Source organism: Odoribacter sp. Z80, assembly GCF_009935865.1.
GTDB lineage: Bacteria > Bacteroidota > Bacteroidia > Bacteroidales > Marinifilaceae > Odoribacter.
In genome coordinates this window covers 346,030-403,700 of sequence record NZ_QWEL01000002.1, presented here as the reverse complement: position 1 = coordinate 403,700, position 57,671 = coordinate 346,030, and the positions used below count along the sequence as shown (strand labels likewise).

Here is a 57,671-nt window from a genome sequence, read left to right as displayed (position 1 = left end):
TTAAACGGTGCACAAACCGGTATATTGTTCGGACTTAAACAATTCAAAACAGATGCGAAAATTAATATCATAAATGCATTGATTTCTTTTCCGGTATTTGTTACCGGAGCATACTTTTATGGGGTAAGAGGCAGTATAATAGCTTATACCATTACCAATTTCACCCTTTGCGTCCAATACCAAATGGCCATAAAGTCTTTGGTTCAAAGAAAAGTGATTTCCCTGAATCTGAGAGAAGGGTTAAAAGAATGGCGTTTACTCTATATATTTAGTCTGCCGGCTGCTTTATCCGGATTGATTATCATGCCGGTAAAATGGTGCTCGGACGTTATGTTGGTAAATACTGCCGGTTTTTCTGCGATGGGAATTTATTCGGCAGCCTTGATTGTCAATACCATAGTGGTAGTTGCAGCCAATACACTAAACGCGCCTTTCATTGCTTTTATGTCGAACAGCAAGACTCATGACAATCTTATTGAAAAATTGAATGTGTTAATGCCCTGGTTTCTGGGAGTCATGATTGGATTGCCGTTTCTATGCTTCCCGGAAATTGGGAGTTATCTTTTTGGCAAAGAATACGAGGGAGAAATATTTGACAGAACGCTTGTCTTTGTCATATTGTTTATGGTGATTATCATGTATAAACAAGGAATGAGCAGAATCTTTGTTACGCAAAATATGCAGTGGGTCAATTTATTGGACAATGTGCTTTGGGGCGTTTTTCTGTTAAGCAGTTTTTATTATTTAAAATGCTATGCTTCCGTAGGGTTAGCGATTAGTTATTGCCTGGCTTATATAATGGTGACCATGGTGATGTATCCTGTATACATTAAAAAGAGATGGATGCCTTTGGAATTTGTTGTATCAAAAAACGTTCTGATTGTATGGAGTATGATAAGCGCTTTAATCGGTTTATCATTTATTTCCGTGTCTTGGATAATCAGAATTCCCATTTACCTTCTGGGCTGTTTTGTTGTTATTCTGACTTTTAAGTCCATGTTGAATTCTAATATAAAATATAACATTCTGGAAAAACATTCATCACAAGTAAAGCAAGCGGAATAAGTTATTTATAAAACATATCCCTTCCCCGAATGGCTACGATCTTTCAGTTTATCAATTACAAGCCGGTTGTTTATTCCGGTTTTGACAAATTCAATGTACTGGTTGCCCAAAAATTGAGGTCACAGGGCCATAATCTTTTTTTTGTTTTTTTTGATACTTTGGACGAGGCTCCGGAATTAAAAGAAGCTATTGTCAGAAGCCAGGCGGACATTATCTTTTTAAAATCCGGTCAGAATATACTGGCCCGTACAATTGCAATTATAAAATTATTAAAGCAGTACAAACCCGAAATTGTTCACGTACATTTTATAAACCAGATAAAACTTCTGCTGGCTTGTCTCCGGCCTTTCTTCCGTTTTCAGCTTTTTGTCTCTTTTCATTCCAAAATTTGGGAGGGGACAATGGAGGAATATAAGACTCGAAAGGGACGTATCAGATATTTCTTTTTCAAGACCTATTTATACTTGTTGGCGGTAGCTTCTGAAAAAGTATTTTGCGTATCTGAGGCAACACAAAAACAATACAAAGCCTTTGTTGACAGGCCTAATATTGCGAATCTCCATTTGGGAATAGAACGACCGCATGGAACTTATTCCGGGGCTTGTAAAAAGTTGGGTTTTAACCCACAGGATGCGACGATAAGGATTTGTAACATTGGGGCAATCGAATACCTGAAAGGGTTGGACGTTATAGTTAAGGCCCTGAATATTTTACAAGGAATACCGGATTTACCTCCCTTTCAGTTCTGTCATATAGGAGGTTTGCGCAGCCAACCCGCAGAAACGGACCTTGCATTTCTGCAACGTATTCTTCTTTTACAAAAAGAATATCGGTTGGAACAAGTCTTTCACCTGCTTGGCAAAAGGGAGGACATTATGGAAATATTGCCCGCTTTTGATATTTATGTTCATCCTTCACGTAGTGAAGGGTTAGGCATGGCTATTATAGAAGCATGTGCTTACCGGCTTCCTGTTATATGTACGAATACCGGTGGGATGCCGGAGATTGTGGAGGGACTTGAAGATTGCTATTTGATAGAAAAAGAGGATGCGGAGCAATTGGCTGAGAAGCTGCAGAAACTTATCCGGAAGGTTTATCTTGGGAAAAATTCTTTACAGCATCCTCTTTCCTCGCATTCCGGAACTTCATATCTGTCTTATGAAGAGTGGTGGCAAAAATTTGACATCGACTTATTGACGGACAAACTTATCAATATTTATCTGAATGAAAAGACAAAAGTCCAATAAGAAAATTTTAATGATTATTCCCGGACTGAAGTTTCATATAGATGAAGGGGCGAAACATCGGTTGTATTCATTTATAGATACTTACATCGGAGCTGGTTACCAAATCACTGTGCTGTTGTTATTTTCTTACCCCAGTTTAAAATACCTGTTTAAATATAAAAACTACCTGAGGGAAGATGTCGGTTGGATATTAATGCCTTGTTTTGGATTTAGCAGAGGACTTTTTCTGAAAGCATTGACTATTTTTACAGGGCAGGTATGTTTGTTTTTTCTTAATCTATGGAATAAGTACGTTTTTATTCAGGCTGAGCATAATTATGGAGGACAAATTGCCCGTTTCAAAAGGAGGAATACTCCTCTTATTGTAGATTTTCATGGAGAGAGTGCAGACGAATATCATTTTTTACATCCGGCTCTTCCGGAGACTCATCCCAAATTGAAATCCATAAAAAATTCAACAATCCGGGCTGTTCGGTTGGCTGATTTCATTATTGTCGTTTCAGAAAATTTAAAAACAGCTCTTGAGAAAATAAGCTCGCAAAAAATAAATAATTATTTTGTCATGCCTTGCTGTGTAGATTATGAAAGATTTCAACGGCAACCACTTGCAACTCTCTCTGAAAAATATGCTGACCGGATTTTATTGGGATATTGCGGAGGTTTGCAAAAATGGCAAAATATCCATTCTATTTTACACATTGTTTCAGAACTCCGCAAAAAGGACGCGCGGATCTTCTTTTTATTGTTTACCAACTTTCCCACGGAGAGCATCAAACCGGAATTAGACAGATTGGGGGCAGGACATTATGCGGTTTACTCATTGACAGGCAGACAAATACCTGAATATCTTCCCTTGATGGATGCCGGTTTTTTAATTCGAGACCAACGGTTATTAAACCAGGTTTCTTCCCCCACTAAAATTCTGGAATATTTGGCTGCAGGAGTTCCGGTTATAGCGACGCAGTATGCCGGAGATATAAAGGAAACGGTGAAATCGGGAGAAAACGGTCTGATTTTGCCCGATGTTGAAATATCCGGCGAACAGATAGACCGTATCTTCCAATTTATTTGTAATGTAAAGAATAACCGCGCAACAATTAAAACTACTTGCCAAAATTCTGTGCAGGACAGGACATGGAGTAAATTTTCCATGCGACTGTTGAAAAAAATAGAAGAACTAATCTGATGATACCAGGTTCGGTTTACAGTACTTCCAATATCATAAACAGGATAATAGGATATACCTTTATCTATCTGCTCCTCCTGTTATTTTTTATAATCTTTTTTAATTCTTCCAAACCTACGCCAACGGAATTATTTGTTGTTCCGTTTATTTTATTCTTATTTTTTATCAGTTCCTTTGCTCTTGGTATAATCTTAAATGTCCGGTCGGGCATTGTAGTTATATTTATCTATAATGTTATCCTGTCCTTAGGGATGTATTATTTTTTTCTTCATTATACGGAAAGTCCCTATGGTTATAATCCGGTAGATGCCATTACCTATTACAATTATGCTTCTGCTCTGAAAGATATTCCTTCCCTCAGCGGGGCTGTTGCCTATTTGCAGAGCCAGGATGCCGAAATCTCAGATTATGGTTTTCCTCTTCTTTTAAGACTTGTTTTCAGATATACCTCATCAGACAATCAGGCCAGAATACTGCTTATCCTGTTAAATAGTTTATCATTTGCCCTTTGTTCAATATTTACTTATAAGTTGGGACGTTTTTTCCTTCAGAGCAAGGAGGCCAAAGTAGCCATGCTTTTATGGGGATTAAATTCTTGTGCGATATGGAGTAACAGCTGTGGAATGAAAGAATCTGTATTCATCACTCTGATCACCGCAGCCATGTATTACATGTATTGCTGGTTTTACCGGAAGAATTTTAAATATTTAATTCTGACATTTGCATTTATTTTATCTACTCTTTTTTTCAGGCATTATATAACCCTGTTTCTCCTTATTCTCCTCTTTTGTCATCCGGTATATAAAAGGCTGTCTTCCAAACTGCTTTTCCTGCTGGTAGCAGGAGTATGGGTTTTAGCTACTTTCACTTCTTATCTAATATCTACCGAATACCCTTTGTTGGCTATCATTATTCATAAGCAGGCAGAAAATCCGGAAGGCGGCGGAGGGAGTTTATTCAGGATAATCATGAATTCTTTTGCCGGTTTTGTCGGACCATATCCTAATTTTCTTTTGTCAAATACCAAAGAAGCTTTACTCTATAATCCTTATTCTCTGCTGAAAACGTTGATTTCCTTATTTGGATTGTACGGAATGTTTTATGTGATTAAAAACGGGATAACCGCATTATATCCGATTACCTTTTTTATATTTCTGAATATCATACTCGTTATCATCACTGTCTTTTCTTTTGATTACAGATTTTCTTATACGATGATTCCTTTATTCTTTATTCTATCGGTGTACGGGTATCAAAAACTACGGGAATACAAATACCGGAAACTGCTGTCATTCGTTTATACGGCTTCAATGCTTATTCTAATTCTTTTTTATAATATAAGATGAAAAAAATACTGATTGTATGCCCGGATTTAAAACGGGTTGGCGGGGTGGCTAACCATTACCTCGGGTTAAATGACTATTGGTCTCATACAATAGAATACATTTATTATGGCCGGCGAAATAGTTTGAAAATACATCCTTTCTTTTTGTTTCCATACGATTTGTTGCTATTTAGCTTCCGGATACTCTTTGGAAAATATGATTTGATAATTGTTAATCCGTCTCTCAGAAAATATCAGTTGTTCCGGGACGGATTATATTTGCTCACAGCTAAAATTTTCAGAAAAAAGGTTGTTACCTTTATACATGGATGGGATGAAAAATACATAGAAAAGCTCATTCGGAAACCTTTTTTCTTTCAAACGGTTTATGGGCACTCTGAAATAATTTATGTCCTTTGCACCGAATTCCGGCAGAAATTGATGGATTGCGGTCTAAAAGTTCCTGTATTGCTCACAACAACTAAAGTGGATGATAAACTTTTAAAAAACTTTAGTATTGACCCCTCCCCGAAATGTACAGGTAAATTGTTGTTTTTAGCAAGAATTGAGAAGAATAAGGGAATCTATTTTGCTATCGAAGTGTTTAAACGATTTAAGCAAATGTATCCGGAGGCATGCATGTATGTTGTCGGAAGCGGAAAAGAACTGAGGGCGGTTGAAACTCTCACCCGGTCTATGAATGGTATTAAACTTCTGGGAGCAAAATTCGGAGAGGAACTGGCCAATTGTTATAAAGATTCCGATATATATCTATTGCCTACGACTCACGGCGAGGGGATGCCAACCTCTGTTCTGGAAGCCATGGCTTTCGGGCTGCCGGTTATTACTCGCCCGGTGGGGGGATTGAAAGACTTTTTTGAAGATGGAAAAATGGGGTATCTGATAGAAGATTTTGATACAAATGAATATATAGAAAAAATAGTTCAACTGATGCGGAATGAAAAATTATATGAGAGTATTTCCTCTTATAATTACAATTATGCCCAGCATCGTTTTTTAGCTTCAAAAGTCGCCAGGCAATTGGAAATGGATTTTGAGAAATATATCTTTTAAAAATTTAAATTTTACTTTTAATATGGATATTCAGCCCGTATCCCTGCGGAGAATTAATGTTTATCCGTTCGCTTCGGATGAGGAACTGTTGGAATATATCGACAACAATCCCTGTATTTTGGTTGCTGTAAATGCGGAAAAGATTTTGCATGCCCCGGATAAAGTCAGGGAGATGATAAACCGTAACCTGGGTTATGCCGATGGGATAGGAGCGGTTATGGCGCTTAAAAAGAAAAAGGCAGCCGACCGGATTGCACGGATTCCCGGATGCGAACTGTGGCTGAAAATCATTAACCGTTATAAGAATGAGAGAACCTTTTATTTAGTTGGGGGCAAACAGGAGGTGATTAAGAATACGGTTGATAAATTGAACAACGAATATCCGGGGATTAAAATTGTGGGTTACCGCAACGGATATTTCTCGAAGGAGGAGAGGTCTGCTCTTGTTAAAGACATTTCAAACCGGAAGCCCGATGTTGTATTTGTTGCCATGGGCTCTCCGGTACAAGAAGAACTGATGGAGGAAATGCAACGGCAACATACAGCCATCTATCAGGGATTGGGAGGGAGTTTTGATGTTTATACCGGCAAGGTGAACCGGGCTCCCCGTTGGTGGATAGAGAACAACCTGGAATGGGCTTACCGCCTGTTCAGACAGCCTTCACGCATGAAGCGGCAAGTTCATCTCTTTCGGTTTTTATGGTTGTTGGTCAGAAACAAGATATAAATACGTAAATTTATTCATTTTACAATGAAAATTCCCCAAGTCTGTTAAGCGGTCTTGGGGATTTTTATCCCTTTCAGGGGTAGTTTTTCTGGTTGCGGAGTGCTTTTTCGGTACTCTTTTACCTTTATTTGATTTTGTCGTATCTTTGCATCCAAATCAAGTTGTGCGGAATTATGAAGATGTGTATTGCCGAAAAGCCGAGTGTTGCAAAGGAAATAGCCAATATTCTGGGGGCTACTGTCCGGAGAAATGGCTATCTCGAGGGAAACGGGTATTGTGTTACCTGGACCTTCGGGCATTTATGCACGTTGCAGGAACCGGGGGAATATATGGAGAAATGGCAAAAATGGAACCTGGGGGTGCTGCCGATGATTCCTTCCAGATTCCGCATTCGCCTGATTGAAGATGAAGGAATAAAAAAACAGTTTGCCGTTATAGAAGAGTTGGTGGGGAAGGCCGAAATGGTGATTAATTGCGGGGATGCCGGGCAAGAAGGTGAGTTGATACAACGTTGGGTGCTGACCAAGGCCAGATGCGGGGTGCCGGTCAAACGCCTGTGGATTTCTTCCTTGACGGAGGAAGCCATCCGCGAAGGATTCGATAAACTGATGGAAGCAAAGGATTTCGATACGCTCTATGCAGCCGGCTCTGCCAGGGCAATCGGAGATTGGTTGTTGGGGATGAATGCCACCCGTGCTTATACGTTGAAATACGGAACAGGGAAAAATGTCCTCTCTATCGGAAGGGTGCAGACACCAACCCTGGCCTTGGTGGTGGAACGTCAAAAAGCCATAGAAAATTTTAAACCGGAAACCTATTGGGAAATCCGTACGAACTACCGGGATGGAATTTTTTCTTCCCAAAGAGGACGTTTCAACAAAAAGGAAGAAGCAGAGGCTTTCATGGAGAAAATTACACCGTTAGAGTTGGAAATTATCAGCGTCGAACGGAAAAAAGCAATGGAACACCCGCCTAAACTTTTTGATTTGACCCTTTTACAGGTGGAATGTAACCGGAAATTTGCGTTTACTGCCGAGAATACTTTGAAAATCATTCAGTCCCTGTATGAAAAGAAACTGACTACTTATCCCAGGGTTGATACTAACTTCCTGCCCAATGACCAATATGCCAAGGTACCTAAAATCCTGAAAGGATTAAAACCTTATGAGGCGCTCACCAAACCTGTCCTGGAAGGCGGAAAAATCCGTAAATCCCCTAAAGTTTTTAATGATAAGAAAATTACGGACCACCATGCCATTATTCCTACCGGAGTGTTCAGTTATGATATGTCGCCGGAAGAAAAACGGGTGTATGATTTGGTTGTCCGGCGTTTTATTGCCGTTTTTTATCCGGACTGTGAAGTGGCGAATACCACTGTGATGGCTAAAATTGGTGATGAGGATTTTAAGGCAACGGGAAAACAAATCATTGAGCCTGCCTGGCGGGTGGTGTTCGGAACCAATACCGACAAACAGAATGAAGAGAATGTATTGCCGGTTTATGAAAAAGGAGAGCATGGCCCCCATACTCCAGAATTGCAGGAAAAGCAGACCCAGCCCCCAAAATATTATACGGAAGCCGATTTGCTGAGGGCAATGGAAACAGCAGGAAAACAAGTGGAAGATGAGGAATTGAGGGATTTAATGAAGGAGAACGGAATAGGAAGACCTTCCACCCGTGCTAATATTATTGAAACTTTATTCAAACGCCAGTATATACGGAAGGATAAAAAACGCATTCTGGCAACGGCAACCGGTATAGAATTGATAGATACTATCCAGAATGACTTGCTGAAATCGGCAGAGCTTACCGGACAATGGGAGAAAAAACTCCGCATGATAGAAGACGGCACATATCAGGTAGCCGATTTTATGGAAGAACTGAAAGTAATGGTAAACGAAATAGTCCATTACGTCAAATATTCTTCTTCCAAGACAATTACAATAGAAGAATCCGGTGAAAAGGAGAAATCCGGGAAGAAAAGCAGAACGGATGAAACCGGAATAAAGAAACCGGAGGCATCATTGAAGTGTCCCAAATGCGGGGAAGGAAATATCATTCATGGAAAAACGGCCTGGGGATGTTCCCTCTACCGGAAGTCTTGCGATTTTTTAATTCCGATGGAGATTCACGGGAAAAAACTGACTCAGAAACAAGTCGAATCTTTGGTCCTGAAAGGAAAAACAGGAACTCTTGCCGGTTTTAAGGATGAATCCGGAAATTCCTTTAGCGCGAACCTTCGCATAGGGGATAACTATCAGATTGCCGTGGATAAAATCAATCCGTCGTAACTTAGAAACTGATTTGCACTCTTCCCTGCAATAAATCAAAATCATCTTTTCCCTGAGGGGAAGAATGCCCGATCATCATGCGGGTATAATTCACTTTTGCTGCGACGTATTTATTAATGAAATAATTTACTCCCACAGAAATATCGGACAAACGTCCTCCCCGGATTCCTGCATCGTTCAGATTCATATTGTCGTAACGCAACAGGATTTCCAGGCTCCGGGGTGCAGGATTTACAATCATACCCGTCTTGGCATTGTAATTGTGTTTGGCACCCAGAACCATATAACCACATTGGGCGTACCCTCCTTTGGCTTTGTAGTTTTCAGCCGCGAAACGGTTCAGACTGGCCAGGAAATACTGGCCCTGAAAGTACCATTTGTTGTACAACAGAATAGTTTCCAAATCCAGTTTCCACTGATTAATCACCTGGGAAATGTGGGCGTCCAAAAAGGTATTGTCGGCTTTTGCCAATAAATCCGTTGGAGCTCCGGCCGAAAAAGACACTTCTTTATGGCTGCTGTTGAACCGGGGAGCCACTCCGATATGAATCAGCTTTTTGTCCTCCATCAAGGGACGCCCGACTACCTTTGCGGCCAAAGAATAGCCTTGGTTTACCGGTTTTGATTTTTGAATGTCCCCATCGCTGAATACTCCTCCGATAAAATTGAACCATTTGTGGTTATAGCTGTAACTGAATCCTAATTTACGGCTGTTGCCCAAAGCTTTGTCCGAAACAGCGTTGGTAATGAAACGATAGTTGCTTGTCCCTACCCGCGCGTTTCCGAAAGGTTCGAAATGGTAGCCTAAACGGAAAGAACTATTCTTGTATTCGTAATTCAGATAGACGTCTTTCAAAGAAATTTTACTGTCGCCGTAACCCAATTCGATTTTAGCTTCCCAGGCATCCAGGAAGTGAATGATTGTCCCTACACGGAGGTCATTTATCTGAAAACTGTTTTCCCGGGCGGTGTCTTTCAAAAAAACTCCTCCATCGAAGAATGCCCGTCCTATTAGCCGCCAGCGAAATCCATCCGGCCCTTTGCCGCCGAGTTCCTGACCGGCAGTTTCCCGCACGAAAGCCAGCAGAAACAAAAAGAGGAAAAGTTTTCTCATATGTGCCATTACTGTTCTGATATTACAAATTTAATTAAATAGTATTAACTTCGGAAAAATCTTCCGTTTTAAATTTATCGTATTTGTTTTTTGAGGTTATATTGATTTCAATGCCGTATCTGATTTATTTTGCATGAACAACGGTACGGGGCGCGGAATAGTTTCATGCATTTTCCCTTGTTTAACGGCAAAAAGAAAGTAAAGTTGTTTTAGGCAATATGAGAAAGGGAGCGTCTGATTGAGATTGTTTAGAGCAGGAAAAGAGGCCGGCCGAAATATTACTTTTCGGCCGGCCTCTTTATTGACAGGAGAAATTTTAACCGCTTCAGACTTCCGTATTGGTTTCGGATTTTTCTTCTTCCTTCCCGGTTTCGGTTTCCGTTTTACCTTTCAGATAGGTGGGCAGATTCAGTCCTGCCATGTTAAACAGGTCGTTTAACGGAGGAACGGATTTCATCATGCCTGAAATAAAGTTTGCTGTGGCAGTGTTGCCGTTGGTTGCGTTGTTGCCATCCCATACGGTTACCTTGTCTATCTTGATGTTCTTCACTGCTTCCACCTGTGTTTTTACCAGTTCCGGCAGTTTATCTGTAATCAGCATTGTCACTGCCTTGTCCGGATCGCCTGCGGCAGCTTTGACAATACGGTCATAGCCTTCGGCCTGCTTGGTCAGAACTTCGTATAAACCGCGGGCCTCTGCTTCCATCTTGGCGAAAATGGCATCGGCTTCTCCTTGGGCCTGGCGGCGCAAGCGTTCTGCTTCTGCTTCTGCTTCTATAATTGCTTTTTCTTTGGCTATTTGGGCAGGGATAACGATATTGGCCGTCTGGGTTGCTTTTTCGCGTTCGGCACGTGCAATTTCGGCCTCTTTTTCAGCCTGGTAGGCTTCCTCTAAGGCTTTGGCAGCCTGTACTTTTTCGGCCGCCGTAGCTTTCCGTCCCGCTTCTGCCTCGCGTTCACGACGGGTGGCATCGGAGTCGGCAATGTGGATTTTGGCGTTGTTTTCTCCCTCCACAGCCGAGGCATTGGCCTCGGAAGTACGGATTCGGGTGTCCCGGACAGTCTCGGCAATGCGGATGTCTTTATCCCGGTCTGCTTCTGCTTTACCGATTTCACCAAAACGGTTTTGTTCGGCAACACTTTTTTTGGCATCATTAATAGCCTTGGCTGCCGCTTCTTTTCCTAAAGCTTCAATGTAACCCGATTCGTCCCGTAAGTCGGTTACATTGACGTTGATGAGTTTCAGCCCGATTTTACGCAACTCTGCTTCTACGTTGGCACTTACATTGGCCAGGAATTTGTCCCGGTCGGAGTTGATTTCTTCTATATCCATGGTGGCAATGACTAAACGCAATTGCCCGAAAAGAATATCTTTTGCCAAATCCTGGATATTTTCCAAGCGTTGGCCTAAAAGACGTTCTGCTGCATTGGTCATGCTTTCCGGCTCGGTGGAAATACCGACAGTGAAGCGACACGGAACGTCCACCCGGATGTTTTGTTTACTTAATGCATTTGTCAGATTACATTCGATGGAAATCGGTGTGAGGTCCAGAAAGGCATAGCTTTGAAATACCGGCCAGATAAAGGCGGCTCCTCCGTGAATACACCGGGCTGAGCTTACTCCTCCGGTTTTGTTTTTTCCTGTTTTTCCGTAAACTACCAAGATTTTGTCGGACGGACAACGTTTATAACGGGATAAGATGGCTGCAAATGTGACGAAGATAACTGCAACTATCACCATGATTAAATAGAGACTTGTTTCCATTGATTTATGAATTTGGTTTAGCTTTATATTTTAGCAACAAGGAGCATATTTTCGTTTAATACGGCAACGACCTGGATGGGAGTGCCGTTAGGGAGGGTATCTCCTTCCGTTGTGGCGTCAAATTCGCGGATGGCACCCTGAATGGAAAGCTGTACCTTCCCCTCTCCCTGGCGGTGGCCCGGAATGGTAAGGTAGACGTTCCCCTTGCAGCCTACGGCACTGGCTGTTTCTATGTTGCCGGATTGCTCCATTTTACTCATCAGGAAAAAAAGGTACATGATGGCAGCAACTAAAGCCAATCCTACCAAAACGGAAAGAATAATACTGGCCACAGTACTTACTTTTCCTTCTAAGGCTATGGCAGTCCAACCGAATCCCAGAAAAAAATTAATGAAATTCCGGAATGTGAATAATTGGAATGGGAAGGTTCCCACATCTGTTGACGAATCAAATCCCCCATCGGGCACATCCAGTCCGCTGTCCGTATCCATACCCGTAAAAGTCAGTATGGTTTGAATGATAAAAATCAAACTTGCACTTAAAGTAATCATCCACAAGATTTGCATATAGAGATCCAATGAGGCCCACCATTCTTGCATAACTTTAAAAGTTTAAGTTAATACCCGTTTATTACACACTTCTACAAAGATGGGATTTTTTTTAGACATTCTATGTTAATCAAAAACTTTATTTAAATATGGACAAAGGTTTTCCGGCTTTTTCTGCTTTGTTTTTCCGAAGAGAAATTCCCGATGCAGAAAAAGGTTGAAAAAAACAGTCCAAATTTTTGGAGTTTATACTAAAATCTCTACCTTTGCACCCGAGTTCTTTGCCCAGGTGGCGGAATTGGTAGACGCGCTGGACTCAAAATCCAGTGTCCTCAACAGACGTGCGGGTTCGATTCCCGCCCTGGGTACTGGAGTGAATAAAGACGGAGATTCTCTGGATTTATTCACTTTTTTATTTTGTAACAGTTTGATTCCCAAATGTGTTAAATCCGAAACTTGGTCGTGGAAGAGGTCATTTTAAATATTCTTGTTTTTAAATCTTTTTTTTTAGTGTTTCGTATATAAAGGGTATTCTTAATGTTCAATACTTATATTTTCTGATTTTCCCCATGAACCGGATGGTTATGGGGAATTTTTGTGTAAAGGCCGATGTAGGGAGGTGAAATCGCGGACTTTGTTTATTTTTGTGGATTAATCGGAATTATTTTGGATATGAAGGTGCGTTGCTATTTATTGCTTTTGCTTGCCGGGATGTGGAGCAGTTGCAGGACAGAAAAGGATTTTGATGGAGAATTGAATCTTATTCCTCGGCCGGTGTCGGTGATGATGGAATCCGGTTTTTTCCGGTTGGATGGAGAGGTTACGGTATCGGCCGGTCCGGGGGCTGAGGAAAGCCTGATGGTATTACAGGAACTGATGAGGCAATATACCGGGAATGGCCTGAAGGAAGTGACCCGGGGACAGGTTGTTTTGACTCTCGATACGCTTGCCGGAATGGAGCGGGAAGCATATCAATTGGATATTACGCCGGAGCAGGTGAGGATTGCCGCGGGAAGTGCTGCGGGACTTTTCTATGGAATACAGACTTTCGGACAGTTATTGGGTGATGAGCGGTTTTATAATTCCGGTCGGCAGAGTTGGCGTTTACCGGCATTGCGTATTTCTGATTATCCGGCTTTTTCTTACCGGGGATTGCACCTGGATGTTTCCCGGCATTTTTTCTCAAAAGAGTTTGTGATGAAATGCCTGGATTGGATGGCGGTCTATAAGTTGAACCGTTTCCATTGGCATTTGACGGACGCTGCGGGATGGCGGGTGGAGATCAGAAAGTATCCGGAACTGACGAGACGGGCGGCCTGGCGGTCGGAATCCGGTTATATGGCCTGGTGGAAAGGGGACAGACAGTACGTGACCTGTGATTCTGCGGGTGCCTACGGGGGATATTATACCCGGGAAGAGATTCGGGAAGTGGTGGCTTATGCGGCGCGAAAGCACATTACGGTCATCCCGGAGATTGAGATGCCAGGGCATTCGGAGGAGGTTGTCAGTGTCTATCCTCATCTGGGATGTTATAACGAACCGTACCGTACCGGGGAATTTTGCATCGGCAATGAAAAGACTTTTGAATTTGTGGAGGGAGTGTTAACGGAAATAACGGATTTGTTTCCGTCGGAATATATTCATGTCGGAGGGGATGAAGCTTCGGTTGCTGCGTGGAAGAAGTGTCCGGCGTGCCAGAGAAGAATGAAACGCGAAGGCTTGAAATCGGAGAGGGAGTTGCAGGGATATATGATTCGTCGGGTAGAATGTTTTTTGAGGAAACGGGGACGTAAACTCATTGGTTGGGATGAGATTTTGGAAGGAGGAGTAGCTCCCGGGGCAACGGTTATGTCGTGGAGGGGGGAGACGGGAGGAATAAAAGCGGCCCGCATGGGACATGACGTTGTTATGACTCCGGGAGGGTATTGTTATTTCGATAGTTATCAGGCAGACCCGCGTACCGAGCCTGCTGCAATCGGCGGTTTTTTGCCTTATCTGAAAGTGTATTCTTACCATCCGGTACCGGAGGGGTTAACTCCGGAAGAAGCAAGACATATTTTGGGAGCTCAGGCTAATTTGTGGACGGAATATATTTCCGATACGGCACATGCGGAATATATGATTTTTCCCCGTTTGCTGGCCTTGGCAGAAGTGGTGTGGACACCCCAAGAACGGCGGGAGCCGGAGGATTTCAAACGGCGGATCGGAAAGCATACCGGCTGGTTGAGGCGGATGGGGGTGAATGCTTTTCCCCTCAGCAGCCGGCTGGAGGTTCGGTCTGAGGTAGATACTGCCGGAAAGAAAATGAAGGTGTGGTTTGATGCGGAGAAATACCGGCCGCAGATTCGTTATTCGGTAAACGGAGGACCCGAGTTAGTCTACCGGGAGCCGTTTTATGTGACGGATTCGGCGAAAATAGAAGCTTTTATCCTTGATTCCGGCGGAAGGAAAGGGGAAATCGCCCGGGCCCGGCTGGATTATCATAAGGCCGTAGGCCGGAAAGTGGAGTACAGGACGCGTTATAGTGGTTCGTATCCTGCTGCGGGTGGGATGACATTGACAGACGGGTATCGCGGTGGTCTGACTTATGGGGACGGACGCTGGCAGGGTTTCCTGACCCATGTGGATGTTGTTGTCGATTTGGAAGCAGTTTGTGACCTGAGTTTCGTATCGGCTGGTTTTATGCAGTTGACGGGTCCGGGGGTGTATATGCCGGAGTATGTGACTGTAAGTGTCTCGGAAGATGGCAACACTTTTCAGGAAGTGGCCCGTATAAAGAATGAGGTTTCAATCCGGGAAAAGAGATTGGTTATCCGTGATTTTACGGCGCGTTTCCGGGCGCGGGGACGTTATGTAAGGTTGTTTGCGAAGAAACATGCCGGTTTTCAGTTTTTGGATGAAATAGTGATATGGTAGTATGAAATGATAGGTTTGTCTCATATAGAGTAAGGATGAAAAATATTGTATTTGATTTGGGAGGAGTGGTTGTAGACTGGAATCCCGAACGCTTGATGCAGGAATATCCGGGAGACCCGGAGATGCCTTTGATGCTTTTTAAGAAAGGTTTTTTTACCAGCCATTGGCAGGATTTTGACCGGGGAACGGCAGATCAGCGGGAAACGGTCCGCAGGATGAGCGATTTTTCCGGCCGGCATTATGACGAGTGTTGGGATTTTATGGAATTTGTGAAACATTCTTTGCGGGATATTCCGGAAACTCAGCAGTTGATTAAAGAGTTATCTGCGAGAGGATTTCGTTTGTTCTGCCTTTCCAATATGTCGCTGGATTTTTATGATTATCTGAAGGACCGGGAGGTATTTCAGTTTTTCGAAGGACAAATTATTTCGGCTTTAGAAAAAACAATCAAACCGGAGAAAAAGATTTTTGAGATTTTGATGGAGCGTTATGGGGTGAATTCCGGAGAATCCGTTTTTATTGATGATTTGGAACAGAATATCCGGACTGCTGCGGAATTGGGCTTCCATACCGTGCATTTTGCCGATAAGGAGAAAGGAATGCGCCAATTGAGGAATTTGTTGGATTGTTAACGAAGCGGAGCCCCGTTCCGGGTCCGGCGGTAGTACCTGATGCATAATAATGCGCCTGTTAAGGTTAGCCCTACCGGGTAGCCGATCCAGATGCCGGTGATTCCTCCTTTCAGAATGAAGCCGCAGAGATAACAAACAGGCAGTGCAATGAGCAGGTAGCCGACGAAGGAAATCACTGCCATAGAGACCACGTCTCCGATGCCCCGCAGGGAGTTGGCATAGGTGATTTGCAGGGCGTCGCCGAATTGGTAGGCTACTAAGATGATTATCAGTGTTGAGACAAGATGAGTGACTTCCGGTGAAGTGGTGAAGAGATACCCGATAAAATTTTGGGAAGAGAGGAAAAGAACGGAAGCTGTCAGGGCCAACACCAGAATCAGATGAAAACCGGCTGCGGTGGTGCGGCGGACGTTGACAAGGTCTCCTTGTCCGAAAAAATGGCTTATCCGTACAGAAATGGCGGCCCCTATGCCGTAATAAATCATAAATCCCAGCGTGGAGATGGCAATCATAATCTGGTGGGCTGCCAGAGCTATACTTCCCAGCCAGCCGATCATAATACCGGTGAGCCCGAAGAGAGCCGTTTCCAGTCCCATCTGTATTCCCACCATCCATCCCATTTTGTTGAGCGAAAGAATGTCCGGAAGATTGTAGCGGCTTTTTTTATATCCGGCAAGGTAACGGCGATAGCGGACGCTCCTGTAAAAAAGTATGGCAAAGGCTGCCAGCATGACGATGCGGGCGGCTAAGGTGGAAATGCCGGCTCCCACGATTCCTAAGGCGGGCAGTCCGAATTTCCCGTAAATCAGGATATAATTTCCTGCGATGTTGAGTACATTGGCAGAGAGCATGATGTACATCGGCGTTCGGGTGTCCGTGATGCCGTCGGCAAATTGTTTGAAAGAGTTGAACAACATGACAAAGACGAGGGAAGCCAGTTGCAGTGAGAAATAAGGCCGGATTAAGGGTAAAAGTTCTTCCGGTTGTCCTAATTGGTCTATGTTCAGCCATACTACTCCCATGATAAGGGTCAGCAGTAGTCCTATGCAAAAGTTGACCAGCAGGCTGTTACGCAGTAGTTGCCCTACGTGGAATTTATCCCTTCTGCCGAAGTATTGTCCGATGAGAGGGGTCAGTCCGTAGGAGAATCCCAGCCCGAAAAGGATAGGAATATTGAAAGCACTGTTGACAAAGGAAGCAGCAGCCAGGTGCAGGGTGTCGAATTGGCCTATCATGATGTTGTCGGCAAGCCCGACGACAACAATACCTATTTGTCCGATGACAATCGGAATTCCCAGACGTATCAGAGACCGGTAATGTTCTTTGTAGGAATGGAAGTAGTTCATAGGTAAAATAGACTTTGCAAAGATATAAAATTGAAACGGTTTCGTCCCGTTTCACCTTTTTTTCTTACCTTGCAGACGTAAACAGAGGGGGAGAAAGAAGAGCGGGTTCGGATAAAGAATTAATACCGGATTGTGAAGTTATGAAGAAAATTGTATGTACATGGTTTGTTCTTGTAATTTGTTCAGCCGTTCTGTTTGCTGAAAACGGAATTCTGGAGAGGTTGCAGCAGATACCTCAGGTGAGCGATATAAAAAAATGGGAAGTAAGTCCTTTTTTGGAATATTATGAATTCCGGTTTGAACAGCCGGTGGACCATACCCGTCCGGAGTCCGGCAGTTTTAAACAAAAAGTGTTGTTGGGACATCGGGCTGCGGAGGCTCCCGTCATTGCAGAGCTGGAGGGATATGCCATTGGAGCTGTGAGGGAGAATGAACTGGCTGGTTTGCTGAAAGGTAATCAGTTGACGATAGAACACCGCTTTTTTGACAGTAGTGTGCCGGAGGACGGTATTCCCTGGGAATATCTGACTATAAAGCAGGCTGCCGCCGATCACCATGCTGTGATTCAGGCTATCAAACAACATCTTTACCCTTCTTCCAAATGGGTGAGTACGGGAATCAGCAAGGGAGGACAGACTACGGTTTTCCATCGTTATTTTTATCCGGATGATGTGGATGTCAGTGTTCCTTATGTGGCTCCTTTGAATCTGGAGTATGTGGACCCGCGTTTAGATAAATTCCTGAATAAACTGGGAGTTGTGAAAGAAGGGGTTGGGATGTTTTTCGGCGTGGGAAGTGTACCGGAGGATTGTCGTTATAATATCCGGGATTTTCAATTGCTTTGTTTTAAACATCTGGATGATTTATTGCCTTGTTTGGAAAAAGTTGCGGCGGAAAGAGGTTACACGTATGAAAAAGTGGGAGGAATGCGAAGGGCTTTGGAGTTGATTATATTGGAATATCCGTTTGCTTTTTGGCAATGGGGCAATAGTTGTGAGGAGATTCCGGACACGGAAGATGCAGGGGATTGGCAGGAGGTTTTTGATTACCTGGTGAAGATTTCTTCTCCCGATTTTTTTGAAGATGAGTATATCAAACGTATGCAGCCTTTTTTCTATGCGGCTTTGACGGAAACAGGCATGTATGATTATAATGTTAAGCCTTTCCGGAAGTTTTTGAAAGATAAGGGGAATATAGATTTTTCTTTTACCTGGCCGGAAGGGATAGTAAGAAAACCCTTTAATACCCGGCAGATGGAGGAAATAAATACCTGGTTGCAGACCAAGGCCGAAAGGATTTTGTTTGTTTACGGGGGAAGTGACCCTTGGTATGCTACTGCCGTGGATTTGAAAAAAAATGATAAATGCCGGAAGTATGTAAGGGGAGACATGAGCCATATCTGCCGGATCAAGGATATTGACCCGGTTTCGCGGGAAGATTTGATAGAGACGTTGAAGGAGTGGCTTGCGGTAAAGCCTTAGGATGGGTTTGTTTCTCTGTCTCCTTTGGCTGTCAGTTTTTTGCTGATGATGTCGGTGGCTCCCAGTTGGCTGTCTACATAAGCCAGTGCCTGACGTCCGGCTGCTTCGGCAATGGCCGGAGTGGTGAGCAATCGGTCTAAGACTTCTCCCAACTCTGTGCCGTTGTGAATGGCAAAAGCTCCTCCTTCACGCAGAAGGCTCACTGCTTCATTGAATTTCTGATGGTTTGGCCCGAAAATGACCGGAATACCGTAAACGGCAGCTTCCAGTGTGTTGTGTATGCCTACTCCGAAACCTCCGCCGATATAGGCTATTTTGGCATAACGGTAAATGGAGGACAGTAACCCGATACAATCAATGACCAATACTTCGCAGTCTTCTAACGGAATTTCCGGCTGACTGTAACGGGTGATTTTTTTCCGGCATTTTGCCATGAGTGATTTGATGTGGTTTTCGCCTATTTCGTGGGGAACCAATATCCATTTATATGCTCCGGTATACCGGTTGATGTATTCTGTCAGGATTGTTTCGTCGGGAGGCCAGGTACTGCCGCATACAACGGCCGGCCGGCCAGCACAGAAACGTTCTACGGCCTCGATGTTTCGGGCGGAAGAGGCTATTTGCTTTACCCGGTCGAAACGGGTATCGCCGGTCTGTTTGCTCCGGGTGATGCCGACGGAATTCAACAACCGGACTGATGCTTCGTCCTGTACATACAGGCAGTCGAAGAAACCCAGCATTTTCCGGTGCAGACTTCCCCATCTTTTGAAAAATGGTTGTCCCGGCCGGAAGATTGCCGATATGAGGTAGGTGGGAATTTGCCGTTGGTGCAGTTCATGGAGAAAATGATACCAGAATTCGTATTTGATGAATATGGCGGCGTCGGGCCGGACAGTGGCGAGGAAGCGCCGGGCATTCTTCCGGGTGTCGGCCGGAAGATAGTATATATAATCGGCACCGGTATAGTTTTTTCTGACTTCATAGCCTGAGGGAGAAAAAAAGGTCAGCAGAATTTTGGTGTCCGGTTCCATTTCCCTGAGTTTTTCCATAACGGGTCTTCCTTGTTCAAATTCTCCGAGTGAGGCGGCATGAAACCAGACCAACCGTTCCTTGCCTCGTTGAAAGTCACGGAGACGGAGGCGGGTGGCTTTCCTGCCTTTGCACAGTAAGGCGGCTTTCTCATGAAAAGGTGCGGCCAATCGGACAGCTAAATGGTAAGCCCGGATTCCGGTATCGTAAAGTAATGGCATAGTAGGATATGTGCTAATCAGTGTTAATGGCACAAAATTAGAAATAAAACCGCATTTTTTTGTTCTTTGACTAACCGGATGTACCTTTTATGAATTTTTTTCGCTTTTCGCTTTTCGCTTTTCGCTTTTCGTTGTACCTTTGCGACGTCATTGTGGAAAGATTTGGCTGATTGCAACCACAGAAAAAAATTGCTAAAATGCATTACTTCTGAATTCAACCATCCATTGCCTTTCCCGTAGTATTAATTTATGATTTTAGATGTGTGATCTGCAATTGTTTCGGGAGTTGTAATCCGCAGTCTACAATCAAAGGTCTAAAATTAAATTATGGGATATTTATTTACTTCAGAATCCGTATCGGAAGGACATCCTGATAAGGTTGCCGATCAGATTTCAGACGCTGTGCTCGACCGTATCATTGCTTTTGATCCGGAAGCAAAAGTGGCTTGCGAGACGTTGGTTACTACCGGGCAAACGGTGATTGCCGGAGAGATTAAGACTAAAACTTATGTGGATGTTCAGCAGGTGGCCCGTGAGGTCATCAATGAAATCGGTTATACGAAGAGCGAATATATGTTTGACGGGAACAGCTGCGGAGTGTTTTCGGCTATCCACGAACAATCGCCGGATATTAACCGGGGTGTGGTCCGGGAAGACCCGATGGAACAGGGAGCCGGCGACCAGGGTATGATGTTCGGATATGCATCGAATGAAACCGATAATTACATGCCGCTTTCTTTGGAGTTGGCTCACCTGCTGTTGATCGAACTGGCGAAGATCCGGAAGGAGGGACAGTTGATGCAATATCTGCGTCCCGACTCAAAATCGCAGGTGACGATTGAATATGGAGATGACGGAAAGCCGGCCCGTATTCATACCATTGTTATTTCCACCCAGCACGATGAGTTTATTCAGCCGGCAAACGAGACTCCGGAAGCTTGCCTGAAAGCGGATGAGGCGATGGTGGAATGGATTAAAAAAGATATTATTGATATTTTATTGCCCCGGGTGAAGGCTTTGTTGCCCCGGCGGGTACAAAATCTGTTTGACAAGAATCTGATTTTGTTTGTGAATCCTACCGGTAAGTTTGTAATCGGGGGACCTCACGGAGATACGGGATTGACGGGACGGAAAATTATCGTAGATACGTATGGAGGTAAAGGTGCGCACGGTGGCGGGGCTTTCTCCGGAAAAGACCCTTCAAAGGTGGACCGTTCTGCTGCTTATGCAGCCCGGCATATTGCGAAGAATATGGTGGCAGCCGGTGTTGCCGATGAAATGTTGATTCAGATTTCGTATGCTATCGGTGTTGCCAGACCGGTGGGTGTGTATGTGAATACGTATGGTACTGCGAAAGTGGCACTGACAGATGCTGAGATTGCGGAGAAGGTAAATGAAATATTTGACTTGCGTCCACGGGCGATTGTCGAACGCCTGAAATTGAGCAATCCGATTTATCAGGAGACAGCCAGTTACGGACATATGGGCCGCAACCCGCAGGTGGTAAAGAAGGTGTTTACTTCTAATTACTGGCCTACCGTGGAAAAAGAGGTGGAACTGTTTACCTGGGAGAAGCTGGATTATGTGGATGAGGTTAAAAAGGTGTTCAAGGAGTTCAAGACTTCCCGGCAATGAAAAATAAACCGACCGAAAAGTAAAATTTTCGGTCGGTTTATTTTTATGAGAAATTATGTCCTTGATAAAAACAGGGAAACATGTAAAGTTTTTTTTTCAATTCCTCCGGTTCATGTAAATCATGATGTAATAGAGGAGGGTGGCGAGGGAGGCCAGGGCTGCAATGACGTAGGTGTAGGCCGCCCATTTCAGGGCATCAAAGGCGTATCCTTGGGTTTGCTGGCTTGTAATCCCGGAGGTGCGCAGCCAGGCTAAAGCCCGGTGGCTGGCATCTATTTCTACCGGCAGGGTGATGAAACTAAAGAGGGTCATGATGGCGAACAATCCTATACCGGCCAGCAGTAATCCGGGAAAAGTGTTGACTAATATGATGCCTGCCAACAGAATCCATTGCACCCAATGAGAGGCAAATTCGACTGCCGGGACGAGGGCGGAACGTAGTTTCAGCATGCTGTATGCTTTGGCATGCTGGAGGGCATGTCCTGTTTCGTGGGCTGCCACGGCAGCGGCCGCAATGCTGTTTCCGTAATAGACGTCTTTGCTTAGGTTGATGGTTTTATTGGCGGGGTTGTAATGGTCTGTCAGCTGGCCTTCAACGGTTCCGATTTTTACTCCGCTGATGCCGTTGTCCCGCAACATTTTTTCGACGACGTCACGACCTGTCATTCCGTTGGCTGTCGGTATCTTGGAATATTTTTGAAAGCGGTTCTTCAATTGGTTGCTGATGAGCCAGCTGATGATGGTGAACCCGATAAAGATTACCCAGATCCACAGGTTTCCTCCGAGCATTGTAGTGTGTTCCATAGTTTTAAATTGTAAATCTTAATTTATAGTTTGTCTGAGCACAAAAATCAAGCCAAACTGTTTTGTTTTACGTATTCGTCTGCCATTATGCCAATTAATTTCATAAAATTAACAGTTTGTGCCATCCTGACTTTTGAAGTTTTAGCGGTCGTTTGGTTTCTCTGTTTGTTTTGCAGGGGGGGCGTGTCGGAGTTACAGGGTAAAGAAAGGAAGTGTTATATTTCAAGGTTTTTTCTGATTTTTTTGAGGTTTCTTTAACAAACGGGAGGATTTTAAGAGATTAATTCTTAATATTGTAGCAAAATCATAGGAATCCGATAAAACGATGTCAAAGGGAATGAAGCTTATGGATAATAATTTTAAACGTAAGGTTACGTTACGGGCTTCTATTGGCATAAGGAAGAGATAATGGAAAAGGAAGCTCGCTGAAAGGCGGGCTTTTTTTTGGAAATGAAGAAATACACGCTATAAGAATACAATGAAAATCAAAGGAGAACCCAGGGCGTTTCTGAGTAATGAAGCCCGGCAATTATTGAATCTGTATGAATCGTTAGGGGAGCGGGCGGAAATTTTTCTGCCGCGTCATATTTATGATAATCTGACGAGTTTTGTGAAACTTTGTTTTGAGGAACCGGACGACCCTACGGCACAGCAATCGGAGATTAACCGTTATCTGCTGAAATTCAGGGAAGATATTCCGGGGTATACGGATGTGTCTTTGATGCTTTGTCCTCATAATCATTCGAAAGCTTTTGAGCTGAGCGGACGGCGGGGAGAGTTTGTAAAGAGGATTAACGAGTTTTTAGATACGGAGATGGTGAATCCGGATGCGCGGGCCCTTTTGAGGAATATTAAAGATACGCATGATTTTTCGGTGGGGACACCTCCGGTGCGAAGCAGCCACGTAGAGTTTATTTCACAGGTGCAGTTGGGCGGTCAGGTCAGGGATTTGCGAAAATACCGGGATGTTATCGGGGTGACCGGTGATTTGAATGAGGCTCACTGGAATTACTTAATGGATACCCTGGAGCAAATGATTAGTCAGAGTACGCATTATACAACCGGGGCGGAGAAAGCCGATTTCCTGAACCGGATGCGCTGGGCTGTCAATTTTAAGGGATTGAACGGGATGATTACTACGGTGGTCTCCGGAAATGCGGATAAAGCCGTTGGTTTGATTCGGGGGGATGTTTTCAGCCGTAATAGTGTGCAGGTGTTGGAGAATCCTTCTGCTGAGGAGCTTTTCGAGCAGATGTGTGTGGATACGACTTCTGTTTTTGTGGTGAAAGCACGCCATATGCGGGTGAATCCTTTTTCGGGAGAGAAGTGGTTTCCTTTGCTGACGCGTTTAGTGATTGTAGACGATTCGAAGGAGTCCCGCAGCTCCAATACTTCTTTGGTGTTCTGTTTTCACAATGGAATCATCAATACGCTGAATAAGGTGCATACCAAGAAATTGGGTTCGCCGGCTAATACGCAGTTGAATCTGCGGTTGATTCTGGAGAATGTCAATCTTTCTTTTTTGGCTGAATTCCGTGAAAAAATTGAGATTCAGATACGGGAGTATGAGAAGGAAATCAATCATATCCTGCAAGAACAGCTCGGAACGGCTACCGATGCAGTGAAACGCCTGAATGTGTTTAAGTTAGATGTGTTCTCCCGGAAGATTGTTCAGGATAAGTATTCGTTGGAGAAGCTACGGGATTTTATTTATTTCCTGGAGAATTGCCACAAGGAGGATAAGCGGCAAGTACAGACACGGGAGCTGATAGAGGAATTTGAAAGCCGTATACGGCAGTATTTTTATTCCGACAGTCCGCAGATTCAGGTGTTGAGTGTATTGGAGGGAGGCGGTCGGAATCAGATACGCACTTATGGCCAATATTTGTTACAGAAGCCTTTGCATCGGTTGGATGAGAAGGTATACCGGGCTTGTGAGTTGATTCTGAGTATTATTCCGAGTAATTATGAACGGACTTTAAAGAATCATTTCCATAAGAATTTCGGGATTAACCTGTTCCTGGAGAAGTATCAGGCTTATATTACGAAGGTGGATAACGATGCGAATAATAAGGGCCGGTATGATAATTTCCTGAATGACTTGGGTATCCGGGAGAAGTACCGGGCTTTGTCTCCGGAGGAGCAGGAGGTGGTGAAGGAGTTTTTGTCGGCATTGGGAAATCTGGAGCAGACCTCTGTATCTGATTCGGTGCAGATGATTATCCGGGATTTGTTGTTTCATCCCCATGGCCGTCCGAAGCCTTATGTTATTTATAATGCGATGCAGGCGTGGGAGTATAAGGATTTGTTGCCGGATGACAGTTTTGATATTAATCCGTTTGATATAGAGATTGAGAATTTACCTGACGGGCGTTTGGCTTATGAGCGTTTGACGGATAAGTTGCTTCGGATTAAATCTACTTTGTCTTTGTTTGATGATAGTGGAAGTCTGTGGGATTTGTTTTGTGAAAATACGACTATTTTGATTAATGATCCGAATAATCCGACCGGATATACGGATTTTAATACGGAAGCGCTGAATTCGTTTCTGAAACTGATGAATACGAGCAAGATTACCTTGTTTTTAGATGAGGCTTATGCGGACAGTGTGAAGGTTACGGATAAGAATATGCCGAAATGGCGCACTATATCGCGTTATATTATTAATAATATCAATGCTCAGGCTAATATACGGGCGGTTTCTTCTTTGTCTACAACGAAGAATTTATCGGCTACGGGCGATCGTTTAGGGGCTTTGGCGGTTACTCCCCAGGCTGCTTCTGTGGCTGCTTTTGTGCGGCAGCAGAATTCGAGCGCTCACGGAAATAACAATTCTTTGCTGATGTTGAATAATCTGTTGGAAATAGCTCAGGTAGCGAAGAAGATTAAAGATACGCTTGAGGGCGAATTGCCGAAAAATGCTTCCCGCTATAAGATTAAGGAGACGTTGGTGCGTTTTATCAATGAACAGATCGGACGGATTGAGAAGTCGAATGCAAATAGTGTTGTTAACCGGCAATTGCATAAGACAGCTGGTTTTGAGGGTAGTCCGTTGTATATTTTTCTGTTGGATGAATTGGTGGCTTTGGATAAGTTGGATATTCTGGCCTTACCGGATGATTTTAAGTATGAGAATGAACCGTTTTTTGTTTATTATCAGAAACGGTTGGTAGAAAATTTAAACCGTTTCCGTGTGAATAAGAATTTCCGCAGTGAGTCACTGCAGCGTATGAATTGGGCGAAGGATGTGGCTCAGCGGGTGGTTGCCCGGTTTGAGGGGACGAACGTGACCTGGTTGCCTTCGGATGGTTCTTATTTGTTTAATTTCCGGGTGGGTGAAGGATTTTCTTATGCGGACTTGTTGTGTTTCTGCCAGTATCTGGCGCTGAACCGGGGTATTGCTGCGGTGCCGTATCCTACGGGATTGGTCCGTTTTGCCATTGGCGGTTTTTTGTCTGATACGGAAGAGAGTAAGCAGGTGTTTAAGTATGAATTGGAAGATGCTTTCACGATTTTCGTGAAGTATTGGACAATGTTTGCAGGGAAGCGTTTAGCTCCGGAATATAAGGAGGTGGAAAGCCATACTATTTTAGAGGAGATATTTGCTTATGGGAGGACGCAGGATTTGATCGAAGCGGTTATCGGGGATTTTCCTTTGTCTGCCGGATTTAAGAAGGATAAGGCTCCTTCTTTGCAAATCCGCGATATACGGACACTTTATCATGCTTCGCCTGAGCGTAGCGGGGTGAGTATCACTACGATTGACCGTTCGGTAAATTCAGTGATTGAGTTGCATGGGGATAAGATTGGTTCGTGCCGGGATGTTTTTGAATTTATCCGCAGTGCAGCTTTTACGAAGGTGTATGAGAATTTGCTGGCTCAGATTTATAAGCAGGTGCCGGCAATTGCTGACCTGGATTTTAATACGGTGAGTTCGAAGTACAGTAAGGCGGTTATTTTGAAGTATATCACGAATAAGAAGACTTTCCAGCCTAATTTTAATGTGCTTGATGATCCGATGGAGAAGAATGTCATGCGGGAGATTCTGATTGAGATGGAGCACATTTTGTTTTCTGACAGTAAGGTGAAGATTCTGGCTATTGATGCTACCGGAAGTCCGGGATTGGATAAATCGAAACTGGAAGGGATTAATGTGATTATTAAGAAATATATCCGGGAGATTTTGTTGCATTTTAACCTGCCGTTTGAGAAAGAAAGCCTGGAACCCAGCCGAAAGGAGATTGTACGGGTGGCCGGAGAGACTTTTGAAGAGATTATCGGTATTCAGCTGGGGGACCTGAATTTACAGATTTGGGTGGATGAGTTTATCAACCGGTTGCGGGCGTTGCCTGAGTTTAAGGAAACTCTGCTGGCTCAGAAGTGCATGGGTTATGTCATGGATTCTATTGCTTCGGGAATGAACCGGGACGGTATGTCGGTGACGGACAAGATTCTTTTCCTTTATTTGCTGAATAATGACCATTCTTTTTACCGGTTGGTTTCGGCGAAGCTGAAATATTTCAGTGATAAGATCGGAGCTTGTGAGGATGGAGAGGTGAAAATGTTTACCGAGGAATTTATCACGGAGATTATGCCTTCGCAATTGAAGGAGATTAATGATTATATTATGCGGCGCCGTGACATTAAGGTGGCGGAGGGGGAGATTCACCGGGTGAGCCGTAAGGTGGTGCTGTTTTATATCAGTATGATTAAGCGGACGAAAGGAACGGATTATTATAAGCGTTATACGCATACGCTGGTACGTTTGGTGGAGACGGCTTTTATGAAACAGAATTCAAGTGTGAATGAAATGGTTCAGCATGGTATTTCAATTTATAAAGGCTTTGAGATGGAGAATAAGGCTTTGGAGACTTTCCAGGGGGGGCGGATTAGCTGGATCAATGAGTTGATGCGGAAGTGCGGGGTGATTTCTTCCGAGCAGCCGGTACAGGAGCATACCCGTATTGTGACGGATGCAAAGAAGCGGGAATATCCTTTCCATAAAGTGGATCGTTTGGATGCCCGGTCGAAGGTGCAGATGGAGGAGGCCGGACCGAATGATTATCTGAAGTTGTTGGATTTGCGTCCGGATTCTTCTTTCTTTACGAATCGTCTGGCCCGGTTTATTGCGAATATGGATTCTGATGACTACCGTTGTAAGGTAGTGAAACATGGGATGGTGAAGGAGTTGGTGATTTTCCAGAAGGGGTATATGAAGTATCTGACGGATAATTACCGGTTGAATTATACGGAGGATATAGCTCTTACCGATATTACGAATTTTGTACCGGATGTGATCAGTTTTCTGGGTGCCCCGGAGAAGTTGATTTCTTTCCCTCAGATCGGTTATTTTGATATTCCGGGACCGAACGGAAATATCAAGACTATTGTTACTCCGTTGAAGCAGAAGGTGGATTATTTCGGGGATGTGAAGAAGCCCCGTCTGACGGTGATTAATGAGAAGATAAAGGAGATTGGCGGTAATCCGCGTCACGGTTCGTTGTTTGCCGTGGAGGAGAATGACGGCAGTATTTTTGTGGTGGAGATTAACGGAGACAGTGGAGTGGGCAAGTCGGAGATGATAGCTGCCTTTATTTTGAAATGGTTGCGGAATAACCTGGAAGGCGTGCGTTCTGTGAAATTGATTGCGGGAGATATGTTCCATGAGTTTCAGGATGCGGAGGGTAATCTTTATGGTATCGGAACGGAAGTGGGTGATTTTTCCCGGACGACGGATTTTGATCCGGATTATATCAAATATTATAAGTATTTATTTGAGAGCAGTGCCGACAGTAATGTGGAAGATTTGAATTCACGGAGTACGGTGAGCGGTATGTGTGATATTACCATGCCTTATAAGATTGACATTATGCTGAGTGCGGGTAATTATTCGAAGGAGGAGGCCGGGATTACGCGGGTGGATAATCCGGAGAATTTCCTGTTGTATATGGATGCTCACGGCGAGCGAAAGGAGAAGGCTACCAGCCAGGACGGCCCGAATTTTCAGCGTACGCTGAAGCGTTATACGGCGGATAAGAATATCGTGGATGTGATTGCCCGTCACGGGAATTATCTGGATGTGATTCTGGACTGGGATTATGTGGAAGGAGAGAAGCAGTATTATCTGGCTTCTTCTTATAAACTTCTGGATAAAATCGATGTGACGGAGGTGGTGAATCTGATTTTTGACGGGAAGCAGTTCCGCCGTGACGGTGTATGTTATACTATTGAGACGGTTTCTTTTGATATGATACAAAACCGTTTTATGGCAACTGTATCTTATGGGGAGGGAGAAAGCCGGGAGATGAAGATTGACCGGAAGATGTTCAGCAGTATTTTCGATTCGTTGGCCAGCACACCGGGCGGACAGCCTTTTATAGCAGAGGAGGGACAGCTGGATTCTGTATTGAATTTGGTGCGTGTGATGCGGGGTGGAGAGAAGGGAGAAGGCAAAGCCCGGAATATTCAGTGCGGAATGCTTTCCACAGAAATCGGCAAGAAGGGCCGTGAGATAACCGGACCGCAAAAAGCGGCTATGGAGTTGAAGCGGATGATTCAGGAAGTGCGGGTGACCCGGCCTGAAATCAATGAAGGTAAAATCCGGGTGAAGCGTCTGTTGAATGAGAAGTACCGTCCTATTTTCGGAGGGGAAATGAATAGCTCGGAATTGTGGCGTTATAATTTCTTTATTTATCAGTTAGAGAATATGAAGAAAGCGGATTATCGCCGGATGGATGATATCAGCCGGAAGGTGGATATGGGTAATCTGGTGGATTTTAAACCGGTGGATCCGAAAAAAGAATTCAGTCCTTTGCTGGTCAATCCGAATTTGAATATTGAGTTGAGCAGTTTTAGCGAGACTTTCGAGGAGTTGATGAGTTTACCCAATTACCCGGAGTTTGCGCGTGAGTTTTCCGAACATATGGACCGGTTGTATATTGCTGAAGGGTATAGTGAGGAAACGAACGTTAATAATATGATTGTACAGTTGTTGTTGATGGAAGGGTATGTGACTACGGAAGATGTGGCCCGGGGAAGTGTGATTGAGAAGGTGAACCGGGAAACGATAGCTGCTGCCAAATATGCTGTGGTGAAATTTTTGGAAGGCAGGAAGATGCCGGCGGAGGTTAAAGTGCCGGAGAGAAAGCCTAAAAGGAATAAGAAGTAAGTTTTTCAGAGATGGCGCAGGAAATTGAAAGGAAGTTTCTGGTGGCCGGAGAATTCAAGTCCCTGGCCTATCAATCGGTTCGGATTGTCCAGGGGTATCTGTGTTCTGTTCCGGAACGCACGGTCCGGGTCCGGGTCCGGGGTGACCAGGGATTTATTACGATAAAAGGTAAAAGTGATTCGGAGGGATTGAGCCGTTATGAATGGGAGAAGCAGATTGCCGTGGAGGAAGCCCGGGAGTTGTTGCAGTTGTGTGAACCGGGAGTGATAGATAAGGTCCGTTATTTTGTCCGGGTGGGAAAGCATGTTTTTGAGGTGGATGAGTTTTATGGGGAGAATGAGGGTTTGGTGGTGGCGGAAGTGGAATTGAAAAATCGGGACGAGGCTTTTGAACGGCCTGAATGGCTGGGTCCGGAAGTTACCGGAGATTTGCGTTATTATAACGGGATGTTAAGTAAATGTCCGTATAAACGATGGTTAGCTGAGGGGTAGTTTGTCGTTAAACCGGATCCGGACGTGTGTTCCGTCGCAGAAAGGTTTGTTGGAAGATGCGCCGCAGCGGCAGAGGTTGACCCGGTTGCGTTGTTCGTATTTTGTTCCGTCGGGTCCGTTTATGGGTATACCGCCTTTGACCCATAGCGGGCCGCTACATTTCATTTGCGGGTCTTCGATGAGGCTGATTGCCGGTTTCAAAGGAGGCTCGATGAAGTTTTCCGTTTGTTTATCCCAAAGTTTGAGGCGTCCGGAGGGGCAGAGGGTGCTTTCGTGGATTGCGTTGTCCCGGTCTTCCGGATTGCCGGAAGTTTTGATGAGTTCCCATACGGTACCTTTTGCCAGGCATATCCGGGCATGGGAACAATATTTGATATTGTCGGCTAATGATACGGTCTCCCCGTCATATAGTTCTGCATCTTCCAACAGAGGAATATTGTCGGCGGTGAGTGCGGACTCCCATTCTGCGTGTGCATGTGCTCCGTCGCAGTAGGGATGGTTATGGGAATGTCCGCAGCGGCACAGCGGGGTCGGCTGGTTGGCGGCAGAGAACGTTTGTCCGGATTCGTATTTCCATATCGTGTGTTCGTTGTTTTCCACTAAAATTTCCTGAGATAACGGTGGGTTTCCGTATACTAAATAGGGACCCTTCGCCATGACCTTGATTTTGTATCGGGGGTCGGGCTGGGGGATGTTGGGTTCGGTAAGCCGTTTTTTTTCTTCCATAACAGGGTGTTGGGGTTTATCCTGTTATACTCTTTTTGCCGGTTTAAGGTTATGGAAGAAAGGATTTTTCAGTAGGTCATGGTCATGTCGGTGGGAACACAGATATAAAAGTCTGCCCGTCCCTGGTTTTCTTCTCCCAGTTTATCTATTTCGTCCTGGCGTACAGAGCAGATGTTGGCGATTTTGAGGCCTGGGCGATATAGGTTGAGATAGGTGATAATGCCTTTTTTGAAGTCGGAATGGTAGTTCCCGTTGAGGTGTACGAATTTTGATCTGAGGTTTTTTGAAATGAGCCATCCCATGGTAGCGTCTTTGATAGCTTGTGCTTTTGCTATATTCTCCGGATTAGTCTTTTTGGCAGATGTCATCAGCATGAGTCCGAACATTGCGCTTGCTTCTTCGTCGGGAGTATATTCTATGGGAAGCGGAGCTATGTATTGGAGAGCTTCGGGAGATAGTTTCTCCAGGGCTTCGAATCCTCCGTTTTTGACCATATTGGCGTAGCGGCGTGGGACGTTGGTTGCGATAACGGGTAAATGGTGTTCGCGTCCTAATCCGATTACGTTGGCGTAGTCGGTGGTGTAATTGGGCCAGAGTCGGGCTTCTTCTTCGAACCGGTCGGAGCTGATAAGTCCGTCGAGGTACTCGTTGAGGATGAGCTGGTTGTCGGCTTCCAGCATTTCAGCTCCGATGGTCAGTTTGTCACCGTGCTTCCGATAGAGGTCTTTGATGATTTCATATTCGAGCCAGTGGGCTATCGGACAATTATGGATTTCGCCGATGAATACAACATCTTGTGTTTTCAGGGTTTTCATCATTTCCTGGTAACTGATTTGTTTGCCTGAGGCGTCGAAGAGGTTGTAGGCTTTTTTTTCCTGGCTTTTGGTTTGAATAAAAAGGAGGAGAGTGCAGAGTAGGGTAAGGATGTATTTCATATCAATGTGTTTTTATTTATTTTTCAAAAGGTCCCATGTGCAGGAGAACGTAGTTGTTCAGGTTGAAATATTGCCGGCAGGCGTTCCGGATATCCTCAGGGGTGATAGAGTACAGTATTTCTTCGTAGCGTGCCAGTTCGTCGAGGTCCTCTCCGTCTTTCAGGGCTCCGCTCAGGTATTTTTTCCACTCTGCCGTGGCGTAGTCGTTTATGGATTCGCGTCGGGTAACTATAAATGAGCGTTGTAATGCCGACAGTTCTTCGGGTGTAACCGGTTTTTCCTGGATGTCCCGGATAATTTCCCTGAGTAATTTGTCTACTTTGGCGGTGTATTTGGTATCGACCGAGGCGTTGATGTCAAAGTAGTAGGTGGGTTGCGGATAGCCTTTGTAAAACAGGGAAATGTAGGGAGAGTAAAGCAGGGACTCTTTTTCCCTGAGTATGGAAAGCAGGCGGTTGCGTACGACATCCCGGACCAGTTTTAATGTCAGGGAGTGGCGTAGGCCGTTTTTATGATGTCCGTAGAATAAATAGTCGAAGACGGTTTGATTCGGATGTTGGTTTGGAAATTCTTCCTGGTAGGAAGCAGCCGGTAATTGGAATTGCGGGTCCACCCATTGATTGGGTTTGTGGTGGCGGGGAAAGGCTCCAAGGGTTGCGACGAGTTTTTTTTCAACCTCCCGGAGGTCAAAATTTCCGCATACGACGCAGGTCATACCGTCGGGATTAGTATAGAGTTGCCGGTAGAAGTCCGCAATGCTGTCGAGGTTGAGGGCTTCGATTTGTTGTTTATTTTCGGGACTATTGCCGAATGGGACGATGTTTCCCATCAGTTCGTCCATCCGTTTGGATAGCTGACGGTCCGGAGCGTTGCGTAGCATTTTGCTGAGTACTGTTTCTTTTTCCGGGGCAGCAAGCATGTCCCGGCGTATTTCTTCAAAGTCTTCATATCTTTTTTCAGGATAGAAGCATTTTTCGTAAATGAGATGGCACAGTTCTGTACTTTTATCTGCGGGAGCCATGGCCATCCAACCGTGCCAGTATGTTTCCAACAGTACTGTGAAGGCCATATTTTCCTGGGCGAGCATCATTCCGTAGGTGTCGTAGTCCATTTTTTCGATGCCTCCCATTTCCATATAGCCGGCTGTGCCTTCTAACAATGCATAATTGTCGGGAGTCAGCAAGGAGGTACCTCCGGGGGCAAAGGTATGGATGGTGATTTGTTTGGTTTCGTCTTTGGTCGGTTTTAGGATGAGCCGTACTCCGTTTGTGAGTTGGAGTTCCTTGATTCCCAGTGTTTCTATCCATCGTTCTGCGGCTATGCAGGCCGGAGCAGGCGTTATTTCGCGGGTAAGGAATGCGGGTAGTGGTACGGTTTGTTGTTCTTCTTGCTCGCGGACAATGTATTCGTAAGGCTGGCAAGGGCTTTTTTCGCCGGATTTCCAGGCTGCTTTGATCATTTTTTTATCTAAGCTTATACCTTTTTCCGGATGATAGCGATAGGCTGCCAGGATTGTTCCGGGGTTTGAAAACCACTGCCGGGCCAGGGTCTGGAGTTCCCGGCTTTGAACATTGCGAATGTGCTGTGCCAATCCGTTTTGGTGAAGGGTATCCTGGAGATAACGTTCTCCGCTGAGGAGCAGGTCGATGAAGTCTTCACACCATTCGTCCGAGTTTTTTACGGTGGATAAATGAGCGGATTTGCGGATGATGTTTTCTTTCAGATGTTGTAGTTCGGCAGAACAAAATCCTGTTTGCCGGATATTTTTTAAGGCGTTAACGGCTTGGCTGATTTGAGTTTGTATGGCTGTGTCGTTTTTCCCTTCGAAACTGAGTACGAGGTGGTCTTTGTCACCTAAGTACCATTGTTTGGAGAGAGAGACATTGAGTTGCAGGGCTTTGAAACGCTCGTTAATGGCTGAAACGAGTAATGTCTCTTTGGCTTTTTCCAGTTTGTCTCCGTAGGTGTGCTGGGTGATGGTTGGTTTAGGTAAAATCAGTTCTAAAGAGGAGCGGCTGAGCAGGGTATCTGCTATGTCCTGATAAATGATTTTTTGGGGATAGTTCAGGGAATAGGCCCGGGCGGTTGTTTTATGGGCCGGTATTCCGGCAAACAGTTCTTGTATTTTTTTTTCGGTAAGGGTGGTATCTATGTCGCCTACGATGATTAATGCGGCTGATGCCGGGGTATACCATTTGTGGTAGAATTTTTTTAGTTTCCGGGCTGTCATGTTTTGTATCTCTTCTGGTGTTCCCAGAGGCATCCGCCGGCTGTAGCGGGTGTTTTTTACTTTCAGGTCGTAGAAGACGTCACCGGTGTCGTAGCCCCGTTCTTCTTCGAGGATAATGCCTTTTTCCCCTTCCACTTCCTCGGGGGCAATGGTGATGCCGCACAGCCAGTCTTTCAGTATAAGCAGAGCCTGGTCCAGGCCTTCCGGATGATCAGTTGGAATAGAGAACATATAGATGGTGCGGTCAAATCCGGTAAAAGCGTTAATCCCGAAACCATATTTGACGCCCAGGGATTCGAGGTAGTTGACGATGCCTTTTTCCGGAAAGTGGGTTGTTCCGTTGAAAGCCATGTGTTCCAGGAAATGGGCTACTCCTCCTTCGTGCCGGGTTTGCCGAAGGGACCCGGACGGAATTACTAAGCGGAATTCTATCTTATGTCCGGGCAAGTCGTTTGCTTTGAGGATGTAGCGTAATCCGTTGGGGAGACTTTTGAAGAGGGTTCCCTGGGGCAAGGCAATTGCTTCGCTTTTCGGGTACTGCTGTCCCTGTGCTGTCCAGCAGGACAGCATCAGGATACAGAGTATGGAAATGATTTTATCTATATGCATTGTTGTATTTATTCAGGTAGGGTATATTCAATGGTTATCTGGGAATAACCGCCGGCATCGCTGTGATCGAAGGAGAAGATAAAGGTCATTTTGCCTTCGTTTATGTTCAGGCTGCCTTCCGGGGCTACGAAGTCCGAGGGTTCGTTTTCCCATCCGTCTTCGCTGATGTCTGTGGTGAACAGGTGGAAGAGGGGATCCAGGGTCTGAGAGTTGCCAGAACAGGCGAGTGCTATTTCATTGCCGGCATCTGCCAATTCTTTCAGGCGATTCCAGGCTGAATAGTCGTAATGGAAAGGGACGATAGTAATGGGGTCATCTTCGGATTTCTCACCTGTAAAGGTGATGGCGGATTTTCCGTTTTGAGGCATTCCGAGACGGATATTGTCTAATGTCATATCAAATGTTTCTTTGCTGTCGGCCGAGAAATTGATCAGCTCCATCATGGCCGGTATGTCGGGTTGCGGAGTCCAGTATTCGGTGTTTTCAACGGTGACTTTACGGAGTATGAAGTAGAAGTATTCTGTCAGACCCATCGGGTTTTCCGTCATTTTCAATACGGGAGCGTTTGCGGTGGACTGTTCGCTTAGGGTAATAACGGTTTTTCCGGTGTATTCTTTCGTAAATTCGGTGATAAAAGGTTCATAAAAGCCGTCTGCCGGACTGTTTATTTTGACTTTTACGGGGATTACTCCAATCCATTGGCTGAGGTCGAGTCCGTTTTGTTTGTAACTTTCTAACAGGGCTTTTTGTTCTTCGCTTAGTTCGGGGTTGCGTAAGCCGGGTTTTAATCTGATTTTAAGGATTTGGTGTACTTCCATATCTGTTTCGGGCAAGGCTTTCACACTGATTTCGAGGTAGACTTCGTTTTTCAGGATTTCCCTACCATTGGAGATGATGTCAAAGTTTACCGCTTTTGCCCCTGAGGGAATGGTTACTGATGAGGGTTTTACCGTCACCAGGTTGTCCATTTCGTTTGTAGTGTTTGTCACGGAGATTTCAAAGGTCTGGTCTTTTGCGTAAGCCCGTGTCATGATGAGGCTGGCCCGTAGGGGAGTTGTGTCGGATTCTATCATGACGGGATCCTGGTCGGTTGTGATGTATAATTTGTTTTTTCCGGAGTATCCGTCATCATCGGAATCGGAACAACTGAATATTCCTGCGCAATATATGAGCAGAAACAGGCTTAAAGATAGGTTTTTCATTGCTTTCATCATGGTATTAAATTTAAATGTTTAACTAAATTTTTATTTTTGGCCAACCTTCGTTTTGGTTTATTTTTTCGTTGTAACGGTATTCGGAGGCGGGGATGGGCAGGGTCCAACGGTAGTCTCCGGGTTGTAGGGTAAGAAGTATGCCGTTCCCGTATTCTTTGTATTTATTGAGGGTTTTATGGCATCGTTTGAGGTCGAAATAGCGTTCGCCTTCTCCGACAAATTCTTTGCGCCGTTCTTCCAGAATCTGTTCGAGCAGTTTCTCCGGATTTGTGAAGGTTTCAAGGGGTTCAGCTCCGCGTTGGGTGAGGAAGCGGTTCATCAGTTCAGTGGCGGCATCGGGTTTTGAGGTGCGGGCAAGCGCTTCGGCGCGCATGAGCCATATACCTGCTGCCCGCCAGATGTTGACGTACATACTGGGGATTTCTTCGCGGTTCATTTTGTTGTATTTTCCGAAGAGCCGGACCGGTTGTGTGTTGTCCATGACGAATTCTATTTCGGACCAGGTTTTTCTTTTGTCTTGCGGGGAGTATGTGATTTCGTCATTCATTACGAGATAGTCGCCTGAGGCGTAGGTGTCATACCGGATATCCTGGTAGATTTGGTCGGACTGATATTTGGCGAAAATCCGTGCTTTGCTGGTTTCGTTGCTCCACAAGGCAGTGTAAGGATTGTTTCCCAGAGTTTCTTCCGGGAACAGAGTAATCAGTTCGTTTGTGAGGTTGAGGACTTCAGGGTAGTTGCCTGTGTATAATTCGACTTCGGCCTGAAGGTAGGTTACGGCGTAGTCGGAGAGCCAGTAGATTTTATCCGGGGTGTTGTCCGGATGCCGGGCTTCTTTTAGTAGCTGCCGGATTTCCGTAACGCATTTTTTGACGGAGGAACGGGGCAGGTAATCCAGTTCCACCTGATCTTTGAGGATGATGCCTTCTTTTTCTTCGTTTCCCGGATAGGATGGGGCAAACAAACGCAGGAGGTCGAAATAGCATTTTGCCTTTAGTGCCTTGGCTTCGCAGGTGATGATGTTTTTTTCGCTCTCTTCTTCCGGACTGATGGTTGTGACAGCATCCAACCGGTTTTGTAAAGCGTTGATGGTGGAGATGACTGCATAGTATTCTGTCCACAGGTTGTCTGCCAGTTCGGTCAGCTCCACTTCTCTCCAGCGATAAAGGTTTTGGAGACCTGCATCTTTTATGAGTTTGGAAGAAGGATAGAAGTCGTCCGAGAGAACGGCAAACTCAAAAATATGCTGGGGGAGGTCGTTGTATGCGGTAGCGAGCAGGGAGCGTGCGGATGATACGTCTGTGATGGCGTCCGGGTCGGAGAATTGATCTTCCAGTGGGATGTTCAGTGAGCATCCGCAGAGTAAGATGTATCCGATGTATAATAAACGACTGGTTTTCATAATCATAAGTTTAAAAAGATAAATTCAGATTCAGTGTGAAAACGGGTTGTTGTGTGCCTACGAGGGAACCTGATTCGGGGTCTGACTCTTTGTAGTGGGTCAGGGTGAAGAGGTTAGAGGCCTGAAAGGCTATGGACGCGTATTGTATGACGTTTTTGGTTTTCTCAATGAGCCGGTAAGGAAGCCGGTATCTGAGGGAAAGCATAGACATGCGGAGGTAGTCACTGCTTCCGACGGTTCGGCTGTTGGGGTAGTTTTTCAAGTTGTAAATAGCCGAGGAGGAGTAGAAAGGGGTATGGTATAGTTTGTTTTCATCTCCTCTTTCAAACCACATGTTTTTTACCTGCCCTTTGATGGCGTTGTAGTTGATGTTGTCCTGTTCTCTGACGTAGGAGAATGTGTAGGCTTTTTTACCACCGAGGACAAAATAGAAATCCATGTCGAGGTCGAAATTGCCGTATGATACGGAATAAAAAAGACTGCCGGAGAAGGGGGGAGTGGAGTGGCCCAGGGCTTTCATATCTTCCCGGCTGAGGTTTTCCGTCGCTTCAATTTCCCGTCCGTCGGCGCCTTTGAACACGGGAAGTCCGGTAATGGGGTTAATGCCTAAGGATTCGGGACCATAGAGCATATCGAAAGATTTTCCCACTTCGAAATCCGGGACTAATTGGTCCTCAGAGGTGTAAAGGCGGTCGGCATAATAGAGGTCGACGACTTTGTTGCGGTTGTAGGCCGTATTGAGACGGGCGGACATTCTCCATTCGTCGTTTTCCATTATTTTGACGTGGATTTCTCCTTCTATTCCGTTGTTGTCCAGTATGCCGATGTTGCGTTTCAGGGAAACGAATCCGTTTGAGGTGGGGATGGGTACATCCAGCAAGGCATCCTTGGTGCGTCGTTTATACCAGCCGAGGTTTAGGGTGACGCGATTGCAGAAGCCGATGGTTAATCCGGCATTTATGTCTATGGTTTGTTCCGGTTTTAATGCTGAGTTGTATAGGCCCATTAGTGTCAATAATTGCTGGTCTCCGTAAGTGTTTTGGGAGTACTGGAATGTTGCTACGGCAGAGGAGGGGGACACGCCCTGGAGGCTGGCTGTGCAGCCGTAGGAAGCTTTTAGTTTCAGGTCGGAGAGGATGAAACTGTTTTTCAGGAAACCGTAGTTTTTCAATGCCCATCCGGCACCGACGGCCCAAGCGGAGTTCCAGCGTTTGTCCTTGGGGAGGATGGAGGAAGCATCGCATTTGTAGGTACCGAACAGGTCGTATATATTATTCCATGAATATCCCATCAGGACTCCGACTCCTAATTGGGCTGTTTTTTCGTTTTTGGAGGTGAAGGAGGGTTTTCTGTTTCCTTCTATGGATTGGTTAACTCCTGAGGGAGATTGCATTTTGCTGCTTAGTCCGTATCCTGTGATGCCGAGATTGTCGGTGTGGTCGGCATAATAATCGAAGTTGGTACCTAAAGTCAGGTCGTGTTTCCCCAGAGTGCGGGTGTAGGTGAGCCGTATGTTGGAGGATATATTGGTGAGGGTGTTTTTGTCTTTGGTGAGTTTTCCCCTCTGATTTTCCGGTACGCCGCTGGTTAGTTCGGAGTAGGCGGTAGGAGGTGTGATGCTTAGATTTTCTGTCAGGACATAATCGATTCCTGCGACCGCTGCAACTTCCAATCCTTTGATTGCTGTGCAGTTGATGCTGCCGGAGATTCCTGCCCGTTTATCGGTTGATTTATTGCTGAATTGGTTAAAGAGGTCGTTGTAGGTCCGCCCTGGAAAAGAAACCAATTCTCCTTTCCCGTTTTTGGATTCGTAGGGATTGAGCTGATAAATCAATTCGGTTGGAGAATAAGTGGTTCCGTTGGGTGAATTGGTCAGGGCGTAGCCGCCGCTGACTCCGAGAGAGGCATAGGTCCGGGAGGTTATGGTCTGGTCGACGCTGAGACGGGCCGTTACCCGTCTGATGTCATTTCCGGGTATACGTCCGCCCTGTTGGGAATAGTTGATGGATGAATAGAAGCTGGTCTGTTCGGAACCGCCTTTGACACTGAGGTTATGTTCCTGATAGAAATTATTCCGGAGCAGCTCTTTGAACCAGTCGGTGTTGATACGGCTGAGGGAATCCAGTATCTGGCGTCCTTCTGCTATGAGCCGGTTTATTTCAGGATCTGAGACATGATATTTCCGGTAGTAGTCTTCGCTGTAGCGATAGCCGGGGGCTATCGGGTTTTTCATACGTCTTTCCAATTCCAGCTTTTCTTCGGAATTCATCATTTGTACACCTCTGCGTCCCCGTAAGGTTACGCCGGCACTGAAGCTGTAGTTGTAAATCATTTTCCCGGCAGTTCCGCGTTGTGAGGTGATTTCCAGTACTCCGTTGGCTGCTTTGATTCCATAAAGAGCGCAGGCGGCGGCATCTTTGAGGACTTTAATTTCTTTGATGTCGTTGGGGTTTAAGGTCAGGAAGGCATCCGATGAGATTACTTTCCCGTCCAGAACGTATAAAGGCTCATTGGCGGCATCTCCAGGACGCAGGGAGGAAGTGCCCCGAATGCGGATTTCTGGTTTGCTTCCCAGGTCACCTTTGTTGGTGACAATCAAGCCCGGAACAGTTCCCTGGAGGGCCAGGGCTACATCCATTATCGGTTTGTTGTTCATTCGCCGGACGTCGACTTCGTTGACTACGCCGGTTCTGGAACGGACATCTATTTCGTTGATATTGGCCCGTGCCCGCACCTGTACTTCTCCTATTTCGTTGTAGGTGTCTTTAAGTATGACGTTCATGTAGCGGTCGCCGGTGTATACCATTTCTTCGCTTTTTTTACCGATAAAGGTAAAAACTACGGTCATGCCCATCACTTCCGGTACAAGGATGGAATAGTTCCCGTTTTGGTCGGTGGTTGTTCCGACCGAGGTGTTCTTGATAAATACACTGGCACCCGGTAGGGACACTCCTTTTTCATCGTTTACCTGTCCCTGGATTTTTACCGTTTTGTTGGCGGCTTCCGGGGTGTCCCGGGAGTAGAGGATAACAGTTTTGTCTTTGATGGTATAGGTCAGTCCGGAGCCTTTGAGGGCTGTGTTTAATATGGAATCGAGGCTCACTTCTTTTGCTTCTATATTGATTTTTTTCAAGTTTAAAATCATTGCGTTGTTGAAAAAGAAAGTGTAGTCGGATTGTTTCCGGATTTGCTCTGTCAATTGGGGAAAGGTTCCGTTTTTGAGTTGTACGGTCAATTTCTTTTGTTGTGCCGTCAGCTCAATCGGTGCGTAGCATATGAACAGTATGCTCCACAGGATTATTCTGAGTAGTGTATGTTTTTTCATCGTTCTGTCATCAATATACTGTAATTTTTCTGCCTTCTGTCATGAACTGTGCTTCGCTGGTGAGTTCAATGATTTCGAGAATTTCATTCAGGTTCTCGTATTTTTTCAAATCGCCGGTGAAGGTGATTTGTTTTCGTTTTTCTTTTTGGAAATGAATCTCTACGTCATACCATCGGGCTAACTGGCGGAGAAGTTTATCCAGGGGCATGTCTTTGAATACAAACCGTCCTGATTTCCAGGAGGTGTAATGTGTGACGTCTGTTTTTTCTTTGCTCATTTTGCCGTTTTTTTCCAGGCGTATCTGTTCTCCGGCCTGCATTTGCATGCTTTCTCCGCTGCGGATGGCTTTTACCTGAACTTTCCCTTCTTCGAGGGTTGTGTGCATTGTCTGGTCGTCCGGATAAGAGCTGACATTGAAGGAGGTGCCTAAGACGGTGATTCTGGCCTGGTCGGTGATGACAATAAATGGATGGGATGTATCGGAGGTTACTTTGAAAAATGCTTCTCCGGTGAGGTATACTTCTCTGGTTTCTCCGCAGAATTCTACCGGAAATTTTAACCGGCTTTCGGCGTTCAGCCATACTTTTGTCCCGTCTTCCAGTGTGATGGAATATTCGCCGCCCCGGGGAATATCCAGTGTGTGATAGATTTCCCGGTTCCGGGAAGGGATTTTGGCTAATGTGTAGTTTATTTTTCCGGAGTCGGCGGGGATGGTGTTGTCTCCGTCTTCTATTTGCCGGTTTTGGTTGTCTAATATGAATTGCCGGCCATTGGACAGGGTTAGCCGGGCTTGTGGTTGTCCTGCCTGTATTGGAGGATTGCTAACCGGGGGATGGATTGTCCGGTTTTCCTGCCAAATGAACCATGATACGGTCAAAGGAAACAGGAGTATGGCTGCATATCTGGAGAGGCGCAGTCTCCGGATTTGCCGTTTCCGGCGGACTACTTTTTGCCGGATAGCGTTGAATTTTTCCCAGGCGGGCTCTATTTTAATCCGTTCGTAAGCGTTCTTTTTTTCGGTGAGTGTATGCTGATTCGTCCATTTTGCGAAGAGTTCGCGGTGATTGGCGGATTCTGATAGCCAGGAGTCCAGAACTTCTTTTTCCCAAGGTGAAATATCTCCTCCGAGGTGTCTTGAAATAATTTCCGATATTTTGAAATGGTTATTTTCTGGCATAGTTACGATAAAATGGTTTTGGAAAGTTTTAAGCTTTCTTTATTATTTAAACACCTTTTACCCGAAAAAGGGGGGATGGGTGTTAAAATTTTCTGAATTTTTCCACAAATTTATAATAAAAGTGAAAGAAGTTCAATCCCTTTTATCAGGTATTATGAGAAGAGAATACCAATAAATAGGGGGTAAAAGCTGTTTCCCCTTAATTTTTCGGAGAGTCGTTTTTTGCCTGTTTTTTTGTATTCTTTGGCGGTTTCGACGGATATACCCATTATTTCGGCTATTTCAGCTATTTTGAAGCCTTGCAGGGTGAGTTGCATGACCCGCCTGTATTGTGTGGGGAGCTTTTCTATGGAAGTCAGTAATCGGGCGTAGAGGTCTTCTTCTATTACCCGGTCCCAGAATTCTTCGGATTCATCCCCGGATTCGAGGGTCCGGGTTTCGTATTGGGCTTGTATTTCCTGGTGACGCAGGTGGTTCAGGGCTTTGTTTTTAACACCATTGTAGAGGTATACTTTAAGGGCAACGAGGTTTTTGAAGGTTACTTCTTGTTGGAGCATGGATATGAAGAAGTCCTGTACCAGGTCTTTTGCGATTTCTTCATCTGTAACGTATTTACGGGCGAAGAGTACCAGCGGGACGTAGTAATTCAGGTAGAGGAAACGATAGGCTTTTTCCTCTTTATGTTGTAAGGATTTTAAGAATGGTATTTCCTGGTCCATTTTTGAGTTGCCTGGTAGATGTGTGTGTATGGAATTACCAGCTACCACTGGCTCCTCCTCCTCCGAAACTGCCTCCTCCGAATCCTCCGAAGGAGCCGCTGCCGCTGCTGAATGAGCCAAATCCGCTTCCTCCTCCTCCGAAAAAGATGGGAGGAAATCCGGTTCCTCCGCTCTGATGACGGTCGTTGGAGTCAAATCTTCTTTTTTTCCGTAACATCAGAGGGACGAGGAATACGACAAGGAAGGGCAGGAATATCCAGCGTCCTGTATCATTATTATTTTTTTTTGCGTACTGGTCGGCAGTAAATTCTCCTGCACTGAGTTGCATTAGGATGTCTGTGGCTTTGTTGATACCAGTATAATAGTCGTTCTGGCGGAAAGCCGGAAGCATTTCATTGCGGATGATGCGTGAAGCTATGGCATCCGGAATCACACCTTCGAGCCCGTAGCCGACAGCAATGGCAACCTGTCCGTTTTCGTTGTTTTTTTTGGGTTTAAGGAGTACGAGTATTCCGTTATCTTTTCCTTTTTGGCCAATGCCCCATTTTTCGGCCAATTGCTGGGCGTAGTCGTTGGGAGCGTAGCCATAGAGAGAGGGGACTGTTACTACGGCAATCTGGGTGGAAGAAGTGTCGTTGAAGTTTCTGAGTTTCTTTTCCAGGGCTGCAGTTTGCTGGGGGGTGAACGTGCCCGTAAAGTCATTGACTATCCGTCGGGGGTGCATAGGGGTAGGAAAGTCCTGTGTCCGGGCAGCCAGAGATGTGATGAGCAGCAAGGTAAAGAAAATCAGTTTTTTCATGGGTCGGGTACTTCGGTTTTAGTCTTTAAAAGATATTTCGTCGGACAGTTCGTTTACGTCATCCGTAGAATATGGAAAAAAGTGTTTTAGCTGCTGTCCTACGGCGAGAACGGCTTCACAAATGCCTTCGCAAATTTGTCCGGTTTTGAATTGTCCTACCATTTGGTTTTTGATGTCGTTCCAGTAGTTTTCCGGTACTTTGCTATGGATGCCGGCATCTCCCAGGATGGCCAGTCGGTGGTCTTGTAAAGCGATATAGATAAGTATACCGTTGCGAAGGAGTGTTTTGTGCATTTTTAGTTCAGCAAATACCTGGGCAGCCCGGTCGAGCACATCCATGGAAGTATGGTTTTCTATGTGAATCCGGATTTCTCCGGATGTATTTTTCTCGGCTTGTTGGATGGCTGCCGTCATAGAGGCTTTTTGCTGGGAGGTAAAGAAGTCCGATGCTTTCATGAATGTGCCGGTTAAAATTCAACTTTCGGGGCATTTTCGGCACCGGCATTTGCCTCGAAATAGGGCTTGGCGGTGAATCCGAACATGCCGGCGAGTATGTTCCGTGGGAATTGCTGGATGGAAGCGTTGTATTGGCGGGCCGTTTCGTTGAATTTCCGTCTTTCTACGGCAATCCGGTTTTCGGTACCTTCCAGTTGAGCCTGTAAGTCCAGAAAGTTTTGGTTGGCTTTCAGGTTGGGGTAGTTCTCGGAAATAGCCATCAGGCGTGAGAGTGCTGATGATAACTCACCCTGTGCCTGGTTTAGTTTTTTCATTGTGGTTTCGTCAAGCTGATTGATGTTGATTTGCATTTGAGTGGCTTTGGCCCGGGCATTGACTACGTCAGTCAGGGTATTTTCTTCGTGGGCAGCGTAGCCTTTTACGGTATTGACGAGGTTGGGAATTAAATCGAGTCGGCGTTGGTATTGATTTTCTACGTTGGACCATTGAGCCGTTACGTTTTCACGGCTGGCTACCATGCTGTTGTAGGTGTTTTTGAACCAGAAAAAGATGCTGAGGATGATAACAGCAATAGCGATGAGAACAATGTAACCTTTTTTCATTTTCTAAAAATTTATTTTTGATATGTGCAAATTTAATGAATTAATATGAAAAAGAGATAGAGTGTGTATAGGCAAACGAATATAGCTCCTTCCCACCGGTTGATTTTCCGGCCTTTCCCGGTGAAAATGAACAGGAAAAGCAAAAGGGATGCGAGGGCATTCACGAGCAGGTCTACATTGCTTTCAGTTGTGGCCTGCAGGGGTGTGATGGTGGCTGACGTTCCCAGGATGAGGAATGTGTTGAACAGGTTGGAACCGACGACATTGCCGATAGCTATGTCTGCATTTTTTTTGCGGGCTGCTACGATTGAAGTGGCTAATTCGGGGAGGGAAGTGCCGATGGAAACGACGGTCAGACCGATGATTCTTTCTGTTATACCCATGGATTGGGCGATGTTGACGGCTCCTGTTACCAGCAGTCGTCCTCCTCCTGTTAATCCGGCGAGTCCCAGCAGGATAAATAAAACAGATTTCGCTGTGGAATAGTTTTTTATGGTGAAATCTTCTTGTTCGTTTACTGTTCCGTATTTAGCCAGAACTAAAGTATAGGTCAGGAATAGTACGAAGAAGGCGAGTAGGCAAATACCTTCTACCCGGGTGATTGTTCCGGCCGGTTCGCCGTTGACCAGGAGAAGAATCAGGATGGCTGCGAATACGGCCAAGGGAATTTCGACCCAGGTGGTTGTTTTTTTTACTCCGAGGGGTGTAATGAGGGCTGTGATTCCGATGATGGCCAGCAGGTTGAAGATGTTGCTGCCTAAAACGTTTCCCAGTGCCAACGCTGAGCTGCCCTGGGCTGAGGAGACGATATTCACGACCAATTCAGGGGTGGAAGTGCCGAAAGCGACTACCGTGAGTCCGATGATGATAGAAGATACTTTCAGACGGTGTGCGAGGGCTGCCCCGCCGTCCACCAGAAAATTGGCTCCATAAATCAGAATCACCAGTCCGGCACTCAGAAAGAGGATGTTTAACCACATTGCTGTAAAATTTTATTTCAGATAAAACGTTGAGGAAACCTGAAAGGTTTTGTTGTTTTCTCTGTGATTTGTTTTGTCGGTGAATGTTACCGGAATCCGGATTGGAGATTTGTATTTTGCAGAAGATTATTTTACCGCATGTCCGAAAGGGGTCAGTGCCAATCCGGCCAGTTTGAAATGCTGTAATCCGAACGGAATGCCTATTATGGTGATGCAGAATAAGGTTCCCCAAAGAATATGGCTAAGAAAAATCCATACACCTCCAATGAAGAACCAGATAATGTTCATCAGGGTGTAGAGGCAACCGTGCGAAGCGTCTGTATGAACGATTTCCTTGCCGAAAGGCCACAGGGCCAATACACCCAGTTTCAAGGTTTGCAGGCCGAACGGAATGCCGATGATGGTGATGAATAGTCCTATGCTGGAGATGAAATATTGCAGGGCTACGAAGATTCCTCCGAAGATGAGCCAGATGATATTTCCGATGATTTTCATATTCTAATGGCAGTTAATTCAGGAGGCGGAATGCTGGCTGACCAGTGTTTCGCTACGTTTCAGGGCTTCGTGTATGTTACTGCAGATGTTTTCTTCTCCTATCATCCGGGCAAAACCGGATTTCCGGAGCGTTTCGTGAACGCGTTCGTTGACGCCGGAGAGGATAATCCTGATTTTTTCTTTTTCAGAAAGCCGGACAAGGCTTTCGAGATTGTGGAGACCGGTGGTGTCCATAAAGGGAACTTTGCGCATGCGGATAATCCGGACCCGGGGCTTATCACCGATGGTTTTCATGCATTCGTCAAACTTGTTGGCGACCCCGAAGAAAAACGGTCCGTCGATTTCGTATACCTCGACTTCCTGAGGAACAATCAGTTTTTCTTCTTCGTGGAGGATTTCTCCTTCATGGGAGAGGTCTAATTGTTCTTTGGAGACTGTAATGCGGGTTACTTCGCTCACCCGTTTCATGAAGAGTACCAGAGCCAGCAGTAATCCGATTTCTATGGCGATAGTCAGATCGAAAATCACCGTTAACAGAAAAGTGGTCAGCAGAACGGCCACATCTGATTTGGAGTTTTTCATCAGGGATTTAAAAGTACGCCATTCGCTCATATTGTAGGAAACAATGACGAGTACCCCGGCAAGGCAGGCCATTGGGATGTGTTTGGTAAGAGGGCCGAGAAACAATAAGATGAGCAGCAGGACTACGGCATGAATTAGTCCGGCAATGGGAGTACGCCCTCCGTTGTTGATGTTGGTCATGGTTCTGGCAATGGCACCCGTAGCCGGAATTCCTCCGAAGAACGGCACGACGATGTTGGCAGCACCCTGGGCAATCAATTCGGTGTTGGAGTTGTGTTTTGTACCGGTCACTCCGTCGGCTACCGTAGCAGATAGCAAAGATTCGATGGCTCCCAGAATGGCAATGGTAAAGGCTGCCGGAAGTAATTGGTTGATGGTTTCGATGTTGAAATTCAAACTATTGGGCAGAGGCAGGCTGGCTTTGATTTCAAAGCGGTCTCCGATAGTCTCCAGTCCGCTGATTCCCAGATGGTGGCGCAGCAAATAGCTGACAATTGTCATGACAACAATAGCAATCAGGGACCCTGGTATTTTTTTTGAAAAGCGGGGAGTGATCAGGATTAGCAGTACACTTCCCACTCCTACGGCTAAAGCAATCCAGTTTGTTGTGCCGAAGCTCTGGAAATAGGCTATCCATTTGGAGATAAAGTCTGCCGGTACTTTTTCCATTGTCAGCCCGAAGAGGTCTTTGATTTGGGTGGTAAAAATGGTGAGTGCGATACCACTGGTGAATCCGACTACAATGGGATAGGGGATAAACCGGATGATCGTACCGAGTTTGAATACGCCCATCAGCACGAGCATGATTCCGGCCATTACCGTTGCGATGGCTAAGCCTTCTATTCCGAATTGCTGGATAATTCCGTAGACGATGATGATAAAGGCTCCGGTGGGCCCTCCGATCTGTACGCTACTGCCTCCGAGGAAGGAGATGAGAAACCCGGCAATGATGGCGGTGATTAAACCTTGTTCCGGACTGACTCCTGAAGCTATACCGAAGGCAATGGCCAGAGGCAGGGCTACGATTCCGACAATGATTCCGGCCATGAGGTCTGCCAGAAATTTTTCTTTCGTATAATTTTTGATGGTATCCGATATTACCGGATGAAAGTCAATCCGCATCATGGTAAGCACACATTTAAATGAACTGCAAAATTATAAAAAATCTTAAAATGGAGAAATATATTTCGGAAACATTGTAGGGTTTGTGCTTTGTCCTTTTGTGCTTTTTTATAATTTTGTCAGCCTAAATCTATTGGTAAAAATTAATATGAGCGGATTTTTTGGCTGTGTGTCGCGCAAGGAATGTGTTGCTGATGTTTTTTATGGCACCGATTATCATTCACATCTGGGGACGAAGAAGGCAGGTATGGCGTTTTATAACGGCAATGAGTTTGTGCGTTCCATCCATAGTATAGAAAGTGCTTATTTCCGGAATAAGTTTGAGCCGGAACTGGAGCGTTTTATCGGTTCTAACCTTGGAATCGGGGTGATTAGTGATATGGAATCGCAGCCGATAACCGTGACTTCGCATTTGGGTCGTTTTGCGGTGGTGACTGTCGGGCGGATTGATAATTTGCAGGAAATTACGGACCAGTTGCTGGATGAGAAAATTCATTTTGCGGAGATGTCCGGCTCTTTGATTAATCCTACGGAAGTTGTCAGTATTTTGATTAATAAGGGGGAGACGTTTAAGGAGGGAATTGAGAATGTATACCGCACGGTTAAAGGTTCCTGTTCTTTTTTGGTGCTGACGGACAGTTGTGTGTATGCAGCCCGTGATAAATTCGGCCGGACGCCTATTATTGTCGGTAAAAATGAGTTCGGATATGTGGTGGCGAGTGAGAGCTCTTCTTTTACTAATCTGGGGTATTCTATTGTCCGGGATTTGGGACCGCATGAGGCTGTGCGTATTTCGAAGGACGGTATTACTCCGATTATTGCTGCCGGCAGGCGTAAGCAGATCTGTTCTTTTTTGTGGGTGTATTACGGTTATCCTTCTGCTTATTATGAAGGGATCAATGTGGAAGATGCGCGTTATCGTTGCGGAGCGGCGATGGCCCGCCGGGATGATTTGACACCTGATTTTGCTGCCGGTATTCCGGATTCGGGAGTGGGGCATGCTATTGGTTATTCGAATGCCAAAGGGATTCCTTATAAACGCCCTTTTGTGAAATATACGCCTACATGGCCCCGCAGTTTTATGCCGCAAAATCAGAATATGCGTGATTTGGTGGCTAAAATGAAGTTGTTGCCCAATGAAGCCTTTACCCGGGATGCGCGGATTGTTTTTTTGGATGATTCCATTGTGCGGGGTACTCAGTTGAAAGATAATGTAGTGAAGCTGAGGGAGTGCGGAGTGAAAGAAGTGCATATCCGCATTGCTTGTCCGCCGTTGGTTTATCCCTGTTGTTTTTTGAATTTTTCGACTTCCCGTTCTACGTTTGATTTATTTGCCCGCCGGGTTATCCGCGATCTGGAGGGAACTTCGGAGTTGACGGAGGAAATCCTGAAGCCATATTCGGATCCGGACACGGAAAAGTATAAGGAGATGGTTCGGGTGATGTGTCAGCATTTGCAGTTGGATTCTTTGCAGTTTCAGCGTTTGGATGATCTGGTGGCTGCTATCGGTTTGCCGAAAGAGGACCTTTGTACGCATTGCTGGGATAATTCCAGTTATATGGAATGAGGCGGTATGTGTCGTAGGGAAGTTGTATTTTTGTAAATCATTCACACTAAAATAATATTGTTATGAAGAAATTAGTTCTGGGTGTATGTGTGTTATTATGCATGACAACGTTTGCGCGCCCCAAAGAATGGCTGGATCCGGAGGTGAACGCGATTAATCGTTTAGCGGCGAGGAGTGCTTTTTTTGCCTATCCTTGCAGAGATGCTGCTGAATCCGGATGTAAGGAGAATGCTTCCAATTTCATGTCGCTGAACGGTTTATGGAAGTTTAACTGGGTGCGGAATGAGACGGAGAAACCGGTACATTTTTATAAGCCGGGATTTGAGGACCAGTGCTGGGTGGATTTTCCGGTTCCGGGACTGTGGGAAGTGAACGGGTACGGGGATCCGTTGTATAAAAACGTGGGTTACGCCTGGGCCAATCAATTTGTTTCCAAGCCTCCTTATATTGATGCTGAGAATAATCATGTGGGTTCGTACCGCAAGACGGTGGAGTTGCCGTCGGACTGGAAAGGACAGCAGGTGTTTCTGCATGTGGGTTCTGCGACTTCAAATCTGTATGTATGGGTAAACGGTGAGTTTGTCGGTTACAGTGAGGATAGTAAAATGGCTGCGGAGTTTGATGTAACGCGGTATGTGCGTCCGGGGAAGAATCTGATTGCCATGCAGATATATCGCTGGTGTGACGGAAGTTACCTGGAGGACCAGGATTTTTGGCGTTTGTCGGGTATTGGCCGCGAGGTTTATTTGTATGCCCGCCATCCGATGCATATCGAGGATGTTTTCATTACTCCGGATTTGGATGCCGATTACCGGGACGGCCGGTTGGACGTGGTGGCTAAGGTTTCCAAGGCCGGGGGAACGGTTGAGTTGGAACTGAAAGATAAAGAGGGACGTGTGGTGGAAGTGAAGACGGAGAGACCGGATGGAAAAGGAAATATCCATACTGTTTTTGAAGTGAATAATCCGGATAAGTGGAGTGCAGAAGACCCGAATTTATATTCCCTGATGCTGACCCTGAAACAGGGAAACAGGGTGGTGGAAGTAATTCCCCAGCGGGTTGGTTTCCGGAAAATCGAATTGAAAAAGGACCTGGGACAGGTTTGGGTAAACGGCCAGCCTGTACTTTTTAAGGGGGCTGACCGTCATGAAATGGATCCTCTGACGGGGTATGTGGTTACGCGTGAACGGATGCTTCAGGATATACAGGTATTGAAGGAGAATAATCTGAATGCGGTCCGTACTTGTCATTATCCCAATGATCCGGAGTGGTATAATCTCTGTGATGAGTATGGTATTTACTTGATTTGTGAGGCTAATATTGAGTCTCACGGGATGGGTTATGGTGATCGAACCTTAGCAAAGGAACCTGCTTTTGCGAAAGCTCATTTGGAAAGGAATCAACGGATGGTGGAGGCTTTTAAAAATCATCCTTCGATTATATTCTGGTCGCTTGGCAATGAAGCTGGTGACGGACCTAATTTTGAGGCTTGCTATAAGTGGATTAAGGAGCGGGACGGGAGCCGTGCCGTTCAGTATGAGCGTGCCGGAAGTGCTTCCCATACGGATGTTATTTGTCCGATGTATGCCCGGTTGGAGTGGATGGAGAATTTTGCGAAGGGGGATGGCGACCGCCCGGTGATTTTGTGCGAATATGCCCATGCGATGGGAAATTCCGAGGGAGGATTTAAGGAATACTGGGATTTGATCCGCCGTTATCCGAAATTGCAGGGAGGTTTTATCTGGGATTTTGTAGACCAGGGGCTGAGGGGCTATGCGAAGGATGGTGCTATGATTTATACTTATGGCGGAGATTTTAACCTGTATGACGGTTCGGATAATAATTTCAATTGTAACGGCTTGATTAGTCCTGACCGGGTACCGAATCCGCATATGTTTGAGGTGAAAAAGGTGTATCAGTCTATCTGGACTACTCCGGTGGATTTACAGAAGGGGGTGGTGAATGTGTATAATGAGAATTTCTTTACCGATTTGTCGGATTATTATTTGGAATGGAAAGTGCTGGCAGATGGTGAAGCTATCTTGGGAGGGGTTGTGAGTGATTTGAAGGTAGCACCCCAGGAGACCGCTCAGGTGGGGCTGGATTATCAGTTGCCGGCGACAGACAAGGAGTTGTTGCTGAATGTAGCTTATAAGTTGAAACGGGCCAGACAGTTGGTACCGGCCGGTTATACTTTGGCCGAAGACCAACTGGCTATTCAGCCTTATACCGGTTTTGATGCCACTATTGCACAACAATCCCAGCCGGTGGAGGTGTATGAAGACCTGGTACATGTTGTTGTGTCTGCTGCGGAGACGCAGGTGACCTTTGATAAACGGAACGGATGGATCCGGGGGTTGACGATGAATGGGTTGGAGATGTTGGAGTATGGCTATGCCTTGCGTCCGAATTTCTGGAGAGCGCCTACGGATAATGATATGGGAGCGGGTTTGCAGAGTCGTTTTGCTGCATGGAAAAATCCGGAGTTGAAGAAAACGGGATTTAAGGTGGAACAGAAAGGAAATAATGCCCTGGTGACTGTAGATTATAATTTACCGGGAGTATCGGCAGGTTTGCAGATGGTTTATGAAGTGAACTATGCCGGAGAGATTCGTATCAGCGAGGCTTTGACCGTGGATAAAAGCAAGGAGAAGATGCCTCATTTGTTCCGGTTCGGTTTGCAGATGGTGATGCCAGGAAGTTTTGACCGTATTGATTATTATGGCCGGGGTCCTGTGGAGAATTATGCAGACCGGAATTTCAGTCAAAATCTGGGACGTTACCGGCAGTTGGTAAGTGAGCAGTATTTTCCTTATATCCGTCCTCAGGAATCCGGCACGAAGACTGATATTCGGTGGTGGAAGCTGACCGATATTGACGGCCGGGGAGTGATGATTCGTTCGGATTTGCCTTTTTCGGCTTCTGCTCTTCCTTATTTGCAGGAAGATTTAGATGACGGATGGGCTAAGGAGCAGCGTCATTCCGGAGAGTTGCAGCCCCGGGATCTGACCACGCTTTGTTTTGATTTGAAACAGATGGGGCTTGGGTGTATTGACAGTTGGGGGGCGTGGCCTTTAGAGCCTTATCTGATGCCTTATGATGATTATACTTTCCGGGTGGTGTTGACACCTGTCCGGAAGAGGTAGGAGAGGGATTTGTAAATAAGGGATTTTTTTATTTCAAATTCTTGTTATATCTTCGGAAAGAATTTTGAATTTATGGACCAAGAGCGTTTTGATATTCCTTTTGAGGGCAACCGTATTATGGCAGATGCCAGGATTGACGGGAGTATGGAGTCGGAAGAAGATATTTGTGTGGAGGGGGTGATTTGTGGCAGTGTGTGCGGAGCAAAACGGGTGGTGATTAATAAAGCGGGTGTGATTGAAGGGGAGGTGAATTGCAGCGAATTGTATGTGAACGGTCGTATTACGGGCAATGTATGTGCTATCCGGCGGGCCGTAATGGGGGCGAGTGCGTTGATTGAAGGCGGACTGATTACAGCTTGCCTTGAAATCACTCCTGGTGCAAGGATTGAGAAAGGATTAAAATTAAAGAATACATCGAAGTAAATCAGGTGATTATTATGAGCAAAGAGAATCCGGGTAATGCCGTTAATTTGTTGTGCGAAGGCACTATGATTGTGGGTGATATTAAAACGAAGAATGATCTTCGTATTGATGGGATTATTAAGGGGAAGATTATTACTTCCGGCCGGTTGGTGGTTGGTAGTACGGCGAAGATCGAAGGGAATATAGATTGTACTAATGTGGATGTGCAGGGTGTGGTGATTGGTGATATTCTGGCTTCGGGGGCTGTGGCTCTGAAATCTCCGGCCCGGGTGATGGGCAATATCGCATCGGGTGTTGTCTCTATTGAGCCGGGTGTGATATTTAACGGGAATTGCCAGATGTCGAAGAAGGAGAGCCGGGAACCTGCAAAGGAGTGATTTATTCGTAGTTCGGGTATGAGGGTTTTGATATTGATTCCGGCTCGTTATGCTTCAACCCGTTTCCCGGGGAAGCCTTTGGCAGAAATAGGTGGCCGGCCGGTGATACAGCATGTGGTGGAGAAGGCATCTTCTGTTGCGGAGGATGTGTTTGTTGCGACGGATGATACCCGTATTTTCGAACGGGTGGAAGCGTTCGGCGGGCATGCGGTAATGACTTCCGAGAATCATAAAAGCGGTACGGACCGTTGTTTTGAAGCTTACCAGCACGTTGTGGCCCGGAATAAAAGGTCTTACGATGTTGTGGTGAATATACAGGGGGATGAACCTTTTATTTTGCCGGAGCAGGTCAGGTCTCTGGTTGCTTGTTTTGAAGATTCCCGGATTCAGATTGCCACACTGGCCAAGCAGTTTGAAAGCAGTGCGGATGTATTTGACCCTAATAAGGTGAAGGTCGTGTGTTCTGCGCGGCAGACAGCCCTTTATTTTTCCCGTTCGGCAATTCCTTATTGCCGGGGAACAGAACCGGATTGTTGGTTGTCTGCAACCGGTTTTTATAAGCATGTCGGGATGTATGCTTATCGTCCGGAGGTGTTGAAGGAGATTACGGCTTTGCCGCAGGGCGTACTGGAAAAGGCGGAATCGCTGGAGCAGTTGCGTTGGCTGGAAAACGGATATACGATAGCCGTGAGATTGACAGAGCACGAATCTATCGGGATAGATACTCCGGAAGATTTGGAGCGTGCGAATGCGTTTTACTGTTTGTGATTTGAATTTTGTTTGAATGAAATAAGGGCGTCCGGTATGAATCGGGCGCCCTCGTTTTTTTGTCATTCGGGATAATCCTATATTTACAGATCATCGGACGGTGTCAGATGGTCATGATGTCTTTTTCTTTCTGGATGAGGATATCTTCTACTTTTTTGTTATAGCTGTCCGTCATTTTCTGAATTTCGGCTTCTGCATCTTTTGATACATCTTCGGGAAGTCCGTCTTTTACCATTTTCTTGAATTCGTCAATGGCGTCGCGTCGTGCGTTACGGATGCTTACTTTTGCATTTTCACCAACACCTTTGGATTGTTTTACCAGTTCTTTTCTTCGTTCTTCGGTTAATGGCGGAACGTTTATGCGGACTATTTCCCCATTGTTGTCCGGGTTGAATCCCAGGTTGGCTACCATGATGGCTTTCTGGATGGGAGCCAGCATGCTTTTTTCCCAGGGCTGGACGGCGATGGTACGGGGATCGGGAACTGTGATGTTAGCGACCTGGGAGAGGGGGGTCGGGGTGCCGTAATAGTCTACCAATACATCGTTCAGGATTTTGGGATTGGCTTTTCCGGCCCTGATTTTTGCCAGTTCGTTTTCAAGATGGACAATTGCGTTTTGCATCAGTTCTTTTGCTTCGTCCATATACATTTTTACTTCCTCGTTCATGGGTTTCTTTTGTTTTGTTAATTCCTTGACCGAGCAAATATAGAAAAAAAAATGATACGGAACGGAGGCTGTTTTAAATTCTTCACCGGATGTTCTGAGGTTTGTGATGAAGGTTAGATGTATGATTGTTTTCGGATTTTCAGGATTAAATCTAACTTTGTCGTTCCGTAGGGGATTAATATTGATATGAAAAATCATGACGAGAAAAGATTTTGAGATAATGGCTCCGGTGGGTTCTTATGAATCTTTATATGCTGCTTTGCAGGGCGGAGCCGATTCTGTTTATTTCGGTGTGGAAGGATTGAATATGCGGGCGCGTTCTTCGGCTAATTTTACATTGGACGATTTAAAACGTGTGGCTGCAATATGTTCGGAGAAGGGCGTTAAGACTTATTTAACCGTCAATACGGTGATTTATAATCATGAGCTGGAGAAGATGCGCCGGGTGATAGGGTGTGCGAAGGAAGCCGGGCTGACTGCTGTGATTGCTTCGGACCTGGCTGCCATACTTTATGCTCATTCGATAGGTATGGAGGTGCATATCAGTACTCAATGCAACATTGCAAATTACGAGGCATTGCGTTTTCTTGCCCGGTATGCGGATGTGGTTGTGTTGGCCCGGGAGGTGTCGCTGGAGCAGGTGTCGGAGATTCACCGGCAGATTGTGGAGCATGATTTGCGTGGCCCGAAGGGGGGATTGGTTCAGATTGAAATGTTTGCTCATGGAGCTTTGTGTATGGCGGTGTCAGGTAAGTGTTATCTGAGCCTGCATGAGAAGAATGCTTCTGCCAACCGGGGGGCTTGTTACCAGATTTGCCGCCGGGCTTATACGGTGAAGGACCGGGAAAATGAGGTGGAGCTGGACATTGAAAATGAGTATATTATGTCGCCCAAGGACCTTTGTACGGTTGGGTTTATCAATAAGATGGCTGATGCCGGAGTCCGGGTTTTTAAGATAGAAGGGCGTGCCCGGTCGGCGGAGTATGTGAGGACAGTGTGCGAATGTTATAATGAGGCGGTTACGGCGTATGTGGACGGGAGCTATTCGGCAGATAAAATTGAAGGCTGGAAGGCCCGTTTGGCTACCGTTTTTAACCGGGGTTTCTGGGATGGCTATTATTTGGGCCAGCGGTTGGGGGAGTGGAGTGAGGTGTATGGTTCTAAGGCTACCAAGAAAAAAGTCCTGCTGGGGAAAGTGACCAATTATTTCAGCAATTTGCAGGTGGGTGAGTTTAAGATAGAGTCTTTTGATTTGCAGGTGGGCGAAGATATTCTGATTCAGGGTCCGACCACCGGAACGCTTGAGATAAAAGTCCGGGAACTGCGTCTGGACCTGGAGCCTGTGCAACGGGTGGAAAAGGGAGCTTTGTTTTCTATGCCGGTGACTGAGAAAATCCGCCGGGGGGATAAACTTTACAAATGGGTAGATACGACTCCGGATTTGATGCAGTAGACCGGTTATGGTTTTTCCGGGGAATGTTATACCTTTGTCTGGAAGTGTATATTGTTGATTTATTAAAAATTATATTGTCATAAGGTATGAAGGCTTTTTCGATCGTGGATTTCTGGAAGTTGGTCCGTCCTCACGTTGTTGTCGTGTTGCTTTTTCTGGTGCTTGCGATGGTTTATTTTGCTCCGGCATTAGACGGGAAGGAGATTCATCAGGGAGATGTGGAGAAGTTTATGGGCATGTCTCAGGAGCTGAGGGAATATTATCAGAAGGAGGGGAAATCCTCGGCCTGGACCGGTTCGATGTTTTCCGGTATGCCGGCTTATACTATCGGTGTGTGGGGTGGAACAGTGAATTTGCTGGATGTGGTTGAAAGGCCTTTTAAGGCTTTGGGCAGTAAGGATATAGGTGTGGTGTTCATGGCGATGCTTTGCTGTTATCTGCTTTTGCTTCTCATGGGGGCAAAGATTCCGGTGGCAGTCTTGGGGGCGATTGCTTTTTCTTTTTCTTCTTACAGTATAATTATTCTGGAGGCGGGCCATATCACCAAGGCCTGGGCCATGGCCTATATGCCTTTGGTGTTTGCGGGTTTTTGGCTGGTATTGAAAAGAAATTATCTCTGGGGAGGTAGTCTGTTTGCCTTTGCTTTGGCTTTGCAGATAAAAAGCAATCATGTGCAGATTACTTATTATCTTACACTTTTTTGTTTTATTGTTTTTGTGGGATATGCGCTTTCTTATCTTCGGGAGAGGGCCTGGAGGCCTTTGGTTTGTACTTTCTCGACCCTGTTTGTAGCTGTTGTGTTGGCGGCGTTGTGTAATCTGGGTAATCTGTATGCCAATTATGAGAGTTCGCATGAGAGTATACGGGGGAAGTCGGAACTTTCCCATGCTGTGGACGGGAAAACGGATAAATCGGGCGGTTTGGATAAGGATTATGCTTTTGCCTGGAGTTACGGAGTGGGTGAGACGTTTACTTTGCTGATTCCGGATTTTTACGGAGGAGCGAGCGGCGGAACTTTGGACCGCGATTCTCATTTGGCTAAGGCTATGCAAGCCCAGGGGTTTCAGGCTCCTTCACCTTTGCGCACAGCTACTTATTGGGGCGACCAGCCTTTTACTTCCGGGCCGGTGTATTTCGGAGCCATTGTTTGTTTTTTGTTTGTGCTGGCTCTTTGGTTGGTGCGTAATCCTTTGAAGTGGTGGATTTTTGGCGCGGTTGTGTTTTTTATTTGTCTGAGTTGGGGGCGGAATTTTGACGGTTTTAATACTTTCCTGTTTCATTATTTGCCTTATTATAATAAGTTCCGTACAGTGTCCATGGCTTTGGTGGTTCCGCAATTGGCTTTTGTGATTCTGGCGGTCTGGGGACTGGTGGAAATCTTTCAGAAAGGCATCAGTTGGGAAAAGTTGAGAAGGCCTTTATTGTACTCGCTTTATATTACGGGTGGGGTTTGTTTGCTGTTTATGGTATTGACACCATTTGATTTTTCGTCGGCCAGTGACGCTCATCTGGGGGTTCCGGATTGGTATCTGAGTGCTTTGCGGGAAGACCGGGCCGGATTGATGCGGGCAGACGCTTTACGTTCTCTGTTCTTCGTCCTGGCAGCTGTTGCCTGTATTTACGGTTTTGTGAAAAACCGGGAAAGTAAAATGGCAAAATATCTGCCGTGGACATTGGTATTTTTCGTGTTGCTTGACTTGTGGCTGGTTGACCGGCGTTATCTGAATAAGGATAATTTTGTTGCGAAAAATACTTATACTCAGGTTTACCGGGCTACTCCGGCCGATAAAATAATTTTGAAGGACCCGGATTTGTCTTACCGGGTGCTGTCGT

At 45.6% G+C, this 57,671-nt stretch carries 41 protein-coding genes and 1 tRNA gene (2 of these 42 only partly in view); 21 read left to right on the top strand and 21 right to left on the bottom strand.

The window, feature by feature from the left end:
• The 7 genes from D1136_RS03500 to D1136_RS03470 all read left to right on the top strand — a co-directional run.
• A protein-coding gene (locus D1136_RS03500) for an oligosaccharide flippase family protein (RefSeq protein ID WP_161876230.1) crosses the window boundary here: on the top strand, positions 1 to 1,065 show its 3' portion. It extends 441 nt beyond the left edge of the window; 1,065 of the gene's 1,506 nt are visible here — the last part of the coding sequence; its start codon lies beyond the left edge, outside the window; it ends in the stop codon at positions 1,063 to 1,065.
• A 29-nt stretch (positions 1,066 to 1,094) separates the two neighbouring features.
• A complete protein-coding gene (locus D1136_RS03495) occupies positions 1,095 to 2,312 on the top strand; it encodes a glycosyltransferase family 4 protein (protein ID WP_161876229.1) in 1,218 nt (405 codons plus the stop codon).
• Positions 2,290 to 3,498, top strand: a complete 1,209-nt coding sequence (locus tag D1136_RS03490) for a glycosyltransferase family 4 protein (RefSeq protein WP_161876228.1) — start codon at positions 2,290 to 2,292, stop codon at positions 3,496 to 3,498. Before D1136_RS03495 ends, D1136_RS03490 begins: the two co-directional genes overlap by 23 nt.
• 251 nt (positions 3,499 to 3,749) lie before the next feature.
• The gene (locus D1136_RS03485) at positions 3,750 to 4,844 is read left to right on the top strand and encodes a hypothetical protein (RefSeq protein ID WP_161876227.1); all 1,095 of its coding nucleotides are present in this window, start codon (positions 3,750 to 3,752) and stop codon (positions 4,842 to 4,844) included.
• Positions 4,841 to 5,896 (top strand): glycosyltransferase family 4 protein, encoded by a 1,056-nt coding sequence (locus D1136_RS03480; protein ID WP_161876226.1) that lies wholly within the window; start codon positions 4,841 to 4,843, stop codon positions 5,894 to 5,896. Before D1136_RS03485 ends, D1136_RS03480 begins: the two co-directional genes overlap by 4 nt.
• Positions 5,897 to 5,924: 28 nt before the next feature.
• Complete coding sequence (locus D1136_RS03475) at positions 5,925 to 6,623, top strand: WecB/TagA/CpsF family glycosyltransferase (protein WP_161876257.1); 699 nt, start codon at positions 5,925 to 5,927, stop codon at positions 6,621 to 6,623.
• 173 nt (positions 6,624 to 6,796) lie between these two features.
• Entirely contained in the window at positions 6,797 to 8,914 is a 2,118-nt protein-coding gene (locus tag D1136_RS03470; RefSeq protein WP_161876225.1) for a type IA DNA topoisomerase, read from the top strand.
• Position 8,915: 1 nt separating this feature from the next.
• Here D1136_RS03470 and D1136_RS03465 read toward each other — a convergent pair whose 3' ends face one another.
• The 3 genes from D1136_RS03465 to D1136_RS03455 all read right to left on the bottom strand — a co-directional run bounded on the left by D1136_RS03465 (position 8,916) and on the right by D1136_RS03455 (position 12,392).
• Positions 8,916 to 10,037, bottom strand: coding sequence for an OprO/OprP family phosphate-selective porin (locus D1136_RS03465; RefSeq protein WP_161876224.1), 1,122 nt, complete (start codon positions 10,035 to 10,037; stop codon positions 8,916 to 8,918).
• A 316-nt stretch (positions 10,038 to 10,353) separates the two neighbouring features.
• Positions 10,354 to 11,793, bottom strand: coding sequence for a flotillin family protein (locus tag D1136_RS03460; RefSeq protein ID WP_161876223.1), 1,440 nt, complete (start codon positions 11,791 to 11,793; stop codon positions 10,354 to 10,356).
• Between the two features lie 23 nt (positions 11,794 to 11,816).
• Positions 11,817 to 12,392 (bottom strand): hypothetical protein, encoded by a 576-nt coding sequence (locus D1136_RS03455; RefSeq protein WP_161876222.1) that lies wholly within the window; start codon positions 12,390 to 12,392, stop codon positions 11,817 to 11,819.
• Between the two features lie 232 nt (positions 12,393 to 12,624).
• Between D1136_RS03455 and D1136_RS03450 the strand changes: the two genes are divergently transcribed.
• The 3 genes from D1136_RS03450 (at position 12,625) to D1136_RS03440 (ending at position 15,889) form a co-directional block, all read left to right on the top strand.
• A tRNA-Leu gene (locus D1136_RS03450) sits at positions 12,625 to 12,709 on the top strand.
• A gap of 304 nt (positions 12,710 to 13,013) precedes the next feature.
• Complete coding sequence (locus D1136_RS03445) at positions 13,014 to 15,257, top strand: family 20 glycosylhydrolase (RefSeq protein WP_161876221.1); 2,244 nt, start codon at positions 13,014 to 13,016, stop codon at positions 15,255 to 15,257.
• Between the two features lie 35 nt (positions 15,258 to 15,292).
• Positions 15,293 to 15,889 carry an HAD family phosphatase gene (locus D1136_RS03440; protein ID WP_161876220.1) on the top strand — a complete coding sequence of 199 codons (597 nt, stop codon included), beginning with the start codon at positions 15,293 to 15,295 and terminating at the stop codon, positions 15,887 to 15,889.
• On the opposite strand, the gene D1136_RS03435 is transcribed toward D1136_RS03440, so the two are convergent.
• The gene (locus tag D1136_RS03435; protein ID WP_161876219.1) at positions 15,886 to 17,235 is read right to left on the bottom strand and encodes an MATE family efflux transporter; all 1,350 of its coding nucleotides are present in this window, start codon (positions 17,233 to 17,235) and stop codon (positions 15,886 to 15,888) included. The two genes, D1136_RS03440 and D1136_RS03435, sit on opposite strands and share 4 nt — an antisense overlap.
• A gap of 140 nt (positions 17,236 to 17,375) precedes the next feature.
• On the opposite strand from D1136_RS03435, the gene D1136_RS03430 reads away from it, so the two are divergent.
• A complete protein-coding gene (locus D1136_RS03430) occupies positions 17,376 to 18,716 on the top strand; it encodes a S28 family serine protease (protein ID WP_161876218.1) in 1,341 nt (446 codons plus the stop codon).
• Here the strand turns inward: D1136_RS03430 and D1136_RS03425 are convergent.
• On the bottom strand, positions 18,713 to 19,966 hold the full coding sequence (locus D1136_RS03425; RefSeq protein WP_161876217.1) for a 3-deoxy-D-manno-octulosonic acid transferase: 1,254 nt from the start codon (positions 19,964 to 19,966) through the stop codon (positions 18,713 to 18,715). The two genes, D1136_RS03430 and D1136_RS03425, sit on opposite strands and share 4 nt — an antisense overlap.
• A 327-nt stretch (positions 19,967 to 20,293) precedes the next feature.
• Here D1136_RS03425 and metK point away from each other — a divergent pair, with 327 nt between their 5' ends.
• Positions 20,294 to 21,601, top strand: coding sequence for a methionine adenosyltransferase (gene metK / locus D1136_RS03420; protein ID WP_161876216.1), 1,308 nt, complete (start codon positions 20,294 to 20,296; stop codon positions 21,599 to 21,601).
• Positions 21,602 to 21,697: 96 nt separating this feature from the next.
• On the opposite strand, the gene D1136_RS03415 is transcribed toward metK, so the two are convergent.
• Positions 21,698 to 22,405 carry a zinc metallopeptidase gene (locus D1136_RS03415; RefSeq protein ID WP_370461308.1) on the bottom strand — a complete coding sequence of 236 codons (708 nt, stop codon included), beginning with the start codon at positions 22,403 to 22,405 and terminating at the stop codon, positions 21,698 to 21,700.
• Between the two features lie 478 nt (positions 22,406 to 22,883).
• On the opposite strand from D1136_RS03415, the gene D1136_RS03410 reads away from it, so the two are divergent.
• Positions 22,884 to 29,573 (top strand): aminotransferase class I/II-fold pyridoxal phosphate-dependent enzyme, encoded by a 6,690-nt coding sequence (locus D1136_RS03410; RefSeq protein ID WP_161876215.1) that lies wholly within the window; start codon positions 22,884 to 22,886, stop codon positions 29,571 to 29,573.
• 11 nt (positions 29,574 to 29,584) lie between these two features.
• Complete coding sequence (locus D1136_RS03405) at positions 29,585 to 30,064, top strand: CYTH domain-containing protein (RefSeq protein ID WP_161876214.1); 480 nt, start codon at positions 29,585 to 29,587, stop codon at positions 30,062 to 30,064.
• Here the strand turns inward: D1136_RS03405 and D1136_RS03400 are convergent.
• The 14 genes from D1136_RS03400 to D1136_RS03335 all read right to left on the bottom strand — a co-directional run bounded on the left by D1136_RS03400 (position 30,050) and on the right by D1136_RS03335 (position 47,440).
• The gene (locus D1136_RS03400; protein WP_161876213.1) at positions 30,050 to 30,790 is read right to left on the bottom strand and encodes a CDGSH iron-sulfur domain-containing protein; all 741 of its coding nucleotides are present in this window, start codon (positions 30,788 to 30,790) and stop codon (positions 30,050 to 30,052) included. The genes D1136_RS03405 and D1136_RS03400 overlap by 15 nt on opposite strands.
• Positions 30,791 to 30,858: 68 nt before the next feature.
• Complete coding sequence (locus tag D1136_RS03395; RefSeq protein WP_161876212.1) at positions 30,859 to 31,725, bottom strand: ChaN family lipoprotein; 867 nt, start codon at positions 31,723 to 31,725, stop codon at positions 30,859 to 30,861.
• Positions 31,726 to 31,741: 16 nt separating this feature from the next.
• The gene (locus tag D1136_RS03390; RefSeq protein ID WP_161876211.1) at positions 31,742 to 34,564 is read right to left on the bottom strand and encodes a pitrilysin family protein; all 2,823 of its coding nucleotides are present in this window, start codon (positions 34,562 to 34,564) and stop codon (positions 31,742 to 31,744) included.
• An 8-nt stretch (positions 34,565 to 34,572) separates the two neighbouring features.
• Positions 34,573 to 35,778: a DUF4929 family protein gene (locus D1136_RS03385; protein WP_161876210.1), complete on the bottom strand. Its 1,206-nt coding sequence runs from the start codon at positions 35,776 to 35,778 to the stop codon at positions 34,573 to 34,575.
• 22 nt (positions 35,779 to 35,800) lie between these two features.
• Positions 35,801 to 37,180, bottom strand: a complete 1,380-nt coding sequence (locus D1136_RS03380; RefSeq protein WP_161876209.1) for a RagB/SusD family nutrient uptake outer membrane protein — start codon at positions 37,178 to 37,180, stop codon at positions 35,801 to 35,803.
• A gap of 10 nt (positions 37,181 to 37,190) precedes the next feature.
• On the bottom strand, positions 37,191 to 40,505 hold the full coding sequence (locus D1136_RS03375) for a SusC/RagA family TonB-linked outer membrane protein (protein ID WP_161876208.1): 3,315 nt from the start codon (positions 40,503 to 40,505) through the stop codon (positions 37,191 to 37,193).
• A gap of 10 nt (positions 40,506 to 40,515) precedes the next feature.
• Positions 40,516 to 41,682, bottom strand: a complete 1,167-nt coding sequence (locus D1136_RS03370) for a FecR family protein (protein WP_161876207.1) — start codon at positions 41,680 to 41,682, stop codon at positions 40,516 to 40,518.
• A gap of 152 nt (positions 41,683 to 41,834) precedes the next feature.
• Complete coding sequence (locus D1136_RS03365) at positions 41,835 to 42,401, bottom strand: RNA polymerase sigma factor (RefSeq protein WP_161876206.1); 567 nt, start codon at positions 42,399 to 42,401, stop codon at positions 41,835 to 41,837.
• 34 nt (positions 42,402 to 42,435) lie between these two features.
• Positions 42,436 to 43,200, bottom strand: coding sequence for a YgcG family protein (locus tag D1136_RS03360; RefSeq protein ID WP_161876205.1), 765 nt, complete (start codon positions 43,198 to 43,200; stop codon positions 42,436 to 42,438).
• Positions 43,201 to 43,218: 18 nt separating this feature from the next.
• On the bottom strand, positions 43,219 to 43,656 hold the full coding sequence (locus tag D1136_RS03355; protein ID WP_161876204.1) for a TPM domain-containing protein: 438 nt from the start codon (positions 43,654 to 43,656) through the stop codon (positions 43,219 to 43,221).
• Positions 43,657 to 43,667: 11 nt separating this feature from the next.
• The gene (locus tag D1136_RS03350; RefSeq protein WP_161876203.1) at positions 43,668 to 44,258 is read right to left on the bottom strand and encodes a LemA family protein; all 591 of its coding nucleotides are present in this window, start codon (positions 44,256 to 44,258) and stop codon (positions 43,668 to 43,670) included.
• Between the two features lie 32 nt (positions 44,259 to 44,290).
• Positions 44,291 to 45,238 carry a calcium/sodium antiporter gene (locus D1136_RS03345; RefSeq protein ID WP_161876202.1) on the bottom strand — a complete coding sequence of 316 codons (948 nt, stop codon included), beginning with the start codon at positions 45,236 to 45,238 and terminating at the stop codon, positions 44,291 to 44,293.
• A 126-nt stretch (positions 45,239 to 45,364) separates the two neighbouring features.
• Entirely contained in the window at positions 45,365 to 45,733 is a 369-nt protein-coding gene (locus D1136_RS03340) for a YccF domain-containing protein (protein WP_161876201.1), read from the bottom strand.
• 18 nt (positions 45,734 to 45,751) lie between these two features.
• The gene (locus D1136_RS03335) at positions 45,752 to 47,440 is read right to left on the bottom strand and encodes a SulP family inorganic anion transporter (RefSeq protein WP_161876200.1); all 1,689 of its coding nucleotides are present in this window, start codon (positions 47,438 to 47,440) and stop codon (positions 45,752 to 45,754) included.
• Positions 47,441 to 47,585: 145 nt separating this feature from the next.
• Between D1136_RS03335 and D1136_RS03330 the strand changes: the two genes are divergently transcribed.
• From D1136_RS03330 to kdsB, 5 genes are all read left to right on the top strand, one after another.
• Complete coding sequence (locus D1136_RS03330; protein WP_161876199.1) at positions 47,586 to 49,004, top strand: amidophosphoribosyltransferase; 1,419 nt, start codon at positions 47,586 to 47,588, stop codon at positions 49,002 to 49,004.
• Positions 49,005 to 49,066: 62 nt separating this feature from the next.
• Positions 49,067 to 52,150 (top strand): glycoside hydrolase family 2 TIM barrel-domain containing protein, encoded by a 3,084-nt coding sequence (locus D1136_RS03325; RefSeq protein WP_161876198.1) that lies wholly within the window; start codon positions 49,067 to 49,069, stop codon positions 52,148 to 52,150.
• A 72-nt stretch (positions 52,151 to 52,222) separates the two neighbouring features.
• Positions 52,223 to 52,573 carry a polymer-forming cytoskeletal protein gene (locus tag D1136_RS03320; protein ID WP_161876197.1) on the top strand — a complete coding sequence of 117 codons (351 nt, stop codon included), beginning with the start codon at positions 52,223 to 52,225 and terminating at the stop codon, positions 52,571 to 52,573.
• A gap of 14 nt (positions 52,574 to 52,587) precedes the next feature.
• Positions 52,588 to 52,950 (top strand): polymer-forming cytoskeletal protein, encoded by a 363-nt coding sequence (locus D1136_RS03315; protein ID WP_161876196.1) that lies wholly within the window; start codon positions 52,588 to 52,590, stop codon positions 52,948 to 52,950.
• An 18-nt stretch (positions 52,951 to 52,968) separates the two neighbouring features.
• Positions 52,969 to 53,718 carry a 3-deoxy-manno-octulosonate cytidylyltransferase gene (gene kdsB / locus D1136_RS03310; protein WP_161876195.1) on the top strand — a complete coding sequence of 250 codons (750 nt, stop codon included), beginning with the start codon at positions 52,969 to 52,971 and terminating at the stop codon, positions 53,716 to 53,718.
• Positions 53,719 to 53,821: 103 nt separating this feature from the next.
• On the opposite strand, the gene frr is transcribed toward kdsB, so the two are convergent.
• Positions 53,822 to 54,385 (bottom strand): ribosome recycling factor, encoded by a 564-nt coding sequence (gene frr, locus D1136_RS03305; RefSeq protein WP_161876194.1) that lies wholly within the window; start codon positions 54,383 to 54,385, stop codon positions 53,822 to 53,824.
• A gap of 196 nt (positions 54,386 to 54,581) precedes the next feature.
• On the opposite strand from frr, the gene D1136_RS03300 reads away from it, so the two are divergent.
• The gene (locus D1136_RS03300; protein WP_161876193.1) at positions 54,582 to 55,838 is read left to right on the top strand and encodes a peptidase U32 family protein; all 1,257 of its coding nucleotides are present in this window, start codon (positions 54,582 to 54,584) and stop codon (positions 55,836 to 55,838) included.
• A gap of 86 nt (positions 55,839 to 55,924) precedes the next feature.
• On the top strand, positions 55,925 to 57,671 hold the 5' portion of the coding sequence (locus D1136_RS03295) for a YfhO family protein (protein ID WP_161876192.1). 737 nt of this gene lie beyond the right edge of the window; the window shows 1,747 of its 2,484 coding nt (coding positions 1-1,747); it begins with the start codon at positions 55,925 to 55,927; its stop codon lies beyond the right edge, outside the window.

Excerpts from the sequence above, each read along its gene's own strand:
- D1136_RS03345 (WP_161876202.1), bottom strand. The coding sequence starts at position 45,238 with ATGTGGTTAAACATCCTCTTTCTGAGTGCCGGACTGGTGATTCTGATT.
- frr (WP_161876194.1), bottom strand. The coding sequence starts at position 54,385 with ATGAACGAGGAAGTAAAAATGTATATGGACGAAGCAAAAGAACTGATG.
- D1136_RS03480 (WP_161876226.1), top strand. The coding sequence starts at position 4,841 with ATGAAAAAAATACTGATTGTATGCCCGGATTTAAAACGGGTTGGCGGG.
- D1136_RS03455 (WP_161876222.1), bottom strand. The coding sequence starts at position 12,392 with ATGCAAGAATGGTGGGCCTCATTGGATCTCTATATGCAAATCTTGTGG.
- D1136_RS03365 (WP_161876206.1), bottom strand. The coding sequence starts at position 42,401 with ATGGACCAGGAAATACCATTCTTAAAATCCTTACAACATAAAGAGGAA.
- D1136_RS03300 (WP_161876193.1), top strand. The coding sequence starts at position 54,582 with ATGACGAGAAAAGATTTTGAGATAATGGCTCCGGTGGGTTCTTATGAA.
- D1136_RS03470 (WP_161876225.1), top strand. The coding sequence starts at position 6,797 with ATGAAGATGTGTATTGCCGAAAAGCCGAGTGTTGCAAAGGAAATAGCC.
- D1136_RS03430 (WP_161876218.1), top strand. The coding sequence starts at position 17,376 with ATGAAGAAAATTGTATGTACATGGTTTGTTCTTGTAATTTGTTCAGCC.
- D1136_RS03495 (WP_161876229.1), top strand. The coding sequence starts at position 1,095 with ATGGCTACGATCTTTCAGTTTATCAATTACAAGCCGGTTGTTTATTCC.
- D1136_RS03440 (WP_161876220.1), top strand. The coding sequence starts at position 15,293 with ATGAAAAATATTGTATTTGATTTGGGAGGAGTGGTTGTAGACTGGAAT.
- D1136_RS03385 (WP_161876210.1), bottom strand. The coding sequence starts at position 35,778 with ATGATGAAAGCAATGAAAAACCTATCTTTAAGCCTGTTTCTGCTCATA.
- D1136_RS03395 (WP_161876212.1), bottom strand. The coding sequence starts at position 31,725 with ATGAAATACATCCTTACCCTACTCTGCACTCTCCTCCTTTTTATTCAA.
- D1136_RS03375 (WP_161876208.1), bottom strand. The coding sequence starts at position 40,505 with ATGAAAAAACATACACTACTCAGAATAATCCTGTGGAGCATACTGTTC.
- D1136_RS03485 (WP_161876227.1), top strand. The coding sequence starts at position 3,750 with ATGTATTATTTTTTTCTTCATTATACGGAAAGTCCCTATGGTTATAAT.
- D1136_RS03435 (WP_161876219.1), bottom strand. The coding sequence starts at position 17,235 with ATGAACTACTTCCATTCCTACAAAGAACATTACCGGTCTCTGATACGT.
- D1136_RS03350 (WP_161876203.1), bottom strand. The coding sequence starts at position 44,258 with ATGAAAAAAGGTTACATTGTTCTCATCGCTATTGCTGTTATCATCCTC.
- D1136_RS03320 (WP_161876197.1), top strand. The coding sequence starts at position 52,223 with ATGGACCAAGAGCGTTTTGATATTCCTTTTGAGGGCAACCGTATTATG.
- D1136_RS03355 (WP_161876204.1), bottom strand. The coding sequence starts at position 43,656 with ATGAAAGCATCGGACTTCTTTACCTCCCAGCAAAAAGCCTCTATGACG.
- D1136_RS03380 (WP_161876209.1), bottom strand. The coding sequence starts at position 37,180 with ATGAAAACCAGTCGTTTATTATACATCGGATACATCTTACTCTGCGGA.
- D1136_RS03360 (WP_161876205.1), bottom strand. The coding sequence starts at position 43,200 with ATGAAAAAACTGATTTTCTTTACCTTGCTGCTCATCACATCTCTGGCT.
- D1136_RS03325 (WP_161876198.1), top strand. The coding sequence starts at position 49,067 with ATGAAGAAATTAGTTCTGGGTGTATGTGTGTTATTATGCATGACAACG.
- D1136_RS03340 (WP_161876201.1), bottom strand. The coding sequence starts at position 45,733 with ATGAAAATCATCGGAAATATCATCTGGCTCATCTTCGGAGGAATCTTC.
- D1136_RS03445 (WP_161876221.1), top strand. The coding sequence starts at position 13,014 with ATGAAGGTGCGTTGCTATTTATTGCTTTTGCTTGCCGGGATGTGGAGC.
- D1136_RS03405 (WP_161876214.1), top strand. The coding sequence starts at position 29,585 with ATGGCGCAGGAAATTGAAAGGAAGTTTCTGGTGGCCGGAGAATTCAAG.
- D1136_RS03460 (WP_161876223.1), bottom strand. The coding sequence starts at position 11,793 with ATGGAAACAAGTCTCTATTTAATCATGGTGATAGTTGCAGTTATCTTC.
- D1136_RS03490 (WP_161876228.1), top strand. The coding sequence starts at position 2,290 with ATGAAAAGACAAAAGTCCAATAAGAAAATTTTAATGATTATTCCCGGA.
- D1136_RS03335 (WP_161876200.1), bottom strand. The coding sequence starts at position 47,440 with ATGATGCGGATTGACTTTCATCCGGTAATATCGGATACCATCAAAAAT.
- D1136_RS03330 (WP_161876199.1), top strand. The coding sequence starts at position 47,586 with ATGAGCGGATTTTTTGGCTGTGTGTCGCGCAAGGAATGTGTTGCTGAT.
- D1136_RS03425 (WP_161876217.1), bottom strand. The coding sequence starts at position 19,966 with ATGCCATTACTTTACGATACCGGAATCCGGGCTTACCATTTAGCTGTC.
- kdsB (WP_161876195.1), top strand. The coding sequence starts at position 52,969 with ATGAGGGTTTTGATATTGATTCCGGCTCGTTATGCTTCAACCCGTTTC.
- D1136_RS03370 (WP_161876207.1), bottom strand. The coding sequence starts at position 41,682 with ATGCCAGAAAATAACCATTTCAAAATATCGGAAATTATTTCAAGACAC.
- D1136_RS03415 (WP_370461308.1), bottom strand. The coding sequence starts at position 22,405 with ATGGAACACACTACAATGCTCGGAGGAAACCTGTGGATCTGGGTAATC.
- D1136_RS03390 (WP_161876211.1), bottom strand. The coding sequence starts at position 34,564 with ATGCATATAGATAAAATCATTTCCATACTCTGTATCCTGATGCTGTCC.
- D1136_RS03410 (WP_161876215.1), top strand. The coding sequence starts at position 22,884 with ATGAAAATCAAAGGAGAACCCAGGGCGTTTCTGAGTAATGAAGCCCGG.
- D1136_RS03315 (WP_161876196.1), top strand. The coding sequence starts at position 52,588 with ATGAGCAAAGAGAATCCGGGTAATGCCGTTAATTTGTTGTGCGAAGGC.
- metK (WP_161876216.1), top strand. The coding sequence starts at position 20,294 with ATGGGATATTTATTTACTTCAGAATCCGTATCGGAAGGACATCCTGAT.
- D1136_RS03465 (WP_161876224.1), bottom strand. The coding sequence starts at position 10,037 with ATGGCACATATGAGAAAACTTTTCCTCTTTTTGTTTCTGCTGGCTTTC.
- D1136_RS03400 (WP_161876213.1), bottom strand. The coding sequence starts at position 30,790 with ATGGAAGAAAAAAAACGGCTTACCGAACCCAACATCCCCCAGCCCGAC.